Genomic DNA, 57,671 nt, shown 5'->3' with positions numbered 1-57,671 from the left:
CTGTACACCTCACGCATCAGCGGTCCGCACAGCACCAAATGCCGGGGCGCCGCCGCGCGCAGCGAGTCAGCCAGTTCCAGGTGGTAGCGCTGGGCGTCGGGGCCCAGCTCCAGCATGTCGCCCAACACTACTACCCGGTGCCGCGAGGCCACGGGCAGGTCGGCCATCGAGCGCAAGGCCGCAGCCATCGAGCCCGGGTTGGCGTTGTACGCATCGTTGATCAGCTGGAAATGCCCGTCGGTGCATTTGATCGAGCGGATATTGCCGCGACCTTCCACCGGTTGGAAGCCGGTCAGCACTTCCAGTGCCTGGTCGGCGTCAAGCCCGGCGGCGAACAGCGACGCCAGCACCCCCAGTGCGTTGAGCACCATGTGTCGGCCGCGAGCACTCAGGCTGAAATCCAGCCGTTGCGTGTCACGTTGCGCGGTGACGTAGACCCGGTCGGCCTCGCTGCACACGTCGAGCAGGCGCACATCGGCATCAGCGTGTTCGCCATAGCTGGTCACGTGCAAGCGCGCGACTTCGGCGGCCTGGGCGAACACCTCGTAGTGCGGCATATCGCGGCACAGCACCGCGTGCCCACCCGGTGCCATCGAGCGGAAGATCGCGCTTTTTTTACGCGCCAGGTTTTCCAGGGTGCCATGGTATTCCAGGTGCGCCGGAGCCAGCCCGGTCACGATAGCAATGTGTGGGCGCACCAGCTCCGAGTTAATCGGCATGCGGCCCACGGCCATTTCCAATACCCAGAATTTGGCCGGCCGGGGCATGCTCGCCAGGTTCCAGGCGATCCCATGGGGCAGGTTGGCGTTGGCCTCGGTGTGGCCCACTTCGCCCCAGTGTTTCAGGGCGTGGCCGAGCATGGCGACCACGGTGGTTTTACCGAAGCTGCCGGTGACGCCGAATACCTGGCCAGTGAATCGCTGCCTGGCGTATCGACCCATTTGCAGCATGGCCTCGCTGGTATCGGCGACCTGTAACACCGGCAGGCCGCTGTCCAGGTAGGGCGTCGGGTCTACACACAAGAACGCCGAGGGGCGCCGCTCAGGACTGGCCTGGGCCCAGCGCAGCGCTGACTGCACTTCGTTCGGTCCCACCTTGCTGGGGTGCCGATTGAGCATGCGCTGGGGTTTGAAAAACTGCATGGACGGCGTCAAACCCGACGTGTACCAACCGGGTGGTGGCTGTTTGGCCCAGGTGCCGTGTGTCACCCGAGCCAGGGTGTTGGCGTCCCAGACCCAGCCGAGGGGTGCTGCGTCCTGGGCCAGGCTCACTTGCGGCGCGCCGTCGAGCAGGTAGCGGTGGTAGGCAATCAGCCCCGAGAGGTAATGCTCCACGTCGTCGATGCGCACCCTGAACGCGTGGTGACGGATAAAAAACGAACCGGCAATGCGCGCAGGATTGGCGAAATACATCGCCGTTTCCGGCCAGAAATACCCGTTGAACAGATAGCGCGCACGATGATGCAGGGCGCGGTAAAACGCGTGCAGGTCGATCTCGGTGAGCAGGTGGCGCAATTGCGCTTGCTGGGCGATGCGTTCGAGCATCTGCTGCGCAGCCATCATCAATTCCAGTAGCGTCGGAAAGGTGGTGATGCGCTGTTGCACGAACCGCAGATAACCGGCGACGTTATTCAGGCCGAAGCGGAAATACTTTTCGTCAGGTCGGTAGCGGGTCAGTTCGTTCACGCAATAGCTGAGCCAGTGATCGTGCTCGCGCCAGTGCTGTTTTTCGATGAAGTAGTCGAAGGCTTTTTCCACCACGGTTAACCAGCGCTCATCGCCGGTGAGGCCGTAGAGGCGGATCAACCCGAACGCGGCCTCGCCGTCGTAGTAGATGATCCGGAACGCCTCTTTGACGGTAAGGTCACGGCCATGCAAGACGTGCACGAAGGCGCCGGTGGTCGCGTCCTGCATCCAGGCCATGCCATTGGCCAGGGCTTCCAGCACGGGTAGGTAGTGGCGGGTGCCGGTGACTTCGCTGTATTTGACCAGCGCCAACAAACACACGGCATTGCCGCCCAGTTTGATCTCGTCACCGGTGTCCAGCAGATACGCCGCCACACTGCCGTCGGGCAGCGCGTAGGACTTGATCAGTTCCTGGGTAAGGTAGGCCAGCGAGCGGTCGATGGCGGATTTAAGCGCCTCGTCGCCGGTCAGTGCCCAGGCCTCGATCATCGAATAGGTGGTACTGGCGTGGCGCAGGGTGTTGTAGTTTTTTATCGCCCGGTCAAAGCACGGGAAGTAGCCGTAGACGAACTGGCCGCTGTCCTGCACCTGAGCGCTCAGGTAGCTTGCGGCGCTGATGATGCTCGCCTTTACCATGCCGGGCTCCAGCGCTGCGAGGGTGCGCCAGCCGGTTTCTGTCGGGCCAGGGTTCAGCGGGTGGGGCACGCCGTCTTCGGCACAAAAAACGCCCTTGGTGTCGAACAGGAACACGGGGGTCTCGGGTTCAAGTGTGGCGATCAGGTCGGCTGTATTGAGCCCGGTAAAACGGCGCCTGGCGTACACCGAAAAATTGCCGGCATTGAAGCTCGCGTGATTGATAGCGTTGCCGCCATACAGGATCGCGTTGGCGTTCAGTTCCTGTTCGGTGATCGCGATGTGCAGCGCCGCATCGAAGGCGATGCCGCGCCGGAAGTAATTACGCTTGTGGCGCTTGAAGCGCGCATTGAGTTCGGCCCAGGTGATGGCGGTGACGTTGATCGCGCATTCGACGCGTATCCATGAACGTTCGACGATGTTGCCTGACTGCGCACGGTCTCGTTCGTAGGCTCCCTGCAAGTGCTGCACACCGGTTTGCCAGGCGGCTTCGAAGTTATCTGCCGTGATATGAAAAACATGCGCGCGCTGGGTGCCGTCGCTCATGGAGAAAAACAAGGTACAGGGCTGCGCGGTGTCTGATGATACAGCAGGCCCATTCATTTCTTTGCTTAGATGAGCATAACAAGCAAGCCATTGCTGTTTCACAGGCATAGTTCATCACCAGTCTTTAACTTGGAGAGGGGGGGCGCGCAGTGTTCATGATTAAACTGCGCGCCAGCTGATAAATAAGCAGAAAGTTATGCCGCACAGTTTTATAAAGGCAAATTAACCAGGCTGATATATCAAGAGCAGAGCGATGAATCCTCTTTCTCCGGCTCCAGCACGGAGGGCGGGACTTGGCTCTCGTATTGCTGGAGATGGTCACGAATCAGCTTGCGAATAACCTGAGAAATAGTAAGGTCAACTTCCTCGGACAGCGACTCCAGACGCTGCTTGGTCGGGAAGTCGATGAGAATGGTCAGACGTGTTGTTTTTTCAGGCATTTTCTTGATCCTTTTACAAAAGCGCGGTCTCGACTGCCGCGTGCAGTAAGTGCTGGAAGACGTGTGGAGTCCTTAGAACAAACCAATGGGGTAATCAACTGATTCATTGGAGTCTAATTCAAATCGCTGCGCGTTTTCCATCAATGTGCAGTGAAGGTTGCGATTATGTGAAGTTCTGCACCTTCTCCGTACCTCTTATTATCATCGGGTTATAATGCTATGAGATTCGAGTATAGACCGGTTGCAAGAAAGCTATCTCAAAGTGTAGGGGGTGTCAAAAGTCAATCTTATCTATAACTAAAGTAGTGGTTGTACTGTTTGGTGAGTTTGATTATGTATTTTGCGCATTACGTCATGAGATTTTTTCAAGAACTTGGCGCTCACAATATTCTGTCACAAAATACTAATTGATTGTTTTCGAATATCAAGGGTTGTTGTCACGAATAACAGCGATTGTTATTGGAAGAGGGGCAGGGAGGTGCTGCTTTTATCAGAAGGGCGCGACGGTCGTCGTTGAGGTAAAAGGGGCCAGGGCGACCCCTTTCCAGGAGGTGGGATCAGGCAAACACAAAATACTTACGCACCGTCTCGACCACTTCCCACGTCCCCTTCATCCCCGGCTCCACCACAAAGATATCCCCGGCCCGCAAATGGATCGGCTCCAGGCCGTCCGGGGTGATCACGCAGTAGCCTTCCTGGAAGTGACAGTATTCCCACTTCACATACTCCACCCGCCATTTGCCCGGGGTGCAGATCCAGGTGCCCATGATCTTGCTGCCGTCCTCGCTGGTGTAGGCGTTGAGGTTGACGGTGTGCGGGTCGCCTTCGAGTTTTTCCCATTTGCAGGCGTCCAGCACCGGCAGTGGATGGGTGTCGCGCAGTACGGTGATTGGCTTGGACATGATGATTCCGAGGCAGTGGAAGGGAAGTCCGAACCCTATCGCCTTGGGCGGCCCGCCAGTGGTCTGGACTCGACATCGGGATGCCCAGAAGCGCAGTCATTTGCACAGCCGTGAGTCACCGCCAACCCCTGTGGGAGCCGGGCTTGCCCGCGATGGCGGAGTGTCAGGCGATGGAAGGGCACGCTGTGCCGACCTCATCGCGGGCAAGCCCGGCTCCCACAGGGGATATTTGTTGTTTGAAGGATTGAGTCAGTACGAAATATCTGTGCGCCAATCAGCCATTTCCTCGCAGTAAGTGCGAAAGATTTCCCGCTTTGCGCTGGAATTCGCAAGAATATTTACAGCCGGCCCTCGTATCATTCACCCCAGTAACGACCGAGAGCCTTGAAATGAATCCAATAAAAACGTGGTGGGACATCAGCCCGCCCTTGAGCACCGCGACCCCGACCTGGCCGGGTGATACGCCGTTTCAGGAAGAGCGGGTCTGGCAGTTCGGCCCCGAGTGCCCGGTGAATGTCGGACGCATCACCCTGTCGCCCCACACCGGCGCCCATGTGGACGCGCCGTTGCACTACAGCGCGGACGGCGCGCCGATTGGCGAAGTGTCTCTGGATGTGTACATGGGCCCGTGCCGGGTGCTGCATTGCCTGGGCAGCGGCGCGCTGGTGCAGCCGCATCAGTTGGAAGGCCGCCTGGAAAACCTGCCGGAGCGTGTACTGTTGCGCACTTATCAACAGGCGCCGCTGGATGCCTGGGATTCGAATTTCACCGCCGTCGCCCCGCAAACGGTCGAGTTGCTGTTCAGCCTCGGCGTGCGCCTGATCGGCATCGACACGCCGTCCCTGGACCCGCAGCAGTCCAAGACCATGGATTCCCACAACGCCGTCGCCTCTCATGGCATGGCGATTCTCGAAGGCATCGTCCTCGACGACGTGCCGGAGGGCGATTACGAGTTGATCGCGCTGCCGCTGCGTTTTGCCAACCTCGATGCCAGCCCGGTACGAGCCATTCTCCGCCCGCTCAAGGAGCCCACGCGATGAGCCAGTGTCCTTTCTCCCCTGACTACCAGCCGCCGGAAGAATGGCATAACGCCGAGCTGAATTTTTCCGAGTCCATGAGCTACGGCGACTACCTGGACCTGGGCAAAGTGCTCAGCGCCCAGCACCCGCTGTCGCCGGACCACAACGAGATGCTGTTCATCATCCAGCACCAGACCTCGGAGCTGTGGATGAAGTTGATGCTCCACGAACTCAAGGCCGCCCGCGAACACGTGCGCCTGGGTGAGCTGCCGCCGGCGTTCAAGATGCTGGCGCGGGTGTCGCGGATCTTTGACCAGTTGGTGCACGCCTGGGCGGTACTGGCGACCATGACGCCGTCGGAGTACAAGTCGATCCGCCCGTACCTGGGGCAGTCGTCGGGTTTCCAGTCGTTCCAGTACCGGGAAATCGAATTCATCCTCGGCAACAAAAGCGCGGCGCTGTTGCGGCCTCACGCCCACCGGCCGGAGTTGTTGAAGGAGCTGCAGGTGGCGATTGCCACGCCGTCGCTGTATGACGAAGCGATCAACCTGATGACCAAGGCCGGGCTGGCGATCGACCCCAAGCGCGCCGAACGCGACCCGACGGCGCCAACGGTTCACGATGATTCCGTGGAGGCGGCGTGGCGCGAGGTTTATCGCGATCCGAGCCGGTATTGGGACCTGTACCAATTGGCCGAAAAGTTTATCGACCTGGAGGATTCGTTCCGCCAATGGCGCTTCCGCCATGTCACCACGGTGGAGCGGATCATTGGCTTCCAGCCTGGTACGGGCGGCACCGAAGGCGTGGGTTACCTGCGCAAGATGCTCGACACCGTATTGTTCCCCGAGCTGTGGCGAGTGCGTTCTACGCTGTAATCAAGGCCCAACAAAAAGCCCCGGTACTCATCAGTACCGGGGCTTTTCATTTGGAATACGATCAAAATGTGGGAGCGGGCTTGCTCGCGAAAGCGGTGGGTCAGTCAATACATCAGGTGACTGACACGACGCCTTCGCGAGCAAGCCCGCTCCCACACAAGCCCGCTCCCACATGGGTTATTGCGCTGTTACTGCCTTCGCGTTGTTCAACCGCAACCGGTACGCCACATAGATGATCCCGACCCAAACCGGGATCGCATACACCGACGCCCGCACACCCGGAATCGCCAGCATCACGCAGATGATCATCAGCATGAACGCCAGGCACAGGTAGTTGCTGAACGGGAACCAGAAGGTCTTGAACGACGGCACCACGCCTTGCTCGCCCATGGCCTTGCGGAACTTGATGTGGGTCAGGCTGATCAGCGCCCAGTTGATCATCAACGAGGCAACCACCAGCGCAAACAACAGCTCCAGTGCGTCATGCGGCGCGACGTAGTTGATCACCACACACAGCAGCGTCACCAGGGCGGAGATGCCCAGGGCACGCAGCGGCACGCCTTGCTTGTTCAACTTCATCAGCGCTTTCGGCGCGTCGCCTTGCTCGGCCAGGCCGAACAGCATGCGGCTGTTGCAGTACACGCCGCTGTTGTACACCGACAGTGCCGCGGTCAGGACCACGAAGTTGAGGATGTGGGCGGCGGTGTCGTTACCGATCAAGGAAAAGATCTGCACGAACGGACTGCCGCTGTAGGCATCGCCCGACGCGCCGAGGGTTTGCAGCAGTTGGTCCCATGGGTACAACGACAGCAGCACGGTAAGGGCGCCGACGTAGAAAATCAGGATCCGGTACACCACCTGGTTGATCGCCTTCGGGATCACCTTGCGGGGTTCGCTGGCTTCGGCGGCGGTAATACCCACCAGCTCAAGGCCGCCGAACGAGAACATGATGAACGCCATGGACATCAACAGCCCCATGCCGCCATTCGGGAAGAACCCGCCGTGGCTCCACAGGTTGCTCACCGAGGCCTGCGGGCCGCCGGTGCCGCTGAACAGCAGGTAGCAGCCGAGCACGATCATGCCGACAATCGCCACCACCTTGATGATCGCGAACCAGAACTCGGTCTCACCGAAGAACTTCACGTTGAGGGTGTTGATCAGGTTGACCAGCACAAAGAACACCACCGCACTGACCCAGGTCGGAATTTCCGGCCACCAGAACTGGATGTACTTGCCCACCGCTGTCAGCTCGGCCATGCCCACCAGCACGTAGAGTACCCAGTAGTTCCAGCCGGCGAGGAAGCCTGCGTAACCGCCCCAGTACTTGTGGGCGAAGTGGCTGAAGGAGCCGGCCACCGGTTCCTCGACGATCATTTCGCCCAGCTGGCGCATGATCAGGAACGCGATGAACCCGGCTACCGCATAGCCCAGGATCATCGACGGCCCCGCCGACTTGAGCACGCCCGCCGAGCCGAGGAACAGCCCGGTCCCGATCGCCCCTCCCAAGGCAATCAGCTGAATATGCCGGTTCTTCAGGCCACGCTTGAGGCCCACCGGGTTAACCATGTCATCCGCCATTAACATTCCCTTCTACTTGTTTTTTTCAGGGTTGATCGCACACCGAACCAGCCCCTCAAACCGCTGAGGGGTCAGATATTACTCTCGGTAAACTTTTCGTAATACAGCTGAACGCCATCAAGTGCCTGATCCAGCAGCCATTGTTTGATGGATTCGACCATCGGAGGGGGGCCGCAGACGTACATATCTGCCGATTGATCCCGCAATTCGGCCAGGTCGAAATGCTCGGTGAGGTAGCCGCGTTTGCCGGCCCAGTCCGAAGGTGGGTCGCTGAGTACCTCGGTGTAGCGAAACCCCGGGATCGTATCGGCGTAGGCTTTTATGCGTGTTGCCTCGCATAAATCGGCCGCACCCCGCACGCCGTAATACAGGTGCACCGGCTGTTGGCAGCCGCTGGCGGCCAGGTCATCGAGCATGCCCAGCAGCGCGGATAAGCCGGTGCCGCCGGCCACCAACACCAGCGGTCGGGTGACATGCCGAAGGTAGAAGGCACCCAATGGCGCTTCCAGCAGCAACTCATCACCGACCTGGCAGCGTTCGCGGATGTAGTTGCTCATCACGCCATCGGGCAGCAGGCGGATCAGGAACTGCAACTGATTGCCCGGGCGGTTGGCGAAAGAGTAGGAGCGCCAACTGTCGGTGCCGGGAATCGACAGGCGGGCATATTGGCCCGGCAAAAAGTCCAATGGTGCTTCAAGCTGCAGGTGCAGGATCGCCGTGCTGGGCGACACCTGCTGCACATTGCTCACCGTGCTGCGGATCTGGACCGGCCCCGGCGCGTTGCACAGGCTGGAATCAAAATCGAAGTAGAACGCCGCATCGGATTGGACCCGGGTCTGGCAGCTGAGCATTTTGCGTTGTTGCAGGTCAAGGCTGGAGAGGGCTTCCTCGTCCACGTAATCCTGGCTGTAGTCGCCGGACTCGCAGCGGCCCTGGCAAGTGCCGCAAACGCCTTCGCGGCAGTCGAGCGGGATCTTGATGCCGTTGCGCAACGCCGCATCCAACAGGATCTCATTGGCGCCCACCGGGAAAAACAGGGTCTTGCCGTCGGCAAAACTGAAGGCCACTTTGTGATTCATTCGCAGAACTCCGCGAGTTTGATTTTCTATGCCTGCGATTTACCTGTGGCGAGGGAGCATGCTCCCGCTGGGCTGCGCAGCGGCCCCAAAAAGCCGGGGGCGCTACGCACTGGAGCGCCAACCCGGTCCAGCGGGAGCAAGTTCCCTCGCCACAGGTGTAATGCATCAGGTCACAGGTGATAGAAATCCAGCACCGAGTTGATGGTGTCGTTGAGCAGCAGCGCGTGCTTGCGGGTGATCAACCAACTGTCGCCATCGGGCTTGAGGCTGTAAGTGGCGCTGCCGTAGAACTGCTCCGACGTCGCCAGTCGATAGAACAACGTATGCCAGTTCAACTTCACCTCCAGCAGGCCGTCCGGTTGCTCGGCAATCCGCACGTTATTGATCAAATGCAGCGTCCTCGGCATCGGCGTGGCCGACGCGGCCTTGCCCGTGCGCAGGCGAAACACCCGATCCTCCAGCCCCGAGCGGTTGGCGTAGTAGATCAACGACATTTCGCGCTTCGGGTCGCGGGTGTAGACATGTTCCGAATCCCACTGCGGCAGGTGGAATTCACTCTGCGGGTCGAACAACTGCACGTAGGCGTCCCAGTCCTGGGCATCGCACAGCTCGGATTTACGGTAAAAAAACTGCTCGATCCGGTACTGCAATTGCGCATTCATCATTCCACCTCCCGCAGTTTCAGGGCTTGCTGGTCGAGTCCGTCCAGCAGGAATTTCTGCCAGTTGCGGTGCTGGTTGACGTACAGCCCTTCGTGGGTGAATTCGGTGCCGGTCATCGCCGGCTGGATGCCGATGGATTCGCTGTTGGGCGTAGGCCCGGTTTCCCAGCGATGGCTGCCGCGGGAGATATCGCTCCAGCGTTCCAGACGGCCCTGGAAGCCGCGCTGGGCTTCGCGGAACTCCACCAGGTCATCCGGCGTACCCATGCCCGAGACGTTGAAGAAATCCTCGAACTGGCGAATACGGTTTTCACGGTCGGCGTCAGACTCGTTCTTCACCCCCAGGCACTGGCTGATGATTTCGGTCTTGTTCCATGCGATAGGGCGGATGATCCGCAGCTGCGAGCTGATCTGGTCGAGGAAGAACAGGCTTGGGTAGATGTTCAGGTTGCGCAGGCGGTGCATCATCCATTCGGCTTTTTGCTGGCCGTGTTCTTCGATCAGGCGCGGCATGATGGTGGCGTAGCCCGAACGCACGGTGGGGTTGGGCATGTCGCTGAACAACAGGCTGTGGCCATTGTTGAAGGCGAACCAGCCGTCATCGGTGTTCGCGTCGCCGGCGCCGAGTTTGCTGTAGTCCAGTGTCGTGCCCGAGCCGGTGCCGTTTTCCGTATTGACCTGCTGGCGATGCTGCACCGTGGCCACGTAGTTGTAGTGCACGGTGCTGACGTGATAACCGTCCAGGCCGTTCTCGTTTTGCAGTTTCCAGTTACCGTCGTAGGTGTAGGCGGACTTGCCCGGCAGCACTTCCAGCTCACCGGTGGCCGATTGGGCGACCATCATGTCGAAGAACACTTTGGCGTCGCCGAGGAAGTCTTCCAGGCTGTTGGTGCCGTTCACGTCGAGGCTGATGAAGACGAAGCCCTTGTAGCTCTCGATCCGTGCTTTTTTCAGGCCGCGAGTGGCCTTGTCGAAGCCTTCCGGGTATTCCCCCGGCGCCTTGACCTTCACCAGCCGGCCATCGCTCTTGTAGCACCAGGCATGGAACGGGCAGGTAAACGTGGACTGGTTGCCCTTGCCAACCCGGGTCAGGGTGGTGCCCCGGTGCTGGCAGGCGTTGATCAGCGCGTTGAGCTGGCCTTCGCCGTCGCGGGTGATGATCATCGGCTGGCGCCCGGCGCGCATCGTCACGAAGTCGTGCTTGTTGGTCAGTTCGCTCTCGTGACAGGCATAGATCCAGTTTTTTTCGAAGATCAGTTCCATCTCCAGCTCGAACAACTCCGGCTCGGTGAACATGTCCCGGGCGATGCGGAACACCTCATCCACCGGACGGAAGTCCAGGCAGCCTTCGATAAAGCTTTTCCACTGCTCGACGCTTCTTGCACCACTCATGGGAGGCACCTTTTTTGATAATGGCTAGACGGGTAAGCCATTAAGAGGCTGCGGCGGGGCACCGGGCTATCCGGTTAATGGGGGAAGGTGGGCCACTTAGTTGGGCACGAAATACCCACGGCGGTGCAGGGCGGTGGCGGAATGCGCTACTGTCTTGCAAGGCGATTGTCGGAAAAGTCTGCTTGTTATCCACTTAGTCGACGGTTGCTATCCACCCAGTGGCGATCCCGCTGGCGTGGCGCAAAACTTGCTGTCGATCTACCAGGACGCGCCGTCAGAGCGCGCCGGCCACAATTGCCGTGGGTGCCCCGTGATGAGTAGCAATACACGCGATATACGTATCGAGCGCTTCGACCTTGAAGGCGCCTGCAGCTGGATGTCCGGCATTTGCGGGCCGCACCGCCTGCAAACCGCGACGCCGGAGCGCATCCGCTTTCACCACAGCGCCAATGTGTTCAAGTCCCGCGCCACGACGCTGGGGATTATCGAATACGGCACCGACGTCACCATCGACATCGAAGACGCCGAGCACTTCAGCAGCTACAGCCTGACCCTGCCGCTGGTGGGCGAGCAGGAACTGAGCAAGAACGGCGTGCGGCTCAGCTCCAACCGTGACCAGGGCGTGATCATCTCGCCCAACGAACATCAGGTGCTGGAGATCTCCGGCGACTGCCGCAAGTTGCAGGTGGTGATCACCCGCGCGGCGATGAGCGAATCCCTGGAGGGCCTGCTGCAGCGGCCGATTGAAGCGCCGCTGCGCTTCGAGTCGGCGATGGACGCGGTGGACGGCGCTTCCGCGTCGTGGTGGCGCATGGCGCGGTATTTCATCGCCGAACTGGAGCGCAGCAGCGAGCTGTATGACCAGGTGGCGTTTACCCGGGACCTGGAAAGCTCGCTGATCAAGGGCCTGATCCTGGCCCAGCCGAACAACTATTCCGAAGAACTGCGGGACGTGCTGGGGGTGAAACTGCCGCACTATTTGATTCGTGCCCGACAGTACATCCACGACAACGCCCGGGAAGCGGTGCACCTGGACGATCTGGAGGCTGCGGCGGGCGTGTCGCGCTTCAAGCTGTTCGATGCCTTCCGCAAATACTTCGCCCTGTCGCCCATGGCCTATCTGAAGAAATACCGCCTGGGTGCCGTGCGCCAGCAAATCCTCGAACATGGCTCCACGCGCACCATCTCCGAAATCGCCCTGGGCTGGGGCTTTACTCATCTGGGGCGATTCTCGGCCGAGTACCGCAAGCTGTTCGACGAGTCTCCCAGCCAGACGCTGCAGCGCAACGACGCCCGGCGCATGCGTGGATGAACACCTTACGCAAAAACAACGGAGATCAACTGTGGGAGCGGGCTTGCTCGCGAATGCGGTGCATCAGCCAACTCATTCGGTGACTGACACTGCGCATTCGCGAGCAAGCCCGCTCCCACATTGGATGTGTGGTGTTCTTTTAAATCAACTCTTCCACCAGTTGCAGGCAATGACTGAGCCCCGGCGACTGGTCATTGATCCGCCGGCTGAGAATGATCGGCGACGTGGCGGTGGCCTCCACCACCGGCGTATAGCCAATGTCTGCGCGGTGCAGCACCTGCACCGAGGCGGGTACCAGGGTCACGCCCATGCCTGCGCCGACCAGACCAATGGCGGTCTGCAATTCGTTGGTCCACTGCGAAACCTTCAGGCTCAAGCCATGGGCATCGAACAGCGCGATCACATGGTCGGCGTAGCTCGGGCGCGGGTTGCCGGGATACAGCACGAAGGGTTCAGCGGCCAATTGCGCCAGGGTGGCCGGGGCGCCCAGCAGGGGATGTCCGGCGGGCAACACGGCCACCAGCCGATCTTCCACCAACACCCGCTGCACAATGGCCGGGTCGTCGATGCGAATCCGCCCGAAGCCTACGTCAATCCGCCCGGCCTTGAGGGCTTCGACCTGTTGCAGCGTGGTCATCTCCGACAGGCCCAACTCCAGCTCCAGGCCATCGTGGCTGCGCAGCCGGCGAATCAACTCCGGCAGCACGCCGTACAGCGTCGACGGCGCAAAACCGATGCCCAGCCAGGTTTTCTGCCCAAGGCCGATGCGCCGGGTGTTGTCACACACCTTGCCCAGTTGCTCCAGCAGCACATTGGCGTGCTCATAGAAAAACCGCCCGGCTTCGGTCAGGCGCAACGGGCGCCCACGCTCCAGCAGGACCACACCCAGTTCGTCCTCCAGTTGCTGGATCTGCCGGCTCAGCGGCGGCTGGGCAATGTGCAGGCGTTCGGCGGCGCGGGTGAAGTTGAGGGTTTCCCCCAGCACCTGGAAGTAACGCAGATGGCGCAGTTCCATAAGGACTCCATTCATACCTTAAGGGTATTGTTCGAGACTCATTCTATATTGGAAGCCAGCAGAGATCCGGAACAGAATCAGGCCAAATCTATAAAGAACCCAACGGGTATTGCCATGCCGATTTGCGCCATCGAGTCGATCGAGACCATCATCGTCGATCTCCCTACCATCCGCCCGCACAAACTGGCGATGCACACGATGCAGAACCAGACCCTGGTGATCATCCGCGTGCGCTGCGCCGACGGTATCGAAGGCATTGGTGAATCCACCACCATCGGCGGCCTGAGCTACGGCAATGAAAGCCCCGACAGCATCAAGATCAACATCGACCGGCACTTCGCGCCGCTGCTGCTCGGCCAGGACGCGAGCAACATCAATGCCGCCATGTTGCGCCTGGAGCGCAGCATCCGCGGCAACACCTTTGCCAAGTCGGGTATCGAAAGCGCCTTGCTCGACGCCCTCGGCAAACGCCTGAACCTGCCGGTCAGCGAATTGCTCGGCGGCCGCGTGCGGGACGCCTTGCCGGTGGCCTGGACCCTGGCCAGCGGCAACACCGAAAAAGACATCGCCGAGGCCGAGAAGATGCTCGACCTGCGCCGCCACCGCATTTTCAAATTGAAGATCGGCGCCGGTGAAGTCAGCCAGGACCTGGCCCACGTCATCGCGATCAAAAAAGCTCTGGGCGACCGCGCCAGTGTGCGGGTCGACGTCAACCAGGCCTGGGACGAAGCCGTGGCCCTGCGCGCCTGCAAGGTGCTGGGGGACAACGGTATCGACCTGATCGAACAACCGATCTCGCGCAACAACCGCGGCGGCATGGTGCGGCTCAACCTGTCGAGCCCGGCGCCGATCATGGCCGACGAGTCCATCGAATGCGTGGAAGATGCCTTCAACCTGGCCCGCGAAGGCGCGGCCTCGGTGTTCGCCCTGAAGATCGCCAAAAACGGCGGGCCGCGTGCGGTATTGCGCACCGCAGCGATTGCCGAAGCGGCGGGTATCGGCCTGTACGGCGGCACCATGCTTGAAGGCGGTATCGGCACCCTGGCCTCGGCCCATGCCTTTCTCACCTTGAACAAACTGGCGTGGGACACCGAGCTGTTCGGCCCGCTGCTGCTCACCGAAGACATCCTCGCCGAGCCGCTGGTGTACCGCGATTTCCACCTGCATGTCTCCACCGCTCCGGGCCTGGGCCTGGCCATCGATGAAGAGCGCCTGGCGTTCTTCCGTCGCGATAACTAACAAGAGGACACCTGCGATGTTGTTCCACGTAAAAATGACCGTGAACTTGCCCGTCGACATGAACCCCGAGCGCGCTGCCGGCCTCAAGGCTGAAGAAAAAGCCTTCTCCCAGCGGCTGCAGGAGCAAGGCAAATGGCGCCACCTGTGGCGCATCGCCGGGCTGTACGCCAACTACAGCGTGTTCGATGTCGACAGCGTGCAGGAACTGCATGACCTGTTGATGCAACTGCCGCTTTATCCTTACATGGCCATCGAAGTGAATGCCCTGTGCCGGCATCCATCGTCGATCCGTGAGGATGATCGCTGAGTCTGTTTTTTCACCTAATAATTACAAGATGAGGATTGCACCATGTCCATCCGACTTTCCCAGACTGCTCACGCCCAACAGTTTCTCGAAGAAGCCAGCGGCAACCTTAACGACGGCGGCAACCCACGGGCCAAGGCGCTGATCTACCGGATCCTGCGGGACACGGTGAACATCATCGAAGACCTGGAAGTGACCCCGGAAGAGTTCTGGAAGGCGGTCAACTACCTCAACGAACTGGGCAAGAACCAGGAAGCCGGCTTGCTCGCGGCAGGGTTGGGCCTGGAGCATTACCTGGACATGCTGATGGACGCGGCGGACGAGGAAGCCGGCAAATCCGGCGGTACCCCGCGCACCATCGAAGGCCCGCTGTATGTGGCCGGTGCGCCGCTGTCCAAGTTCGAGGCGCGGCTGGACGACGGGCAGGACCCGGGCGTGCCGCTGTTCATGCAGGGCCAGGTGCGCGACACCAATGGCAAGCCGTTGGCGGGGGCGATTGTCGATGTATGGCAGGCCAATACCGGTGGTACGTATTCGTGGTTTGACAGCACGCAGTCGGAGTTCAACCTGCGTCGGCGAATCGAGACCGATGCCCAGGGCAACTACCGTTTTCGCAGCATCGTGCCGTCGGGGTATGGCTGCCCGCCGACCGGCCCGACCCAGCAGTTGCTGGACCAGTTGGGGCGCCATGGCCAGCGGCCGGCGCATATCCACTTCTTCATCTCGGCGCCGGGCCATCGGCACCTGACCACGCAGATCAACCTGTCGGATGATCCGTACCTGCATGATGATTTTGCCTATGCGACGCGGGATGAGTTGATCGCCGAAATTCGCTTCAGCGAGGACGCAAACCTGGCAAAGGAATTTGGTGTGGAAGGGCAGTTTGCGCAGATTGATTTTGACTTTGAGTTGCAGCCTGCGGCGGCGCCTGTCGAACAGAAACGTATGCAACGAGTTCGCGCGCTCGAAGACTGAAAGCGGTAAAAAAATGTGGGAGCGGGCTTGCTCGCGAATGCGGTGGATCAGTCAATATTTCCGGTGACTGACACTCCGCCTTCGCGAGCAAGCCCGCTCCCACATTGGCTCTGTATCGTTTGGCCTACTTGCGAACAACCAGATCGAGCAGATCATCCCGATCCTTGATCTTCTGCAGCACGATCTCCGACCGAATATCCATCACCCCCGCCGTGCGGTTCAGGTGGTTCACAATGAAATCCGAAAAGTGCTTGAGGTTGCGCGCCTGCACCCGCAGCACATAATTGCTCGCCCCGGTAATCACGTAAGCACTGGCCACCTCCGGCCAGCCTTGCACCTTCTTGATAAACGTCTCGTGCCAATCCTCCACATCCTGGCGTAACGACAGGTGGACGATGGCCTCCAGCTCGATTCCCAGTTGCTCGGCGTTCAACACCGCCCGATAACCACTGATGATTCCCTCGCTTTCCAGCAGGCGCAAACGCCGCAGGCAGGCCGACGGCGACAGGGCGACTTTCTCCGCCAGTTCCTGGTTACTGATACGGCCATCCTGTTGCAGGAAATGCAGAAGGCGCAGGTCGGTGGCGTCGAGAATCATGGTTAGAATAAATCCGCGTGTTTGGGGGTTAAATTCGAATTTCCTACAGCTTAATTAGCCTGTTGCCCACCACTTTGCACGAAAATTCTCTAAAGCTTCGTTCATTATTTGGCTCATTGTTACTACAACAACAGGACTGACCATGACCACCCGCACCCATTGCCTGACCCTCGACGCCCAGGATCCGCTGGCGCCATTGCGCAACCAATTCGCCTTGCCGGCCGGGGTCATCTACCTCGACGGCAACTCCCTCGGTGCGCGCCCGGTAGCGGCACTGGAACGGGCGCAAGCGGTGATCGCCGAGGAGTGGGGCAATGGGCTGATTCGCAGTTGGAACAGTGCCGGCTGGGCCGACCTGTCCCAGCGCCTGGGCAATCGCCTGGCACCGCTGATCGGTGCCCGCGACGGTGAAGTGGTGATCACCGATACCACCTCCATCAACCTGTTCAAAGTGCTCAGCGCCGCGCTGACCGTGCAACGCGAACGCGCGCCAAGCCGCAAGGTGATCGTCAGCGAAGCGAGCAATTTCCCCACCGACCTGTACATCGCCGAAGGCCTCACCGAACTGCTGCAACAGGGCTACTCCCTGCGCCTGGTCAACAGCCCGGACGAACTGCCGAAAGCCATCGACCAGGACACGGCCGTGGTGATGCTCACCCACGTCAACTACAAGACCGGCTACATGTACGACATGCAGGCCCAGACTGCCTTGAGCCATGAATGTGGCGCGCTGGCGATCTGGGACCTGGCGCATTCGGCGGGCGCGGTGCCGATCGACCTGCATCAGGCCGGTGCCGATTATGCGATTGGTTGCACTTACAAATACCTCAACGGCGGGCCGGGTTCCCAGGCGTTTGTGTGGGTCAACCCGGCGCTGGTGGATGTGGTTACGCAGCCGCTGTCGGGCTGGTTCGGGCATACCCGACAGTTCGCCATGGAATCGCGTTATGCCCCGAGCCAGGGCATCGCCCGCTACCTGTGCGGCACCCAGCCGATTACCTCGCTGGCGATGGTGGAGTGTGGCCTGGATATTTTTGCCCAGACCGATATGGCCAGCTTGCGCTCTAAATCCCTGGCGTTGACCGACCTGTTCATCGAGTTGGTGGAAAGCCGTTGCGCCGCCCACGACCTGACCCTGATCACCCCGCGTGAGCATGCCCGACGGGGTAGCCACGTCAGCTTCGAACACCCGGAAGGCTACGCGGTTATCCAGGCCTTGATCGCTCGTGGCGTGATTGGTGATTATCGCGAGCCGCGCATCATGCGGTTCGGGTTTACCCCGCTGTACACCAGCTTTGCTGAAGTGTGGGATGCGGTGGAAATCCTGGGTGAGATTCTCGATCAAAAAACCTGGGACCAGCCGCAGTTCAAGGTTCGCCACAGCGTCACCTGAGTAAACGCAGAGCAAAAAATGTGGGAGCGGGCTTGCTCGCGAATGCGGTCTATCAGTCTCTGATGTATTGACTGGCACACCGCATTCTCGAGCAAGCCCGCTCCCACAGGGGACAGTGTTTCAACCAGAAAGCAGTGCAATCACAATAATAAAGGGGCACGCCACGTGACCACGCCAGACCAAGGCTTTGCCGAAATCACCAATCGCGAACTGGGCCTCAGGCGCCAGCTCACTTCCGGCCAGATGAGCATGATCGCCATCGGTGGCGCAATCGGCACCGGGCTGTTCATGGGCAGCGCCTACGCCATCGGCTATGCCGGGCCCAGCGTGCTGGTCAGCTATGCCATCGGTGCGCTGATCACTTTGCTGTTGATGGGCTGCCTGGCGGAGATGACCGTGGCGCATTCCACCTCGGGCTCCTTCGGCGCGTATGCCGAATTTTACGTCAGCCCGCTGGCCGGTTTCCTGGTGCGTTATGCGTACTGGGCGGCGATTGTGCTGGCGGTGGGCGCCGAGGTCACGGCGGTGGCGATGTACATGAAGTACTGGTTTGCCAACGTGCCTGAATGGGTGTGGATCGTCTCGTTTTCCAGCGTGCTGATCGTACTCAACGCCATCAGCGTCAAGACCTTCGGCAACTTCGAGTACTGGTTCTCCACGATCAAGATCAGCGCCATCGTTGGCTTCATCATCCTCGCGGTGTACGTGGTGTTCGGCTCCGGCAACCCGGATTACGGTGTGCAGAACTACACGGCCCACGGCGGCTTTTTCCCGAACGGGTTGAGCGGCATGTGGATCGCGGTGATCGTCTCGATCTTCAGTTACCTGAGTGTGGAAATGATCGCGGTGGCCGCCGGTGAAGCGGCCGACCCGGAGCAGGCGGTGAAAAAAGCCTTCCGCGCGACCATCGTGCGCCTGGTGGTGTTCTACCTGCTGACCCTGGCGCTGATGTTGGCCATCGTGCCGTGGAACCAGGCCGGCCACGCCCAGAGCCCGTTCGTCACGGTGATGCAGACCATCGGCATTCCCGGCGCCACCGGGGTGATGAACTTCGTGATCCTGATCGCTGCGCTGTCGGCGATGAACAGCCAGCTCTACATCACCACCCGCATGATGTTCAGCCTGTCCCGCGCCGGTTTTGCGCCCAAGTCCATGGGCGCCTTGAGCAAGAGCGGGATCCCGTTGAATGCCTTGTTGCTGTCCAGCTCGGGCATTGCCCTGGCGACCCTGCTGAACGTGGTGTACCCGGAAAGCTCGTTCACCCTGATGATGGCGATCTCGATGTTTGGCGCGATCTTCACCTGGTTCATGATCTTCCTCACGCACCTGTTTTTCCGCCGCTACCGCAAGCGTCACGGCGGGGCGAAGCTGTCGTTCCAGCTGGCGCTGTTTCCCTACAGCACGCTGCTGGGCCTGGTGCTGATGGGCGCGGTGATGATCACCACGTTTTTCACCGATGCGTTCAAGATGACGCTGGTGTTCGGGGTGCCGTTCCTGCTGATTCTGTCGGCGGTGTACTACGTATTTTTCCGCAAGGGCGCGGCCAAGGCATCGAACAAGGCTTTGGCATAACCCGGCAATTGCTCGAACTCGCGGGCGCATAACAGCAGTTTGCGACAGGCCCAATCCTCGCTCAGGGGTTGGGCCTTGAAGCGCCGCTCCAACGGCCAGCGTTCCAGCGCGGCCAGGGGCACGATCCCCAGCCCGGCGCCCCGGGCGACCATGCGAATCAGCCCGTCAAACCCATCAGCGCGGATGCGTGTCTGCAAGCGAAAGCCTGCGTGCAATGCCTGTTCCTCCAGGTACACCGCCAGCGCGCTGTCGGCGGCCAGGCCCACGTAGTCGTGCTGCAAGCTGTCGATAAAACTCACGGTGCGCCCGGTCAGCGGGTGATCCAGCGGCATGATCAGCACCAGCGGGTCGTCGCGAAAGGGCAGGGTTTGCAGGCCGTGGGTGTCTACTGCGTCGGAAATAATCCCCAGGTCTGCCGCGCCCTGGCGCAAGGCGTGGGTGATGCGCAGGCTTGGCAGTTCCTGCAGGTCGATGTCGAGGTTGGGGTGCTCGTGCAGAAAGTCCGCCAACAGTTCCGGCAGGTATTCGCTCAGGGCGGTGGTGTTGCACAGCAGGCGCACCTGGCCCTTGACGCCGTTGGCGTATTCCGCGAGGTCTTGCTGCAGGTGATCGGCTTGCTGCAACAGCAGGCGGGCGTGACGGGCGAGGGCTTTACCCGCAGCAGTCGGGGTGACGCCACGGCGGCCACGTTCAAGAAACTCGATGCCCAGGGAGGCTTCCATCGCCCGGATCCGTGCACTCGCCGCCGCCAGGGACAAATGGCTGCGGCTGGCGCCGGCGGTGATATTGCCGGTGTCGAGGATGTGCAGGTACAGGCGCAGGTCGATCAGGTCAAAGTGCATGTGCTGGGGATCTCAGTGTCTGTACGGGCCTCTTCGCGAGCAAGCCCGCTCCCACATTTAGATCTGTGAACCCTTTCAAAATGTGGGAGCGGGCTTGCTCGCGAAGAGGCCATCTGCCTCATGCAAAACAAGAGGCTGCCTCAGTATATGGCGAATTTTCAGATATCACCCAAACCTGCAAAATCGACCCATGAATACCTTACTCGCGTTCTACCAAAACCTCGGCCCGGCCCTGACATTGCTGGTGGTCGGCACCTTCCTGCTGGCAGGTACGGTCAAGGGCGTCATCGGCCTGGGCCTGCCCACCGTCGCCATGGGCATGCTCGGCCTGGCTATGTTGCCGGCGCAGGCTGCGGCGTTGCTGATCATCCCGTCCACCGTCACCAACCTCTGGCAACTGGCCTTCGGCGGTCACTTGAGCGCGTTGATCAAACGCCTGTGGCCGATGCTCCTGCTGATTTTCCTCGGCACCGGGCTGGGCTCGGTGTGGCTGGGCATGGATGGCGGGCATTGGGTGGTGCGGGCGTTGGGCGGCGCGCTGCTGGTGTATGCCTTGAGCGGGCTGTTGCTGCCGACGTTCAAGGTAAGCCCGGCCACCGAGCGCTGGCTGGGCCCGCTGTGCGGCGTGCTGACCGGGGTGATCACCTCGGCCACCGGGGTGTTTGTGATACCGGCGGTGCCGTATCTGCAAGCGTTGGGCTTGAACCGCGATCAGCTGGTGCAGGCGTTGGGGCTGTCGTTCACCGTGTCGACCCTGGCGCTGGCAGCCGGGCTGTTCTGGCGTGGCAGCCTGGGCGGCGGCGAATTGAACGCCTCGTTGCTGGCGCTGGTTCCCGCGCTGCTCGGGATGTGGCTGGGCCAGGCCCTGCGCCAGCGCATCAGTGCCGTGCTGTTCAAGCGGGTGTTCTTTATCGGCATGGCCGCGCTGGGAGGTCATCTGCTGATCAGTGGTTAACAATATGCCGTTGATTCGTGCGCCTTGGTCAAATGTATTTTGCCGCCGGGACGCTTATTCCAACGGACAGACCCCGTTACCCTGCCTTCAGACATTTTTAATCTTTAGGCACCCCCTATGAAAAAAGTACTCCTGCTCAACGGCGGTAAGAAATTCGCCCATTCCGACGGTCGCTACAACAGCACCCTGCATGAAGCCGCCCTGGCGGCACTGGACCGTGGCGGCATCGACGTCAAGGAAACCCACATCGACGCCGGCTACGACGTGGCCGAAGAAGTCGCCAAATTCCTCTGGGCCGACGTGATCATCTACCAGATGCCCGGCTGGTGGATGGGCGCTCCGTGGATCGTCAAGAAGTACATCGATGAAGTCTTCACCGAAGGCCATGGCAGCCTGTACGCCAGCGACGGCCGCACCCGCTCCGACTCGTCGCAGAAATACGGCAGCGGTGGCCTGATCCAGGGCAAGCAATACATGCTGTCCCTGACCTGGAACGCTCCTCAGCAAGCGTTCGACGACCCCACCGACTTCTTCGAAGCCAAGGGCGTGGACGCGGTGTATTTCCCGTTCCACAAGGCCAACGAGTTCCTCGGCATGACCGGCCTGCCGACCTTCCTCTGTGTGGACGTGATGAAACGCCCGGCCATCGAAGCCGATGTGGCGCGTTATGAACAGCATCTGGCACAGGTGTTTAACCTGAGTCTGTAATGCGGCTAGTATCCGTGCAGCCGCTATAAAGAGGATTCACGTTGAAAGCCCGATCCGATGAGCTACAGATCTTCGTCTGCGTGATTGAATGCGGGTCGATTTCCGCCGCAGCCGAGCAGGTCGGGCAGACGCCGTCGGCGGTCAGCCGCACCTTGTCGCGCCTGGAAGCCAAGCTCGACACCACCCTGATCAACCGCACCACCCGGCGCATGGACCTGACCGAAGAGGGCAAGTATTTCTTCGAGCGGGCCAAGGTGATCCTCGAGCAAATGGACGACCTGGAAGAGCGCCTGTCGTCGCGCCAGCAAACCCCCTCGGGGCGCCTGCGGATCAACGCGGCGTCGCCGTTCATGCTGCATGCGATTGTGCCGTACATCGCCGAGTTTCGTGGCCTGTACCCGGACATCCAGCTGGAGCTGAACAGCAACGACCTGATCATCGACCTGCTGGAGCAGAGCACCGACATCGCGATTCGTATCGGTGCCCTGGCCGACTCGACGTTGCACGCCCGCTCACTGGGTTGCAGCCCGCTGCATATCCTCGCCAGCCCGGCGTACCTGGAACAGCACGGCACGCCCACGACCGTTGCCGAACTGGCCGAACACACGTTGCTCGGCTTCACCCAGACCGAAACCCTCAACCACTGGCCGTTGCGCCACGTGCACGGCGATCGCTGGCAAATCCAGCCTGGCGTTGCCGCTTCCAGCGGTGAAACCTTGCGCCAGCTGGCGCTGGAAGGGCAGGGCATCACCTGTCTATCGGACTTCATGACCGCCCAGGACATCAAGACCGGGCGCCTGATACCGGTGCTGGCCGAGTTCAACAGCGGCTATCGTCAACCGATCAATGCGGTGTACTACCGCAACTCGCAATTGGCCTTGCGCATCCAGTGCTTCCTGGACTTTATCCAGGGCAAGTTGGCCAGCTACGCCAGCTGATTCGTGACCTCTGCGCAAGATTGAATTGGGCAATACGGACTTATTCGGAATGGATAGGTCCGCAATACTGAGTCCATCAATTACTCACGCAGGGAGACACCTCCATGAACGTATTCATCACCGGCGCTGCCGGTTTTATCGGCGGTTCCATCGCTACTGGCCTGGTCAAGGCCGGCCATAACGTCACCGGCCTGGTGCGCAGCACCGAACAGGCTGCGGAAATGACTGCACTGGGCATCATGCCGGTAATCGGTACGCTGGATGACAGCGCGCTGTTGACCGAGCAGGCGAAGAAAGCTGACGCGGTGATCAACGCCGCCAGCAGCGACCATCGCGGCGCCGTGGAAACCTTGTTGGCCGCGCTGCGCGGCTCCAACAAAACCTTCCTGCACACCAGCGGTTCGAGCATCGTCGGCGATGCGTCGGGCGGTAAGTCCAGCGATGTCATCTACTTTGAAGACAACCTGCCGGAGCCGACTGTCGACAAGGCTGCTCGCGTGGCCATCGACAACCTGATCCTGGCTGCCGCCAAAGATGGCGTGAACTCGGCAGTGATCTGCAACACCCTGATCTACGGTCACAGCCTGGGCGTCAAGCGCGACAGCGTGCAGTTGCCACGCTTGCTCAAGCAGGCACGCAAAAGCGGTGTAGTGCGGCATGTGGGCACCGGGCAGAACATCTGGTCCAACGTGCACATTGAAGACGTGGTTGCGTTGTACCTGCTGGCGCTGGAAAAGAATGTGCCGGGCACTTTCTACTTTGTGGAGAGTGGCGAAGCGGCGTTTGTCGACATGACCACCGCGATTGCCGAAGCGCTGAAGCTGGGTAAACCACAGGATTGGCCATTGGCGGATGCTGAGGCCGAGTGGGGTTATGAAATGGCCAACTATGGCCTGGGCTCCAACAGCCGGGTGCGCGGCAAGCATGCGCGGGAATTGCTGGGATGGGCGCCGAAGCGGACCTCCGTAGTTGAGTGGATTCGCAACGAGATGGTTTGATGTTCGCTTGAGACCGAGGCGAGCTCTTCGCGAGCAAGCCCGCTCCCACACTTAACCGAGTTCCAACTTTGGAATGCGGTCAAATGTGGGAGCGGGCTTGCTCGCGAAAGGGGCGACTCGGTCCAACGGTCTTACCCAACACTAGCCCCACCCCGCCCAATTCCGTACCATCCCCAGCCTTATCCCCCGCAACTCCCCGGTACTTCAATGAACCTCACCCGTCTGCGCGCCGACGCCCTGGCCGGACTCACCACGTCTTTTGCCTTGCTGCCCGAATGCATCGCCTTTGCCCTGGTGGCTCATCTCAACCCGCTGATGGGCCTCTACGGCGCATTCATCATCTGCACCCTCACCGCGCTGTTCGGCGGCCGGCCTGGCATGGTCTCCGGGGCCGCCGGCTCGATGGCGGTGGTGATCGTCGCGCTGGTGGTGCAGCACGGCGTGCAGTACCTGCTGGCCACGGTGTTGCTGGGCGGGTTGATCATGGTCGCCTTCGGCCTGTTGCGCCTGGGCAAGCTGGTGCGCATGGTGCCGCACCCGGTGATGCTCGGGTTCGTCAACGGCCTGGCGATCATCATTGCCCTGGCGCAGCTGGAGCATTTCAAGAGCGGTGACACCTGGCTCAGCGGCACGCCGCTGTACGTAATGACCGGGCTGGTCGCGGCAACCATGGCCACCGTCTACCTGCTGCCGCGCCTGACCCGCGCGGTACCGCCAGCCCTGGTGGCGATCCTCGGCGTGGGCCTGGCGGTATACCTGCTCGGCCTGCCGACCCGCACCCTGGGCGACATGGCCCACATCGCCGGCGGCCTGCCGACCTTCGCGCTGCCGCAGATCCCCTGGACCCTCGAAACCCTGCACATCATCGCGCCCTACGCGATCCTGATGGCCATGGTCGGCCTGCTGGAAACCCTGCTGACCCTCAACCTCACCGACGAAATCACCGAAACCCGCGGCTACCCGGACCGCGAAAGCGTGGCCTTGGGTGCCGCCAACATGGTCTCGGGCCTGTTCGGCGGCATGGGCGGCTGCGCGATGATCGGACAAACCGTGATCAACCTCAGCTCCGGCGGGCGCGGGCGCTTCTCCGGGGTATTTGCCGGGGTGATGATCCTGCTGTTCATTCTGTTTCTGTCACCGCTGATCGAGCGCATTCCGCTGGCGGCGCTGGTGGGGGTGATGTTTGTGGTGTCCCAGCAGACGTTTGCCTGGGCGTCCCTACGGGTGATCAACAAGGTGCCGCTCAACGACGTGCTGGTGATCATGGCGGTGACGGTGATTACCGTGTTCACCGACCTGGCGACGGCGGTGCTGTGCGGGATTGTGATTGCGGCGCTGAACTTCGCCTGGCAGCAGGCGCGCGAGTTGTACGCGGATGAACATATGGAAGCGGACGGCAGCAAACTCTATCGGGTGCACGGCACGCTGTTTTTTGCCTCGACCACGCCGTTTTTGAATCGCTTCGATCCGGCCAACGACCCGGCCCAGGTGACGCTGGATTGCCGTCACTTGAGCTTCGTCGACTATTCGGCGATTGCTGCGTTGATGACCTTGCGCGAGCGCTACACCAAGGCCGGCAAGCATTTGCGGGTACTGCACCTGTCCGAGCGCTGCCGCAAACTGCTCAAGCGCGCCCGGGTGCAGCACGACTGACCGTTGTTGAAGTGCGATGATCGTTCCCACGCTCTGCGTGGGAACGCCGCTTTGGACGCTCCGCGTCCGCTCTTAAAATCGTGACACGGAGCGTCACAGGATGCATTCCCACGCAGAGCGTGGGAACGATCATGGTCCGACCAGGTTTTCCAGTTCCTGGGCGCGGGTCTGGGTCATGTCCAGCACGCAGCCGGAGCCGTTGACCTGATCAATGGTGCCGCCGGTGGCCGAGCCGATGAAGCCGCAATTGGCATCGCGAAACTTGAGCCACTGGCGCTGGACGTCCTGCAACTGCTGCTTGCGGTTGCCTTCCATCGCCGTCATCGCGGTTTTGTAGGCGGTATTCAGGCGCGCGTCCTGCACCTTGGTTTCCTTGGCGTTGCAATCGACCATGTCGGCGGTGGTGTTGGCGCCGTCCATGCATTTTTTCAGTGCCGGGTTCTCATCGGCCGAGGCCGTGCCGCACAAGGCCAGCAACAGTGCGCCGGCGGCGAAAGGAACAAGCAGGGGGTTACGATTCATTCTGGGTTTTCCTGGTCATGAGTCGGTGTGCAGTCTAAGACTCGGCCTGCGCAGTTGAGTTTCCAGCCCCGGCGATCTTCATGTAAAAACGCCCCCCGAATTTTCATCCACTGACCCTGGGCATATCCCTGCGCGACAGGGCTTGTCTGTGGGCGAAAATTACTTTCATAAAAATTGAAAATACACCCCGGTAATGATTTATGACTTTCACAACCTATTCGACGTGACCCTTTCCGAGGAGTACCGCATGGCCGCATCACCGGGGTATTGGCTGTTGATCTACGCCGCCATCGCCATCATTGCATTGATCGTATTGATCGCGCGTTACCGGCTCAACCCGTTTATCGTCATCACCCTGGTGTCTATCGGCCTGGCGCTGTTGGCCGGGATGCCGGCGGATACGATCATGGGCTCCTACGAGGCCGGCGTCGGCAAGACGCTGGGGCATATTGCGCTGGTGGTCGCGCTGGGCACCATGCTCGGCAAGATGATGGCCGAGTCCGGTGGCGCCGAGCAGGTGGCGCGTACGCTGATCAACCGGTTCGGCGAGCGTAACGCGCACTGGGCAATGGTGTGTATCGCGTTCCTGGTGGGGCTGCCGCTGTTTTTCGAGGTCGGTTTTGTGTTGCTGGTGCCGATCGCGTTTACCGTGGCGCGGCGGGTGGGCGTGTCGATCCTGATGGTCGGCCTGCCGATGGTGGCGGGCTTGTCGGTGGTGCATGCGCTGGTGCCGCCGCATCCGGCGGCGATGATGGCGGTGCTGGCCTATAACGCCTCGGTCGGGCAGACGGTGCTGTATGCAATTTTGATCGGCATACCCACCGCGATCATTGCCGGCCCGCTGTACGCCAAATTTATCGTGCCGCACATTCACCTGCCCGCGGAAAACCCGCTGGAGCGCCAGTTCATCGACCGCGAGCCGCGCTCCCGCCTGCCGAGTTTCGCCCTGACCATGGGCACCATCCTGTTACCGGTGGTGCTGATGATGATCGGCGGCTGGGCCAACCTGATTTCCACACCGGGCACCGCCTTTAACCAGTTCCTGTTGTTTATCGGTAACTCGGTGATTGCGCTGCTGGTGGCGACCTTGGTGAGCTTCTGGACCCTCGGCCTGGCCCAGGGTTTCAACCGCGAATCGATCCTCAAGTTCACCAACGAGTGCCTGGCACCAACGGCCAGCATCACCTTGCTGGTGGGTGCGGGCGGTGGTTTGAACCGGATTCTGGTGGACGCCGGGGTCACCAATGAAATCCTCGGCCTGGCCCACGCCTTCAACCTGTCGCCTTTGGTGATGGGCTGGCTGTTCGCCGCGCTGATGCGCATCGCCACCGGCTCGGCCACCGTGGCCATGACCACGGCCTCAGGCGTGGTCGCACCGGTTGCGATGGGCCTGGGTTATCCACACCCGGAATTGCTGGTGCTGGCCACCGGCGCGGGTTCGGTAATCTTTTCCCACGTGAACGACGGCGGCTTCTGGCTGATCAAGGAATACTTCAATATGACGGTGATCCAGACCTTCAAGACCTGGACCGTGCTGGAGACCCTGATTTCGGTGGTCGCCTTCGGTCTGACTTATGGTTTGTCCTGCATCTTGTAACCCGGAGCCGAACCGATGGACATCCTCTACCAGATCCGCGCCCGCCAGGATTCCTTCAGCGCCGGCGAAGGGCGTATCGCCAAGCTGATGCTCGATGATGTCGGCTTTGCAGCGTCCGCTAGCCTGGAAGAATTGTCCCAACGGGCCGAGGTCAGCACCGCCACCTTGTCGCGTTTTGCCCGCAGCGTCGGCTGCCGCGACCTGCGTGACCTGCGCCTGCAACTGGCCCAGGCCAGCGGCGTTGGCAGCCGGTTCCTCGACCCGGCGGGCCTGCCGGAGCAGTCGGCGTTTCACCGGCAGATTCTCAGCGATATCGAGGCGACGTTGCGCCGGCACCTGTCCGGTTTCAACCAGCGCAGCTTTGTCGACGCCGTGAGCCTGCTGGGCAATGCGCGGATGATCCACGCGTTCGGCATGGGCGGGCCGTCGAGCCTGTGCAGCGACGAGTTGCAAGTGCGCCTGGTGCGCCTGGGCTACTCGATCAACGCCTGCCACGACCCGGTGATGATGCGCGTGACCGCCGCCACCCTGGGGCCGGAGCATGCGCTGATCGTCTGCTCGCTGACCGGCATCACCCCGGAGGTATTGGGCGTGGTGGCGCTGGCGCGCAACTACGGCGCAAAAATCATCGCCATCACCCTGCCGGACTCCCCGCTGGCGCAGTTGGCCGACGTGCTGCTGCCGCTGCAACCGGCCGAAACCAGTTTTATCTACAAGCCAACGGCGGCGCGCTACGGAATGCTGTTGGCCATCGATGTGCTCGCTACCGAGCTGGCCTTGGCCATGCCGGACGACAACCAGGAACGCCTGCGACGGATCAAGCTGGCCCTGGACGATTATCGCGGCGGCCCTGACAGCCTGCCGCTTGGAGATTGAAATGAAGTACCACACGCTGATCCGCCAGGCGCTGATCATTGATGGCAGCAACACCCCCGGCTATGTCGCCGATGTGGCGGTGCACGAGGGGCGTATCGAGAAGATCGGCGACCTGTCCCGAGACAGCGCCGAGCATGAAATCGACGCCACCGGGCGCGTATTGGCGCCTGGGTTTATCGACGTGCACACCCACGACGACACGGTGGTGATCCGTCACCCGCAGATGCTGCCCAAGCTGAGCCAGGGCGTGACCACGGTGATTGTCGGCAACTGCGGCATCAGCGCCTCGCCCGTGAGCTTGCAGGCTGATCCGCCGGACCCGATGAACCTGCTGGGCACCGCCGAGGCCTTTGCCTACCCACGGTTCAGCGATTACCGCGCGGCGGTGGAAAACGCCCACCCGGCCGTCAATGTGGCGGCGCTGATCGGCCACACCGCGCTGCGCAGCAACCATATGGACGACCTGCACCGTACCGCCACGCCGGGTGAAATCACCGCGATGCGCGCGCAGTTGCAGGAGAGTCTAGCGGACGGTGCCCTGGGTTTATCCACCGGGCTTGCATACGCCAGCGCCTTCAACGCCGAGACCGATGAAGTGCTGCAGTTGAGTGAAGAACTGACGGCGTATGGCGCGGTGTACACCACCCATTTGCGCAGCGAATTCGAACCGGTGCTGGAGGCGATGGACGAGGCTTTTCTGATCGGCCGGCATGCCAAGGCGCCGGTGATCATTTCCCACCTCAAGTGCGCGGGCGCCGGTAACTGGGGGCGCAGTCCGCAGTTGTTGGCCTCGCTGGAACACGCGGCGAAGACCCATCCGGTGGGCTGCGATTGCTACCCGTATGCGGCCAGCTCTTCGACCCTGGACCTCAAGCAAGTCACCGATGCCTTTCGCATCACCATCACCTGGTCTACGCCGCATCCGGAAATGGGCGGGCGGGATCTGCAGGATATCGCCGCCGAGTGGGCGGTGCCGCTGATGGACGCCGCCCGCCGCCTGCAACCCGCCGGGGCGGTGTATTACGGGATGGACGAGACCGACGTGCAGCGCATCCTGGCACATCCGCTGTCGATGATTGGCTCGGATGGTTTGCCGGAAGATCCGTTTCCTCATCCACGTCTGTGGGGCGCGTTTCCCCGGGTACTGGGGCATTTCAGCCGGGACCTTGGCTTGTTCCCGCTGCACACCGCCGTGCACAAGATGACTGGCTTGTCGGCAGCGCGCTTTGGCTTGGCCGAGCGCGGTGAAATCCGTGAAGGGCATTGGGCCGACCTGGTGCTGTTTGACCCGTTGCGGGTGCGGGATGTGGCGGACTTCAAAGAGCCGCAGCGCGCGGCGGAAGGGATTGACGGTGTGTGGGTCAACGGCGTGCTCAGCTACAGAGACGGGCAGGCCAATGGGCAGCGGTCCGGACGATTCCTGGCGCGCAGTGGGGATTTGCGAAAGGGATTTGCGGCCGTATAGTGGCCGCTCTCAAATACGGAGCAATCGCCATGCACTTAGGAAAAGTCACCCCCATCTTGCGCAGTTTCGACGAGGCCAAAACGTTGGAGTTCTACGTCGACTTCCTGGGGTTCAAGGTCGATTGGCAGCACCGGTTTGAAGACAACTTTCCGCTGTACCTGCAGGTGTCGCTGGGGGACTGCGTGCTGCACTTGTCCGAGCACCATGGCGATTGCACGCCAGGTGCGGCGGTGCGGATTCAGGCTCAAGGGTTGGAAGCGTACCAGCAACAATTGCTGGCCAGGAATTACCGCAACGCCAAGCCCGGTATTGAAGACACGCCGTGGGGCAGCCGCGAGATGAGCATCAGCGACCCGTCTGGGAACCGGTTGGTGTTTGTTGAAGAAGTCAGCAGCTGAGGCTGCGCGCATAAATCGCAGGCAATAAAAAACCGCCTTAGTAGGGCGGTTTTTTATTGCAATCCCAGTTCGCGGCTGGGGTTGCGCCTCACCGGAAGCATTGACCTGCTGACCGGATACTACTGTCGGTTCAGGCATCACGCAAGGCCTGGTGACACTCGGTGTTTTCAGTTCTTTGAGATCTACGCTATTTAAGGACGACTGCAAAAACTGGCAATAAATTCTTGGAGCGTTACCGGTGGATTAGTTCTCCCAGGTCACACCTTTGAGCGGGATGTTGGTTAGTATCGCCCCCGTTCTGTGTATGTCGTTTGTAGGTGGGCTGGGTACGCGCGCGAATTTATGGACCGAACGCCACGGGCTAGTAATCCGTGCCGGATTCATGCGGGAGGACCCAAAGCCCGGCCGCCTCACTGGAAGCATTGACCTGCGTCCGAAGGCTCACGTGTTCCGGTAAGTGCGCTGGAGGTAGGCCCAACTGATGGAGGGCCGAGTATGTCCAAGTTTGCACGACGTACGTGGGACCTCGTAGTGAACTCCCTGCGTGTTTATCACGTGTGGAAATTCCTGCGGGACAGCTTTGATGACCGTTAAGGTCTGAGAAGTGGGCCGCCCCGGTTTCGACCGGGGCGGCTTTTTTGTACCTGGGATTTACACCCGGAAATGGCTGACCATCTGCTGCAACTGCCCGCCCAAACGCGCCAGTTCCACACTCGACTTGGCCGTCTCGTCACTGGCCGCTGCAGTCTGCTCCGACACGTCCCGCACATTCACGATGCTGCGGCTGATCTCTTCCGCCACGGCACTCTGCTGCTCGGCGGCTGCGGCGATCTGCTGGTTCATCGACTGGATATTCGACACCGTACGGGTGATGTTTTCCAGTGACACACCGGCCTTGCGCGTCAGTTCGACGCTGCTGTCGGTGAGGCTGCGGCTGTTGTTCATCACGGCGGCCACTTGCTGGGTGCCGTTCTGCAAACCGGCCACCAGGCCTTCGATTTCTTCGGTGGATTTCTGGGTGCGCTGGGCCAGGCCGCGCACCTCATCGGCGACCACCGCAAAACCGCGACCGGCTTCACCGGCACGGGCGGCTTCGATGGCGGCGTTGAGCGCCAGCAGGTTGGTCTGCTCGGCCACGGCCTTGATCACGTCCATCACGCTGCCGATCTTGTTGCTCTCTTGTTGCAGGTGCGTCATGGCGTCGGTGGAGCGTGCCACTTCAGCTGCCAGGCGTTCGATCTGGGCGATGGCTTCGGCCACCACCTTGTCACCGGCACGGGCTTCACCGTCGGCGGCCGAGGCAGCCTGGGACGCTTGTTCGGCGTTGCGTGCGACTTCCTGCACGGTGGCAGTCATTTCGTGCATGGCGGTGGCCACTTGATCGGTCTCGATCTTCTGGCTGTTGACCCCGGCACTGGTCTGTTCGGTCACGGCCGACAGCTCTTCGGCGGCGCTGGCGATCTGGGTCACGCCGTCGCGGATGCCGCTGATCAGTTCACGCAGGGTGGTGCCCATGCGCTGGATGCCTTGCTGCAACACGCCGAGTTCGTCGCGGCGGGTCACCTGGATGTTGTGGCTCAGGTCGCCGGAAGCGATGCGCTCCACCACGGCGAGGGTCTCGCGCAGTGGGCGGGTGATCTGGCGGGTGATGATCACCGCAGCCACGATGCCCACCAGCAAGGCCAGCAATGTGCTGATCAGTTGCAGGCTGCGGGCCTGGGCGCTTTCGGCGTCGCGGCGTTGCAGCTGGATGTCGTACAGCTTGTCGCTGATGGTGACAATGTCGGTGCCCTGGGTGGTCATTTCTGCCCGGGCCGAGACGATGTTGGCGTTGGCCGCCTTGTAGTTCTGCACCGCGCTGCGATAGGCGCCGAGGGCGGTTTCCAGGGCGGTCAGTGCAGGCTGTTGGCTGGCGCCAAACGCTGCGTGCAGGCCTTTCAGACCGTCGATGGCTTTCTCGATCTGCGCGGCGGCGCGGGCTTCAGTCTCGGCGTTGACGTTACCGGTGTAGCCGCGCACTTCGTAGCGGGCCAACTGGAACTGTTCCTTGGCGCTGGTCACGGCCTCGAACTGGGCAAAGCGCTCGGTGCTCTCGGGCATCTGCCGCACGCTGGCGTCCAAGGCACTGATCTGCGCATTGGCGATGTCAGCCTTGTCGCCCATGACCTGGCGCGCGGCGTTACCGTTGCGGTAGGCCTCGCGCATTTTGTTCAAGGACTGCTGGTAAGCGGTGATGATCGCTTTTTGCTCATTGAGCAGCTTGAGGTTGTCCGGGCTCTTGAAGCTGTCCAGCAGCTTCTGTTGCTGGGCCACAAAACTGTCGAGGTTGGTCTGCACGTTTTGCGCCACGGCTTCGTCACCGTTGGCCAACATGTATTGCAGGCGCACGATCCGCAACTTGGTCAGCGAAGCGTTGAGCTGGGTGATGTCGCTCATCCAGTTGCTGCGGTCGATCAGGCCGCCCAGGCTGGTCCAGCCGGTGAGCGCGAGGATCGAGGTGAGGACCAGTACCAGGCCGAAGCCCAGGCCCAGTTTCATGTTGACGCTGATGTTGCCGAACCAACTATTCATCGCATTCCTCCAGGAACAGATTTGCGGGTACATCCGGTTGCTGGAAGTAGCGACCAGCCGATGGGTAGTCAGGAGGTATCGGCAGCCCTGGTGAGAGCTGAAACGGTTTTTTCGTGAGGGCAGGATTTATGGAACGTGAGCGACGAGCGGTCGCACCGCCCTCATGCAGAGGGCGGTGCGAGGGTCAGTGGACTTGGCGCATTCTTTTGCTGGTGGTGATGATGTCGATCAACGCTTCCCTGCTGCTGAAACGGCGGTCATCCAGGTTCCAGCGATTGACGAAGTGCCCCCTGGCATCCTGCTGCAACGAGGTATGGACCAGTACACCGTCGCGGTTTTTATGGACCATCTCCAACCCGTCGTCCAAGGTGCGCTGAAGCAGGTAATCGCCTTTGCGCCGCAGGCGTTGTTCGAGGCTGAGGGATGGCGCGGGCACGACAGGTGGCGGCAATGGCGCACCGGCGACTTCGACGTTTTTCTTGAAGTCGTAGCGCACCAATGGCCATTGCTGCTCGCGCGGCAGCGCCTGGACGCTGGCGGGCTCACGCACAAAGCCGGTGGCCGAGCAGGGAGGCACATCGTCCAACAGCAAACTGATGCCGTTGTTGAGCTCGGCAATGCCCGGCACGCCGCGATGGGTATTGGCGTGCGTTTCGCCCACCAGTGCGACCCACTTGTGCGGCCCCTGTTGAAGCTGATCGGCGCGGATCACCTGGGTCGCAAAGTAGTTGAACATTGATGTCCTGGAGGCGGGCATGCCGTCCACCCGCAGGCTGGCGACACAGTCGAGCGCGCGGATCCGCACGTTATGCTTCATCGCCACCTGCACCAGGCTGACAAAACTGTAGGGGCTGTCGGCCGGTACGCCGTGGCCTTTGTCCAATGCGTTGAGGTAGCTCCACAGCTCATCTGGCATAAAGCCCAGGCTGTGGACGATATCCAGGTCGGCTTGATGCAGCTCGGTGGTGAGTTGCTCCATGTACAGGGTTTTTACTTCTCGCGGGCCCTTCAGGTATTCCATGTGCCGGCTGAGGAAGCCTTTGCTCGACGTACCGGCGTGGGCTTCGCCGACTACCAGGCCATCGGCGGTGTCCAGCAGTTGATCGATAAATTTCGCCTCATCCAGGGCCGGGTCGACCGCAGGCAGTGCTCCTCGAGCAGGCGGTGTGTGTTCGGTAAAAAACGCCTGGGCCTGATCCTGAAGTTTTTTGCGGGTCTGGTCGAACGTGGTTTGCGCCGCGCGACGGCTGCTGGCGGTCTCCCTGTAGGCGGTGGCGAAGAGCGCTTCACGCGTGCCTATCGGCAAGGTGATTTCCTCGCTGATCAGGCCCAGGTGTTCATGGGGCAGGTCAAAGGTGCTGAAGTGGCGCGGCGCCTCAACAGGCAGAGGGCGCGTTGGCCGTAGCGCGTGTGAGCGCTCCACCGAGGGCCCCGGGTGCGGCGCCGGTTGGCGTGCCGTGTGCAGCGACAGCTTCAGGTCGCCCTTGGCCAGGGCATCGCCGGGAATGCCGCCGGCCACATCCGCGATGACTCGGGTGGGTTGGTCGAAGGCGTCGTCGACCCGCAGGGCAATGCTCTTTTGCAGGTCGGCCAGGCCCGGCGTGCCGCGATAGGTACTCATGCGTTTTTGATCAACCAACGCTATCCAGCGCTCGCCCGGTTTTTTCGCCTGGTCATCGTTGATGAGGGTGTGGGAGTAAAAGTTGGTCAGCCGGTTGGAGCGAATCGGGGCCGGGCGTGAATCAAGCAGGCACAGGGTGTTTTCCAGGTCGTAGGAGCTTGAGGCGTTCAACGGCCGAACCTCAATTCCGTGCTGTTGCGCGGTGTTTACCAGCATCCAGTGGCCGTACAACCCTTCGGGGTCGCGGTAATGTTCCTTGTCGATGGATTTGAGCTGGCCCTCGGCCCGTTTGGAGAAACCACTGGAAAACCGTGAGTGGGTTTTCAGGTGATGAATGTCGCGCCACAGCGGCTCGATATAGAGAACCGTCACGTTCAGTTCGCGTAGGTATTGCATGTTTTCGATCAGCACCTGTTTAGCTGCGGTGGAAAACGGTGCCTCGCCTACCACCAGGTGGTGCGCGTCATCGATCAGCAGCTTGAGCAAATCACGCAGGGCGATGTCTGGCGCCGGGTTCAGGGTTTCGGCCCGGGGAACCACGGCGGGCAACCGTGCAAAAAACGCGTCGGCGTCATCCGTCAGGGCCCTGACATTGTCCAGGTGCTGTTTGAGTGCCGGGGCGAGTTGCCGACGCGAGATCCAGATGCTGTGGGTATTGAGGTCTCGATCCAGGTAGGCGATTTGCAGGAACAGCGCCGACCGGTCCTCGGGTGCGATGACAGCCGATACGTCCCGGCGAAACTTTTCCGACAACTCATAGGGCTGGCCGAGCCTTTCAGGGCCAGGCATGCCACCGATGACACCGGAGCGCTGCCACTGGCCGTCCACCGTCTGGTTCACCAGCTTGCCGGTGGAGCGCAATTGCCCGCTGGTGTTGTCGTAGCGAAACAACAGGAATCGCCCCAGGCTGTCCGGGGTGTGCGAGGCCCACAGGCTGTCGCCGGCAAACAGCACAGGCTGCATGCCCTGGGGCAATGGGGGCTGCGGTTGCAGTTGCTTGATCAAGCTCATGGCCTGTTGGTCCTTGGTCACCCGGGCAATATGGCGCAACGGCGGACGGGCGAGCTTGACGGGGGCGAACAGCAGGGGCCGCAGGTCGGTCAACAACGTCCCGCCGGCATTGAGCAGCGCGCCCAGATAGTGTCCCAGCGCGGCGGCGGTGTCGTTGCGGCTGTAGGCATGCAGGGCGAGCATCGAATCCTTGAACACCAGCAAGCCGCCCAAGGCCAGGCTCAGTGCCGGGAAGGGCGCGGTCAGCACGGCAATGGTGATTTCGCCGATCACGCTGACCAGCTCCATGATCATCTGCAAGCGCCCGGTGGTGGTGCTTTTGACTTCGTCGATACGGTGACGCAGCTTTTTGTCGTAGGTGTGGTAATGCAGGTTCTTCAGCGGCAGTGCGGTGCGAGGCACTTCGTCGAACACCGGCTTGGAATACACCCCCTTGAGCTGTGCCGGCAGGCCGGCCACCAACGCATGCAACCTCGGCTCGAACGCCGCGCGCTCAACGCTGGCGACCCGGCTGATGTAGTAGGTGTCCATGCCTTCAAGGTTTTTCAGGCGTTCGTTGAATTCCCGTTGCGGCCTGAAGGCGATGCCATCCGGTGCGTGCGGGGTGTAGAGCAGGGGCAGGTCGTTGGCGTGGTGGAACAGGTAGCAGCCATCGATCACTTGCCCGCAGATGTGCAGGGGATAGAGCCGATACCGATTGCGCACGGCATCGCTGTTATCGGCCAGGCTGTCGATGCTTTTTTCCAGCCAGGCCAGGTCGCTTGTTGCCAGGCAGCCTTGCAGGCAGCACTCAAGCGCAGCGACGTGCATGTGCAGTTGGGCAACCTCCAGGGCCATATTGCGGCGCCATGCATAGTGGGGGCCTTGCGGGTCCAACAGGGTTTTCTCGACCTCGGCGACATAGCGGTCACCGATCCAGGTACCTCTGACCGAGTTGCTCACCGTTTGCGCGGTGAGTCGACTCAGGTCGACGCCGGGCGGTCCCTTGAACTGCGCGGTGGTGCTGGCGTCGGGGTTGATAAAGCCCAGGCTGGCGTCGTAGCCGTTGCGGTACAGCGTGGTGTAGCTGACGCGTTCGCGAGGGGTGATCACGCCTACGAGGTTTGGGTCTACCGCCGGGATCGGGTTGCCGAGCAGTTGGTTGAGGGCGGCTTTTGCCGCCTTGTGCAAGTAACTGTCGAAGTCGGGAAACTGTTGCGGGCTACCCGGGCTTGCGGCGTAGGCCTGTGCCGCGCCCAGTGCCTGTTCCTTGAGGTCGGCGAGTTTCTGTCGGTCGGCTGCCGATGCCTGGCTCAGCCACTTGGGCATCTGATGCAGGTATTCATCGGCCTGCATGGCCAGCGTCGTGGTGCTCATTTCCACCAGGCAGGCCTCATAGGTGGAGGGCGCGCCGAAACTGATCATCAAATACTCAAGGCTGGCCGGGGTAAAACCCAGGGCGGAAAGCATCGCGCTGTATTTGGGCCGGATCCGGCTGACCAACTGTTCAAGCAGGTAGTCTTTCATGCTGCGCGAACCTGGAGCGGACGCTATCTCCTGGCTCCAGCCGAGGATATGCGCCTGCAATTCCCGCTCGCTGCCAAAGGCCTGGAACTGTTCGGCGCGTGGCGCGTGAGGCGTGCACAGCAGCAAGCGTTTGACCGCGCCCGTTGCATCGGTCTGGCGCAGCACCCACAGGTCCTTGAGCGGAGCCTTGTGCAGGAACAGGCAGCAGGCAGTGAGTGTGGGCGAGGGGCCTTCACTCAGGGTTTGCAGCAGTGCGTAGTCGTCCGCGCTGATATGGTTTTGCAACGATGCACTGTAGGCCAGCGCGTGCAGGCGGCTGTCGAGCATCTGCTGCATGGCTTCCTGTACGGCGGGCAAACTGTGGGCGCGCTTTTGTTCTTCGGCGAAGGTCAGGCTTGGTTGAACCTTGGCCAGCAGCTCGGCGAGGTAAGCCGGGGTGACGTCCTGGAACTCGGGCGGCAATGGCTGCTGGGCGTAGGTCAGTTGGGTGTGCTCGAGAAACTCGGAACCGGCGTGTTCATCGCCACGGTGCAAGCCACGTACCGCCAGTTGCACCAGGTTGTTGTGCTGGTTGTACGAGTTGCCCGACTTAAGGGTGCGCTCGGTGCTGATCTGCAGTTGCTCGGGGATCAGACCCTGGATATCCAGGTCGCCGTCCAGGTGCTCAAGCAATTGCAGGCGCGCCATGGCCTCGGGCGAGGCCGCCGGGCCGAGCAGCGCCAGCACTTGCAGGCTGAGGTGTTCGTAAGTGCGCAGGTGCTCGGCGAGGGTTTTGCGCTGGGCCTCATTGGCGCTGCGGTACCAGTCGGGAGCGGATTCGTGCAGCAGTTTTTCCAGTAACTGTTGCGCGCGCAGTTCCAGGCGCGAGGACAGGTCCCAAGGCGAGCAGCGCAGCGCCTGGTCCAGTTCGAGGGTCATTCTGGCGACGTCTGTCGGCGCGGGGTGGCCTTCCAGGCCAAGGGCAAACGCGATGTCCTGATGTTGTTTGTCCTGCAGGGCGTTGTAGGTGTGTTCGTTCAGCGGGAGGCTGTCGATAGGGCCTGGCACCAGCGGCCAGATACTCGCCGCGCGCAAGTGCTGGTAACAGCGCGGCAAGTGTTGCAGCAGTTCCTGACGCCAGGCCGACTGCTTCATGCGCTCCTGCAGCGTGCGGTCCAGGTGTTTGAGCGAGGTGAAAGCCTCCAGGCCTCGGGAAGGGGTGAACAGCAACACATCACCGTCCTCGATCTCCAGGTGGGTGACTGGTGTCTGGCTGCGCGTGAGGACGAACGCCCCGGCGAACTCGATGGCCTGCTGGCGGTAGCGAAACGTCAGGCGATGGATACCCGGGCGCAGCTCGGGACCGCTGACGATATTCGTCACCAGCAGCTGGTCGGCAGGGCTGAGCAGGCGATCCTTGACCTTCAGCCTGGCCTCGGCCTCCAGCATCGGCTGGTGGCTGTCGAGTATCCAGTTCTTGCGTAGATGGCCGTTGGGCCGCCGTTCGATTTCCAGGGCGGCCAGCTTCTTGTGCAATGCCTGGCTGATGCGCGTGCGGTTCAACCGGCCGGGCTCGCCCTGGATCACCCAGTCGCCGGGGACGGTGTAATGCACTTGTGCGTTCTGCAGGCACCAGCGGCTTTCTTCTGCCAGGGCGGTGTGCAATGCCTGCACCTCCAGCAACTCGGTAGAAGACTGCGCTGCCGGTGCGTGGCCGTTGGGGAAAATCTGTAGACGATGACCGATTTGCAGCAGGTAGCCGTTCAGTTGTTCCGTGGTAAGTGGTGATGTGTTCGGGGGCTGGGCGGGCATGGCCGGTCCTCAGGGAGTCAATGGTCCCTGAGGGTGCGCAGTCTCGGCGTGTGGATGGCGGTAGTTAGTTACTCAAGGCCTCGACCACGGTCAGTATCAGGCGTGACGGGCAATCGGTACTCAGGTGTAGCGTGTTGCGCGCCACCCTGGGATGTTCTGCCTGGCCGGGTGCTTCGCCGCTGTTGGGGTTGACGTCAAAGCGCGGGAAGTTGCTGCTGGCGATGTCCAGACGCAACCGGTGGCCGCGCTGGAACAGATTGCAGGTGGCGAAGGGTTCGATCACCACCTTGACCCGCTCACCCGGGGTCAGCAGGGTGGGGTGCTCCCAGGTGTTTCGGTAGCGGGCCCGCAGGATGCCGTCGGTGATGTTCATGGCGTAGCCGTCCGGGTAGACGTCGACCAGTTTGGCGGTGAAGTCGGTGTCGGGCGCATCGCTGTCGATCCACAGTTCCACGCGCAGCGGGCCTGCGACGATCAGGTCGTGGCTGAGTGGCTCGGTCTGGAAGCTTAAGACATCACTGCGCTCGGCCAGGGGGCGCTGGTCGCCACGGGTACCGAAGAAGTCCGCCCGCTCGCGTTGGTCGAAAGCGCCGCCGACAAAAATCGGCGCGCCGGAGGTCAGGGCGCCACCGATGGTCGGCACCGGATCGGCCGGGTCGGCGCAGTAGCTGAGCTGGCCCTCGGTGGTCGGTGGTTCAGGTTGCAGGTGGCGTTGTGCGGTGAGGTGCAGGGTGAGTTGCCGGCTATCCGGTAGCGGCCATTGATGACTGTCGATCCAGTGCCCGCCATGTTGCAAGCGCCCCTGTTGATCGCGCTCACCGGTGCCACCGCCCATCAAGAACACCTTCACCGCCGCGGGTGCAGGCAGCGGCGAACCCTTGAGGGTGCGTTCAAACCAGTCCAGGCGGCAGCTCAACCAGTCTTTCGCCACCTGCCCGTCGAAAGCCGCTGGTGCACCAAATTGCGCATCGCCACTGTGAGTGATATTGCGATCACCATGCAGCCAGGGGCCCATGATCAACTGATGCTGCGCCGTACTGCCGGCGCAAAACGCCGCGTAGTTGGCGAGTGTCGAACTGACATAGGCGTCGTACCAACTGGACATGAACAGCACCGGGATATCCGGCAGATCGTGGTAATGCCCCTCGGCGTAGATGCCCGGCGCTTGCCAGTACGGGCCGAAGTCGCCCTGGGCCCACTGCTCCAGCAGATAGGCTTCGTACTCCGGCACATGCCGCAGGGGCGATTGCCCGGCGTGCCACGGCATGCGCTTGAACCACTGGTGGATGTCTTCCTGTTCGAGGGCTTCGAGGATCTTCGGATCCGCCAGTGCCGCCGGGCTTTCCTTGGCCTGGCGAAACGCCCAGGTGGCCTGCTTGAGCTCCAGCGCGCCGCCCTGGCGAATCCCGCATTGGTAGGCGTTGGCGAAGCCGCCGCTGTCCAGCACCATGCTGGCGAGGCCCGGCGGATGCAGGCAGGCCATCGCCAGTTGCGTGTGGGCGGCGTAGGACAGGCCCATGCTGCCAATCTTGCCGTTGCACCACGGCTGCTCGACGATCCATGCCAGGGTGTCGCAACCGTCTTCGCCCTCGGCGGTGTATTTGGTGAACACGCCTTCGGAGGCATAGCGCCCGCGGCAATCCTGGAAGATCGCGACAAAGCCCTGGGCCGTGAACCGCGCGGCCATTTGCTCGCGGGAAATATGCTGGCCGTCGAGCTGGATTTCCGAGCGCGATGGTTTGCTCTTGTCGTACGGGGTGCGTTCGATCACCACCGGAAACGGGCCTGGACCGTGGGGCAAGTAGATATCGGTGGCCAGGTGGATGCCGTCGCGCATGGCGATCATCTGGTTGTGCAACGTTTGCATGGGAAAAACACTCATGGGGTCAGTACCCGGTGCCTACGGCAATGGCCAACAACACCATCGCCAGCACCGCATAGATCAGAAACAGCGGCAGGATGTAGCGTGCCCATTGGCCCCAGCCGACGTTGGCGGTGGCCAGCAATACCAACAGGCCGCTGGAGGTCGGGGTGATCATGTTGGTCAGGCCGTTGCCCATCAAAAACGCGAACACCGTGGTTTGCGGGCTGACGCCGGAGAGCTGTCCCAGCGGCCCGAAGATCGGCATGGTCACCGCCGCCTGCCCCGAGGTGGACGGGATCAGTACATCCAGCCCCAGTTGTGCGAAGAACATGCCGTAGGCCGAGACCACCGGGCCATGATCACCCACCAGATTGGCGAGGCTGTTGACGATGGTGTCGAGCACCTGGCCGGTGCTGAGGATGATTTCCACGGCGGTCGCCAGGCCGATCAACACACCGGCGATCAGCACCTTTTTCATGCCGTCGACAAAGGCGCTGGCGGCGGTGCTGGCACCCAGGCCGGCGATTACGCTGAACGCCACGGTCAGCAGCAGGTAGAACGCCGACAGCTCGTGGTATTTCCACTCCCAGCGGTTCGAGGCGTACACCAGGAAACCAATGCCGGCCCCCAGCACGATCAGGTTCAGCAGGTGGCGCAGGGGCAGCGGTTTGCGTTCGAAGGTGATCTGCGCGCTGGCATCAAACCCGTGCTTGCGGATACTCCACAGTACGAACGCGATGCCCACCAGCAGGAACGTGCAGTAGGCCAGGACGCGCATGCTCAGGCCGCTGAAAATCGGCAGCCCCACCATCGGCTGCGCCACGGACAGCGCCACCGGGTTGGAGATGGAGGCCAGGTAGCCGATCTTCACCGAGATGGCCACGATGGCCAGGCCGATCAGGTTCGACAGCCCCAAGCGGTTGGCCATGGCCACCATCAACGGCACGATCAGGATGAATTCCTTGGCCAGGCCCATGAAGGTGCTGCCGGCGGAAAACACCAGCATCAGGCTGGGCACCAGCACGTAGATATTGCCCCGGGTCAGCCCCAGCAGGCGTTCAAGACCGGCATCAATCACACCGGCCTTGTTCAACACGCCGAACATCCCACCGATGAACAGCACCATGAAAATCAGCGCGGCGCGTTTTTCGATGCCTTGGGGAATGGCCATGAAGCCCTCGACCAACGATACCGGCCGAGCGACCGTATCGCTGGCCTTGCGCGGTTCGAGGGAGAACAGTTGGCCCAGGGAGTCGTGCTTTTCCAGCACCTGATAGGAGCCCGGAACCACCAGGCCGTTCTGGCGCTGGAACTTGCCCGAGTTCACCGCGTAGGTGAAGGCGACAGCCAGCAGCACGATGCTCAACAGAATGATGGCCGGGTTGATCTGCTTGCGCTGCGCGGGTTTTTCCACCGGCGTTTCAGTGGGCGAGTGGGTACGGACGATCTGCGGTTCGGTCATGCTGGTTGCCCCGGTGTGCGCTGTTATTGTTGTGTCGGGTGACACTTGTGGAGCGGACACTAGGGCAAAGTTTTAGCGGCGACAACGTTATGCGCGGGCTGGGTTGGGCTATGCGTTTTGTGCGGCCAGGCGGTGCTTGAGGTGCTCGGCAAACGCCGTCACCACCTTGGACCTGGGTTCATCCGCGCGAAACGCCAGGCCGAATGCATAGGGCAACGCGGGTCGAAACGGGCGGACCACAATCGGCAAATGCATGAAGTGGCTGGCCAGCAAACCATTGACGATCGACACCCCCAACCCCTCGGCGACAAAACTGCATGCGGCGCCCACCGAGTGCACTTCCACCCGCACCTGGGGCGTCAGGTTGGCTGCGCGAAACACCTGGTTCAACTCCGCCCGCAGGGCCCGTTGCCGGCCCAGCATTACCAGCGGCACGTCCCGCAAGTGTTGCACTTCGATGCAGGCGTGGCGGGTCAGCGGATGGTCAGCGGGCATCACGCACACGCCTTCGGTCTCCAGCACCGGTTCAATCTCAAAGTCGGGAATCTCGGTAGGCAAGCGCACAAAACCGAGGTCGGCGGAGCGGTCGAGCACGGCCCGTTCGATCATGTCGTAGGAACCGGTCAGCAGCTCGACGACGATGTCTTCCCGGCCCTTGAGAAACTCGGCGACGATCCGCGGCAGCAGCTCCTGGGTCATGCTGGTGGGCACCCCGACCTTGATCAGGCTCTTGCGCGAACGGCCCACGCGCATCTCATCTGCCAGGCGCTGGATACGCTGCATGCCGTCGACCAGGCCGGCCACTTCGGCGAGCAGTTCTTCAGCCTCCGGGGTCGCCATCAAGCGGCCCTTTTTGCGCAGGAACAACGCGAAACCCAATGCCTCTTCCAGCTGGCTCAACAACCGGCTGACCGCGGATTGCGACAGGCCCATGCGGGTCGCCGCACCGATGGTCGAACCGGTGGACATGATCGCCTTGAAGGCTTCGAGCTGCTTGAGATTCACCGTGATTTTCCTGTGGTTTGAGGGCTTTGCGCATAGCCTGATGCGCTTCTCGCATAACGTTGCCGGGCGTTCGAGGAGCCGTTAGTGTCCGCCGCAATGCGACGCGCCGTCCAGCGTGTCGCAGGCAGCAACTGCCCATAAAAAACCACAATACGGCATTCGGGAGACGGTTATGCGTGAGCTTTTCACGAGGGGAGCAGTGGTGTGCACGGGCTTGCTGGCGAGCCTGTCACCGGCATTGATGGCCCAGGGTTTCTGGGAGGATTCCCACGGCAAATTGACCTTGCGCAATTACTATTTCAACGACGGTTACCGCGACGGCGGCGAGGACCGCAAGGAGTGGGCCCAGGGCTTTTTGCTCAACCTGCAATCGGGTTATACCGAAGGCACGGTGGGTTTTGGCCTGGATGCGTTGGGGCTGTCGGGGATCAGGCTCGACTCCAGCCGCGCCCATGCCGGCACCGGGCTGTTGCCGGTGCACGACGATGGCCGCGCGGCCAGCGAATTCTCAAGCCTGGGCGTGACCGCCAAGATGCGCATCGGTGAAGCCGTGGTGAAAACCGGCACGCTGCTGCCGAAGATTCCAGTGCTGGTGTACAACGATGGCCGGCTGTTGCCACAAACATTCCAGGGCACTCAAGTCGAGTACAGCGGCGTCCGTAACCTGTACGTGCACGCCGGGCATCTGGACAAGTTCAAGCTGCGAAACTCTACCGACAGCGTGGATATATATCCCCAGGGCTACAGCGGCAAAAAGGGCAGCGACTTTGATTTTGCCGGCGCTACCTATGCCTTCACGCCCAAGCTAAGTGGTACCTGGTACTACGGCGAAATGCGTGAATTCTATCGCCAGCAGTTCTTTGGCCTGGTGCATAAACAGCCAGTGGGTGCCGGCAGCCTGACCAGCGACTTGCGTTACTTCATCAGCAACGAAGCGGGCGAGGCACGCAACGGCAAGGTCGACAGCGACATGTTCAGCGGGTTGTTCACCTACCGGCTAGGGCCGCAGGCGCTGGGCGTGGGTTATCAGAAAGTCACCGGCAATACCGCGTTGCCCTACGCCAGCGTGTCGACGGTGTATTCCTTCAGCAACGCCGGCGTCGGCAAATTCATCCAGGCCGGTGAGCAAACCTGGATGCTGCGTTATGACTACGACTTTGCCGCCGTGCTGCCGGGCCTGACCTTCATGACCCGTTACTACAAGGGCCAGAACGGAGACTACAAGGGCCGCGAAGCCCGTGAGTGGGAGTCGGACACCAACCTGCGCTACGTGATCCAGGACAGCACCTTCAAAGGCGTAGGCATCGAGTTGCGCAAGGCCACGTATCGCTCGACCTATGCGAGCGATCGTGACAACTACCGGGTCTACCTCACGTACGACCTGGCGCTGTGGTGACAGGCCCTACTGCTCGACGAAATAGTACGGCTGACGGTTGATCGCCATCTCCTTGACCACCGTCACCGGGACGTTCAGCCGGTCAGTATTGTCCACCAGGGCCACGTTGCCGGGTTTGGCCGCGAGGTAACTCTTGAGTTCCTCCGGCGTCTGCAGAATCGTCAAATAGCCCTGCATGTAGAACACCCCGGCCCCGGCGATCCGCTCGTTGGCCTGATACAACACCACCTCTTTGCCCTGCGCCTGCATCGCCTGGATCTGGCTGATTACCGGCACAAACGACTGGCGCACATCGGCCTTGGGCGCGAACCAGAAAGCCGCAATCAGGTAGCAGGCCACCACCACGGTGAAGAAGCCACCTACCAGACCCCGTCGGTTTTCATAAACGTGATCGGCAACGTGTGAAACCTGCCCACGACTTTTCAGCCAGCCCAGCAGCACGCCGCCATACTCGGCGGCCAGCACTGCTGCGGCGGGCGTCAAGGCCATCAGATAAACCGTGCGCTTGCTGGAGGCGAACGTCAGCAGGGTGAACTGCGCTACTAGCCATACGCTGAAAAACAGCCGGTAGCGGTTGCGCACCAGGCTTTTGCGGAAGTGCCACAGCCCCAGGTACACCAGGATATTCCAGGGCAAAAAGGCTTCGGGCAGTTTGACGATGTAGTAATAGAACGGCTCGTAGTGGCCGGCTTCAACAAACGAACCGCTGAAGCGTCCGACGCTATTGGTCAGCAGCACTTCACGTACCCCCTGCAACCCGTCGCGCTGGTACAGGAAACCCAGCCAGATCATCAGCGGCACCAGCGCCAGCAGCGTGAACAGCCCGGGCTTGACCCAATCGCCGAGCTTGAAGCGTTTATCCATCAGGCTGGTACTGGCCAGATAGACGAAGATCACCACGCCAGGCATGGCCAGGCCCAGAACCCCTTTGCTCAAGGTGGCGATCACCATCCCGAGGGTGAACAGTAACCAGGTGCCCAGGTTGGAACTGTCACGCTCCGACGCGGGCCGAGCGGCCTGATAGAACGCCAGCAGCGCCATGGTAACCCCGAGGGTGAGCAGCGAATCCTCACCGACGCCGCGCACATTGCTCCAGTAACTGGCCATGGTCGCCAGCATCAGGCCCGCGACAAACGCCAGCGTCTTGGGCCGGCCAAACTTGCGCAGCATTCCGTACAGCAGCATCACGCTGAACAGCCCGGCAAACGCCGACGCCAGGCGCACTGCCCAAGTGGTACCGCCAAACAGGCGAATCGCACCGGCGTCGAGCCACAGGCTCAGCGGCGGTTTCTCCAGGAACGGTTCACGAAACAGTCGCGGCACCACCCAATCGTTATCCAGGTGCATGGCCATGGCGATCCCGGCCACACGGGCCTCGGTCGAGCCTTGCAACTCGTGATTGCCAAGGGCAAAGAAAAACAACAGCGCAGCGAGCAGGAGCAGCAGAGGAGCGGAACGCGTCATGGATTCTGGCTACCGGGGCAGGGGGCCGTTCGGGGGAACGGCCCGGGCGATCGGCGAGTATACGAGGGCGATTCTTAATAATTCGTGAATGAATGTGAGGTTTTTGTAGGGTCAGGATTGTTTCAGCAATGGCCAGTGGGTTAGCCAGCGTTTGGAGGTGATGCGTTGTTGGTAGATGGCGTGTTTTTCCTGGGTGAAGCGGGGCGTGGGTTTGAGTTGGAGATTGAACAGGTCTTCCAGGCCGAGAGGGGCTGAAACTTCGCATACGTCCACTGCGGTTCTTCTGACGGCTACTGCGGTGGCGGTCTCGGGCCAGAAGCGCATGGCGTCGCTGGCGTTGCGGTAAGGCGCGTCGCCGTTTCGCAGGTGCATGCGGGCCTGGTTTTTGACGGACCAGTCGATGGAGGGTTCGGCTGCGTGTAAGAGGGCTTCGAGGCGGCGGTCTTCGTCGGGGCGGGTGCAGGTGGCGTCGAACCACAGTACGTCGACGTCACCGGTCAGTGGTGATAGGGGGCGACCGTGGAGGTGATCCCATACCGCGTTGCGTACGAAGCCGGCTCCGATCCAGCAGTCGGGGAGGGCGAGGGAGCGGACGATGTCCAGTAGGTGCCAGCGTTGGGCATCGCTGCTGATCAGTGTCTGGAGGGCTTTCTCGCTCAAAGGATTACGGCCTCTTTTACAACAATCCCCAGGTCATTGCTGACTTTCACCACCCTCACCTCATCGCGATAACCGATCCACGTGGGGCGGCAGATTTTAATCGTATTATTCAGCTCAGCATCGAAGACCGTGATTCCGCTGCAGCTTTTACTGCCGCCTGACGAATATTCGTAGTGAGCCGTATAGCTGCTGCGGGTGCCGCCCGAACATACAATGGCCAATGAAAACAGCGTCACCGAGAACAGCGTGCATAGGATGAACATCCCGGCAAACGCCTTAAGCAGGGTCCATTTTTTTTCGAGCCGCAGCTGAGGTTTTCTTACCCGCCAGACAATCACGGACGCAGCCAGGGTCAGGACGAGAGATACGGATAAACAGGCTTTCTCCGCGACCGGTTTGAAGTGGATGGCCGGTGAGATGCTGAACTGCCATATAAACAGCACGGCCAACAGAAGCTGTACGCCCAGCACGACAGGTATCAGGTAGGCGTAGGAATTCTTGTTCACTGCGGCACACATCCTTATGTTTCAACAAAGGTGGGGTTTATCTTAAAAGAAAATAGACCCTCACCTTTTTCTTACTTTTGGGGCGCTCAAACGGATCGTCATGTTTCCTGTCAGGAAACGGACCTTCCCGTAGCTTCTGAATCTGCCGTTGGCACAAGAATGTCCAGTGCGCGCTTCACCAGCAACTCACCGAGGACGCTCAATTGCTGGGTGGCCAGGAGTTTATGGCGAAAGGCGCCATCGAACTCGAAAGCCAGGTCGGTAGTGAGCGCGTTCAGTGAGGCGAGGGTTTCGCAGGCCTGTACGAGCAGGGTTTCGGGGTCGATGTTTTGGGCGATACAGAAGATATCCGTGCCGGATTGGCTCGGGCTTGGAGGGTTGGGGCTGTGCTTTTTCATGACTGCAACTCCTTGATTGGTGGAGTCGCCAGACATCGCTGCTAAACGAAAAGGGTGGCGACTGTACGCGGGTTAGCAGACCAGGAATCAAGGAGCCCAGCGCACTCGAAAGTGCCCCACGCACAGCCGCCATAACGCGGACTAGCGAACGCGGATGCTCGCTTGAACGGATGGTGGCATTGCATGCCTTGATATTAACCGAGCTGCTAAACCCGGTCGCTGATTTTGCAGCGACGTTTCAAGGCTAGTCGTGTCGATTGATGAGCACCAGTTCACCATGGGCGCGATGTCTTGCGGGAAAAATCCGAAGGTTCAATCGGCGGTGTGTTTTCAGGAGCCCAGAACAGCAAAACCCGCACGAGGCGGGTTTTGGTGGTGCTTCGTATTTGGGCCGGGGTAATCTGAATTGATTCTATAACGTGTTGATTATTATAGATTATTTTCGGTTAAATTTTTTATTGGAATACCTTTTGGAATACCATTCGCGAACCTTCTTAAATTCCTACCTTTACGTCGATCAATGCTCAATTCCACAGCTGTTCGTCGGATCTCACTTTTGAGCGGAGTCAACGGCTTCTGATAGCCATTGCTGGCGATTGCGCATTCCTTCAATCACTCGCTCTGGCGAGTCAGCACATGCCATATTGCCTTCGAGTACAGCAAATGGGCGGTCTCTATCACTTCCTGCTCCAACGCCCGGCGAATACGGCGTCGGCGGCTACTACAGTACCACCAAGGCTGATGATGCCTATCTTGCTGCGGACGTGGCACAGGAGCCGCTGAGCGATACAGGCTTTAAATCCCACAACAACAAACACGGCGCCTAGTGGGTGGTGCAGCATCAGGTCTACAAGGAAGCGACCAACCCGGCCCGGGCGCTGCCTTGTTCAGCGACGCCACTGTGCATGACAAGGCCACCAACAAGATCGATCGCTACATCCAGTCCGGGATGTTCTACATCCAAAGTGGAGCTTTACTACGGCTTCTTGGTCAGCAAGTGGCTGACTGCGCGGCCAAACATTCAATACGTGGTGAGTCCTGGCGGCGTCAACGATGTCGACAATGCCTGGATTGCCAGTTAGAAGTTTGAAACCACGTTGTAGTGCAAGATGTGCCAGGTTTGGCGCTGGGCCCAGTTTCTTTGCCTGCGTGAGTTATGAGAGCCCATAGTAGTTCAGCCGGGGAGGACGGACCCAGGACGTGCAATATGCTCTGCATAACAGCTGCGTCACAGCGTGGCTTGGCACGACGTAGAGCAGGTAAATAGAGAGCAGCCATTGTATCGCTCTCTTGATCTAGCTCCTGCCGGGGCGGAAAATAATCCGAGAGTGAGGTCGGTTCTTGACCGGAGATCTATCAGGTATCTATTTCTGCAAAGTCCACTAATCTTGATTGAGCAGCTTGGAGTTTTTCAGTTTTTCAGCAATGTACGTAGCGTTTATCTCTTCTTGCACTATGAGGATTTCTATTGCTCGTGCACGACTGATTTCATGTTGTTCGCATATTTTGTCTAAACTGCGTATAGCCTTGTCGGAAAGTATAAAGTTGTACTGAGACTTTCCTGATAGATTGCTTCTGTATTTTTGCTGGCTCCATCGTGCTTTAATTTTAGTGAGGTAGAGCTCTCTTTGTTCGTTGATGATAAAGCTTTCGTCAAAATATATTAAAAGGTCTTCATAGTCTTCAAATGGGGGGCATGAAAGAGTAAGTTGAGTGTTCTTTGTAAGCCATTCCCACGCGAGTAAGATTTTTTGGTTGTCGTCTTTAAACCATCTGAAAGGTTTGTCAGCGTTTTTTTGTGATCTCCACAGTTCCTCTATGTTCTTCAGTTCAATACGCTTGTAGGTGATGTCGGCTTCCCAGCAGTCTGCAATGTAATACAGTCTGTCCATTCCATGTAGGTTTGTTGGGATCATGAATGGAATAAGTCCTGAAGCGGTAAGTAGTCGATTACTCACCCATGAGATTTGGCGTTTGCCCTCATGTATCCACTTGAAGTGATCCTGATGAAGTAATTTCGCCGCTTCCTGTTGTTTCAATGTCTCAGCGATGTGTGGGTTTAAACTCAAGCACTCTGCGATGATGTTGCGCATCTCTCGCGGCGCTCTGTCGAGGGGGCCAATATTGAGCCCGTATTCTTGGAGGCGTTTCCATAGCCAAATATCCCTGCGGTCATTGACTAAATTGTCTCCCCAGAGCTGAGAAAGATTATCATTGATTCTGATGGCCATTTTATAAGTCTTCTAGAAAAAATTCAGTAGCGTTATAGCACAAACATAGAGATTTTGCATGAGTTTTATAGTGTTTAGATAGAATATTTATAGTAGATATTTTTTGATGATGTGGCCGAAATTATGCGGTGTTTAAGACATCAGCACCATGGAGTTGCCCAGCTGAGCACCCGTGAACAAGCCGCTGAAGTGCTGCTGGGCCTGAACCGCCTTGAGGTCAACAAGGGGCGGCTGCCGAAAGGTCTTCAAAATCCGTCAACGCCGCCGCCCATGGCAAGGAAGGGTGGCTTCTTACCATGCACGCTCTCTAGCCTCTGAGTGGTTCATTGACTCGTCGCTAGTCAGGAGTTTCGTGGCCTTCAGTAAAGTTTTACTGACCTTGCCAATCCTCTGGACGAATACAGGAGATGCGTTCATGAGGATAATTCGATTGAAAGAGGTCGTGGATCTCACTGGTCTTGCTAGATCCACTATCTACAAGTTTATTTCGGGAGACTCATTTCCTAAGCCTATTTCATTGGGTGACCGTTGCGTAGGTTGGCTGGAAAGTGAAGTACACGAATGGATACTGGATAAAGTTAAAGAACGGGATAAAGTTGTGAGCAAGAGTACCTGAGATTTTGCTGTGGCTGGCTTTGGAAGTTTGATTGGGTGGGTTCAATTAACACCACTAGGGATATGTTCCTTGGTGGTGATTTTCCGGAGCGGCTTTAACCTGTATGAAGTTGTATTTTAGCAAGGTTTGTGGGCGGTTTGTTTAGCGTGCTGCCGCCTGATTGCTTCGGTATTGGTACTATGCTTATACAGTATCTCTATTGCGAGTTTGGTCTGTCTTTGCTGGTTAGGTATAGGGGAGTATCGGAGAAGCGGTAGGCCATTTAAGCAGAGTGGTATTATGCTCTGCATTCCTGGTTGTAAGGTAAAAATGTACTAGGGAGTCTGACTATATGAAACTCAATACTCGGAGCTCCATCATGGCTAGACACTCAGGCAATACGAATTTAACCCTTCATTACGAAGGCTCCTATCAAGGCTTGACCGTACAAGTGGATAAGGGGCCTTTCATTCAAGAGTACCTAAGTCGTCTTCATCAGACAGTGTCTCGAGCGCTTAATCAATACCCTCGTGTATTTGCACTCAGGTTTGATCTGCGGCTGCCAGCTAACATTCAACTACCCAATTACGCTTTCACGAACGAAGTTGTTGACCGCTTCATCGAATCCTTTAAAGCTAAGATCAAACACAATCGCCAAATGGCGAAACTTGTGAATAAGTACGCACACGACACCAGGGTTCGTTACGTCTGGGCCAGGGAGCAAGGGCAGCACGGGCGGCCACATCATCACTTTGCGATCTTGCTGAACTACGATGCCTTCAATGCGCTGGGTAAGCTCCAATCAGGCAGAGACAACATGTTTAATCGCTTGGAAGCAGCGTGGGCAAGCGCTTTAGGGTTATCAGTAGAGGCTGTCAGGGGATTGGTCGAGATTCCACAAAATCCTTACTATCACTTGTATCGCGACGAGATAGCCGGACAGGCAGCCTTCTTCCATCGTGCGAGCTACCTGTGTAAGTCGAGCACGAAGGTTTTTGGGGATGGTTCCCATGGTTTCGGGTGCAGCAGAACCTGAGCACAACGCTGAATCACGACAAAAAAATAGAAGGACACCGTGCCGACGACCACCCTGGCAATGCCAAAGGCGGTCCATCGGACGGTGTGTACATTGGAGTTAAAGGTACCCTCGTTCAGCCAGCGATACGCAGCCTTCATGACCTACAACAATGTGATCCAACGTCTGGGTGCCAATCATGCTTAGGGCGTTCTTGAGCGCCTGGGTTAGCGTGCGATCAGCTTGGCTGGGTTCAGGGTCGCCGGATGGATGGTTATGTACCAAAATCACCGCTGCCGCATTGTGCTCCAACGCAATCTTGACCACTTCTCGCGGGTAGACGCTGGCGCCATCCAGCGTGCCTCTGAATAGCTCCTTGAAGGCAATCACTCGGTGTTTGTTGTCGAGTAGTAGTAGTGCAAAGACTTCATGCTCGTGGTACTGCAGCAGTGTTTGTAGGTGGCTAAAAACCAGCTTTGGTTCAGTCAATGCTCGGCCTTTAGACAGACGACTCATGGCCAGTTGTCGCGCCATTTGCAGGATGTCAGCCTCGGTAACTGGGGATTCCATGATATAGGTACCGGTTGTTTCACCGGCTATCAGCTTGTGATATTTCATACAGGTATTCCTGAGCGAATAGGGGCGAGCGCAGAAGAGTTGGTAGCTACTGAGCCGAAGGCCTGCCTTTGTGCTGCGAGGCTCGCGACTCCAGCTTTTGGGCGAGTGATGGTTTGTCAGGCGCTGCCGGTTGGGTTTTGATCTCTATACGCCTGGGCTGATCTTCAATGACAGGGAAGAGCTCCTCGACGATGGCACCGGAGTCCTCCACGGTGTCCTCAAAGGCCCCATTGTTAAAACCCTGCCGAGCCGCTTGATCCAAGGCGCTCTGGTCAAAGCCTGCGGCTTGACGTGTCTCCTCCAATTGCTTGGCTGCAAGTAAGGCATCGTCCATGCCCAGGCCACTGCGTACCGTGATGTCTACGTAGAAAATCGCTGCGCCGTGGCTTTGGCGGGTGGACTTACCGCGAAGACGCAACTCCAGCGGCAGACAGGCCAGTCGATCACCGGAGATGGCTTGCAGATAATGCAGTCGCGCTGCCAGGGTGCGGATGCTGTTGTAGCCTGTGGTGCGAAAGACAAAACTGCCCAGTGGATCGTCATCGCCAATCACCACGTTGAGCCGGCCGAAGGGTTTGCAGGCATTGCCTTGAGCCAGTGAACAGCCATCCGGTGAAGGGCAGGGCATTGACTGGATGCCATCCTTGGTCCGGCGCTTGCAGGTCTCACCATTGCCGACGCACAGCGGCCGGCCGGTGTTACGGTCGAACAGGCTGTAGTCAGCCCGAAAGTTGAGGTCCGGCTCGTTGAACAGCAGCCGGATCGGAATGCTGCGCAGTTTGCCGTCCTGGCCATTGCGCAGTTCTTCGTTAAGGGGGTGCAGCACCCAGCCGTCACGGCTCTGCACTTGGGAGGTGAGAGTGAATTGATCGTCCTTTTCCGGCAGACGCTTGCCGTTCTTTTCGACGACCTTGCCGATGGATATTCGGCCCAAAATAGGTGGAGTGATGGCTAAACCTTTGAGCATGGGAGTTCTCCTGTAACTGAAATAAAAAAGCCACCGAGACCGCAAGAGCGACCAGGGTGGCGTTGGAGAGAAAAGGCAGGGAAATAGGTGAGGAGCGAACGAACGTTCACGCCAGCAGAAAACGTCGACTGCCGGCTTTGGTGGTCGAGTAGCGAACTTGCAGATGAGGCTTTTCTTTTAGCAGGCGGGGGATGTCCAGGGCCGCGCTGTCTTTGGCTTTCTTCCACGTGATGCTGCCGGTTGCGAAGGTCGCCCGACTGGCATCGCCTATGGCCTGTTGCAGCGTTTGCTTAAGTTGAGCTTCCAGCGCCTCCTGTAGAGCAATCGACTTGCGCACGTTCTGCAGCTCGGTAAAGGCCGTGCAGAGCAGTGTGTCCTGGCTAAAGTCTAGGGTTTGTCCATTGTCTTGCGGATACAGACAGCGCAAAGCTTGCTCCGCTGAGGCCGAACCGTCTGCCGGCGGTGGGGTGTCACTGACGACGTAATCCCAGAAGAGCCGTTCCAGGTCAATCAACCGAGCTATCAGTGACTCATCGCGTTCAATGCGATGAATTTCCAGGTGCTGACCTCCGAGCAGTACCGCCACATCCGCAGCCTGCTTGCCAGTCACGGCCAACTGGTGAATGACCTGCAACTGCACATACTCGGGCACGCCTTCTTTCCAGAGACGTGCGCCGTTTATGCCGGCGGTTTTGCATTCGAGAATCTGCACTTCTGACGCACCGATAACCTCACGGTCGATATTGGCCAGCATCCAGGCCAGTTTGGGATCAGGATGCTGCAGAACCGCATTGACCCGGCGGACCCGATGACCGCTGCGCCGGGTGTAATGGGATGCGACAATCGGCTCCAGGATGTTGCCCCAGTACGCGGGGGTTTCCTCATCCTGCGGATCGAGCATGGGCAGTAAGGTGTCACGTCCGGTTTTTTCCATCCACAGTTCCAGCTGTGATTTATAAGGGTTCAGGCCCACAGCGGCGGCGGCATCCGAACTGCCGATGCCTTGCTTGCGCACAGTCAACCAGTCCTCACGCGGCAGTTGTTTGGTGCCGACCAAGCGTAAGGCAGGACGGGGTTTAGTTCTGAGATGTTGTAGGGATTGAGTGCTCATAATCATTTCCTTGAGGCATAAAAAACGCCCAACCAGCACGAGGCTGATCAGGCGTTTAGGGAGTGGAAGAACGATGATTGGGGTGATGTTGATGAAGACAGCGAAAACCAAGCCTAAGCCGTAAGTTGTAGCGCCGCCTCCAGCGCCCGTTGCTTGAGCTGTGCTCCTTGCCCGAACCAGGCAGAATCCATGCGGTACTCGATGCTTCTCGCACGGCGTTCGTGGTCGACGTACTCCGTCACGGCGTTGAGCAGGCCCCAGGCAGTTCCTTGAGCTGACTCCAGGGTTGACCCGCGGCCCTGACCTTCATACAGGCATTGCACCTTGCGTAGCGCCCGCTCGTTGGGAAGTACTGCCGGTAGTGGCATGTTCGGATTGGTATCACACAGCACGTTCATGAAGAATCCCATGGCTTCATGCCACTGAACTTTGCGTTCAGACAGCATTCGCATCCGGTGCATGAAGTTGTCCCATTGCGAGACAGCGATACCGAGTTGCTTTTTAACCGCCTGTGGATCGAAGCGCGTGCTGTGCGGCACCTTGATCGCTTTGGCCGAACCGTCCAGCGCAATAGTCAACGTGTTATTGCAAACTACCCGCACAGTTGTAGGTGTGGCCGTGGTAGCCAAGGTGCCGTCACAGGAGGTGGCCAGCAGGAGATAACCATTGACCTGATCGTTGCCTTTCAAGGTCGTACCTTGGCCAGTGCGGGCCAGCGCCCAAAACTTGCGACCGCCTTTGAGTACGCCGGCCGTTTCCAGTTCGTAGCCCGATACTTCAGTGAGGTCCCGATAGAACTCCAAGACCTCGCGCGGCTGCACGACCTGGTAGCGCTGAGAAACCACGGACAACGGGGCCTTAGTATCGGAGCGGTACAGAACCTTCTGGTCAGGGAAGGTGTGAATTGAGCCAAGTGCACCGATGCTCTCGGATTTGAAATGCACCGGGCTGTCCTGGATCTTCCAGTCCATACCCGCTTCGCGCTGCCAGATTTCGATGGGTTGTTTTGGAGAAAGGCGACTACCCAGACCGTGCCAGGGAGTTGCGCCAACATAAGCCATTTGTTCAATGAGATTAGCCATGGGAATAGGTCCTTTGACAAAAGGGGAGCCCCTGTTTGCATGAGAAACAGGGGCTGACTCGATGAGTTAGCGATTAGCGCTGAAGCTGTAACCGCACTCTAGGCATTGATAGTTATTCAGTACCTTGTCATCGATCTGTTCACCGAGCGTGGCCCCGGCGATACCGCCAGCGACCCCTCCAAACAACCCCCCTAAAATCGCCCCAGCGACGCTCCCGATTGCGATGCCTATTGGGCCTCCGGCGACACCTAAAACAGCTCCAGCTTCGGCACCGGACAGAGCGCCAGCTGTACCACTGGCGGCGCCGCCTGCGGCACCGATCAAACCGCCTGCTTGTTTCCCAATATTTTTCGTGACGATGCGTCCAGAGTTACAACATGGGCAAGGGCTATACATACGCAGATCCTCTCAAATGATGAGCGTGCTAAGCGAAGTGCAGGCACGCCAAAATCCCAACTGCAGTCGATACAGGTGGGCGTTCATAGAGGTGATATAGGTCTGAAATATTTTTGATTATCCACGGGCGCACAGCCAATGGTCATACAGAATGGACGGTGGAAAGGCACTGGGCTGACCTGCGCGGCCTGGCAAGATCAGCAGTTGAACAGTGCGACACTCGAGCCGGAGGGAGTATGAGGCAAACCCGCCCTACAACTGACCGACTATCGGGTCTCTCGGACCAGAAATCCATTGATAGCGCCCACCGTTACGACAGTAAAGACTCAGGCTAAGGTGCTGGCATAAGGGAATGATTTTCTAGCATTTGTCCATGGGAAGTTCTTGATTCGCCGTAGTGAAACTACAGCGCTCCCATCCCGAATTTGTTGTGCCCCGAAAAATGCGCCGAGCGAGGTACTATCATTGATCGCCAGCGGGATTGGCGATTGACGCATCAATGTGAGCGTGTCGGTCGTCCTGAAAATCCAAACCCATGGTCTGCGGGTATTTGGATATTAGTTTACTGAGCTGAAACGTCGACGGTACTCCGTCGGTGTCAGGCCAACGACCCTTCGGAACCGCGACCGGAAGGTCACCGCAGACCCGAATCCGGAAAGAAGTGCCGTTTGATCAATCGATGTATCGCTCTCCTCAAGCAATGCACGCGCTCGATCAATACGAGCGGTGAGAAGCCACTGTAAAGCTGTAGTACCGGTCTGTTCTTGAAATCGCCGAGCAAAGGTGCGAGAGCTCATGTTGGCACGAGCCGCAAGACTATCGACCGTATGCGAACTGTTCAAATTGTCTCGCATCCATTCGATCAAGGGCATTAGGCTCGTTGGAGAGCCTGGAAGCTCCTGACGAATAAACTGGGCCTGACCACCATCACGGTACAGTGGCGCGACCGCCAGACGGGCAGTGTTTGCCGCAACAGACTGGCCGTAATCACGTCGCACGAGATGCAAACACATATCTAATCCTGCTGACGCGCCGGCCGAAGTCACGATGCTTCCTTCATCGACGAACAGAACATTAGGTTCTACTTGTATCTCTGGGTGAAGCCTGGCCAAGTCCTCGGCGAAACGCCAATGCGTAGTCGCGCGTTTGCCGTCAAGAAGACCGCTCGCGGCAAGGATAAAAGCCCCAGTGCAGATTGAAGCCAATCGTGCACCACGAGCATATGCCTCGCGAAGAGCGATTCTTACCGTCTCTGGAACCTCTCCAAACGGGTCTTCGCACCCTGGAATGACAATAGTGTGGGCCAGCTCAAGACGGTCGAGGCCGTACCGCACCTGCATATCAAAGCTAGCGGTCCGAATTGTCCGCTCGGGTGCGCACACCTCCACCTCGTATGCGTTCTTGTCATCGACCTGAGAAGCCAAGGCGAAAACCTGATAGGCGATACCAAAGTCCAACGGCACCACGTCATTCAATACCAAAACCGCAATCTTATGCACGGCGTTGACCCCCGCTCTCAAAATCAAATAACTGGCAGAAAACGATCGCTTGATGTCATTTAAGCCACTCACGTGTAGCGTCTAGCAGGAATACTCTTTAGTCAACTACGACGAGAGGAGACGGCAATGTCTGATGAGCTGAGCAATAAGATTCAAGACCGACAACTGCAGATTGGCATGGTAATTTTTCCTGGTTTCACTCTGCAGGACTTGGCTGGCCCACAGACGGCGTTCGGCCTTCATGCCAAAACTCACATAATCTGGAAGACCATGGATCCCGTTCCCACGGACATGGGCGTCACCATGAACCCTACGATCACGATTGATGACGTTCCAGATAACCTAGACGTGCTGTTTGTCGCAGGTGGCGGAGGAACCCCTGAAATCATGAAGGACCGGGAGTTGCTCGATTTTATTGCTCGCGCAGGACAGACTGCCACCTATGTAACCGCCGTATGCACAGGCTCTGTACTTCTTGCTATGGCGGGACTATTGGAGGGCTACCGTGCAGCAACCTACTGGCCTTTCTACGAACCCCTCATAGCACTGGGTATCGAACCGAGCTACGAACGGGTATGCGTCGACAGGAACCGAATCACAGGTGGCGGTGTAACGGCAGGTATCGACTTTGCGCTGAAGGTCATCGCCGAGCTTAAAGGCCAGGATGCGGCAGAGTTTACGCAGCTCGTGCTCGAGTACGACCCGCAGCCGACAATGAACTCGGGGAATCCA

The 57,671-nt window shown here is 59.7% G+C and carries 48 protein-coding genes and 2 pseudogenes (2 of these 50 only partly in view); 22 read left to right on the top strand and 28 right to left on the bottom strand.

What is annotated here, in order from left to right; genetic code table 11:
* The 3 genes from HX801_RS03780 to HX801_RS03770 form a co-directional block, all read right to left on the bottom strand.
* Positions 1 to 2,864, bottom strand: partial view of a UDP-N-acetylmuramoyl-tripeptide--D-alanyl-D-alanine ligase gene (locus HX801_RS03780; protein WP_177021612.1) — the 5' portion only. Its footprint begins 190 nt before the window's first position; only the first 2,864 of its 3,054 coding nucleotides appear in the window; the start codon lies at positions 2,862 to 2,864; its stop codon lies beyond the left edge, outside the window.
* A 239-nt stretch (positions 2,865 to 3,103) separates the two neighbouring features.
* Positions 3,104 to 3,304, bottom strand: a complete 201-nt coding sequence (locus HX801_RS03775; protein WP_003212332.1) for a hypothetical protein — start codon at positions 3,302 to 3,304, stop codon at positions 3,104 to 3,106.
* Positions 3,305 to 3,861: 557 nt separating this feature from the next.
* The gene (locus HX801_RS03770; protein ID WP_003212331.1) at positions 3,862 to 4,206 is read right to left on the bottom strand and encodes a cupin domain-containing protein; all 345 of its coding nucleotides are present in this window, start codon (positions 4,204 to 4,206) and stop codon (positions 3,862 to 3,864) included.
* Between the two features lie 389 nt (positions 4,207 to 4,595).
* On the opposite strand from HX801_RS03770, the gene kynB reads away from it, so the two are divergent.
* Positions 4,596 to 5,246 carry an arylformamidase gene (gene kynB, locus HX801_RS03765; RefSeq protein WP_177021611.1) on the top strand — a complete coding sequence of 217 codons (651 nt, stop codon included), beginning with the start codon at positions 4,596 to 4,598 and terminating at the stop codon, positions 5,244 to 5,246.
* The gene (gene kynA, locus HX801_RS03760; RefSeq protein ID WP_008436669.1) at positions 5,243 to 6,100 is read left to right on the top strand and encodes a tryptophan 2,3-dioxygenase; all 858 of its coding nucleotides are present in this window, start codon (positions 5,243 to 5,245) and stop codon (positions 6,098 to 6,100) included. Before kynB ends, kynA begins: the two co-directional genes overlap by 4 nt.
* 177 nt (positions 6,101 to 6,277) lie before the next feature.
* Here kynA and HX801_RS03755 read toward each other — a convergent pair whose 3' ends face one another.
* The 4 genes from HX801_RS03755 to antA all read right to left on the bottom strand — a co-directional run bounded on the left by HX801_RS03755 (position 6,278) and on the right by antA (position 10,810).
* Positions 6,278 to 7,678: an amino acid permease gene (locus HX801_RS03755; protein WP_003212324.1), complete on the bottom strand. Its 1,401-nt coding sequence runs from the start codon at positions 7,676 to 7,678 to the stop codon at positions 6,278 to 6,280.
* Between the two features lie 71 nt (positions 7,679 to 7,749).
* Positions 7,750 to 8,757, bottom strand: coding sequence for an anthranilate 1,2-dioxygenase electron transfer component AntC (gene antC / locus HX801_RS03750; protein WP_177021610.1), 1,008 nt, complete (start codon positions 8,755 to 8,757; stop codon positions 7,750 to 7,752).
* Positions 8,758 to 8,927: 170 nt separating this feature from the next.
* Positions 8,928 to 9,419, bottom strand: coding sequence for an anthranilate 1,2-dioxygenase small subunit (gene antB, locus HX801_RS03745; protein ID WP_003212320.1), 492 nt, complete (start codon positions 9,417 to 9,419; stop codon positions 8,928 to 8,930).
* A complete protein-coding gene (gene antA, locus HX801_RS03740; RefSeq protein ID WP_177021609.1) occupies positions 9,419 to 10,810 on the bottom strand; it encodes an anthranilate 1,2-dioxygenase large subunit in 1,392 nt (463 codons plus the stop codon). Before antA ends, antB begins: the two co-directional genes overlap by 1 nt.
* Before the next feature lie 313 nt (positions 10,811 to 11,123).
* Between antA and HX801_RS03735 the strand changes: the two genes are divergently transcribed.
* On the top strand, positions 11,124 to 12,122 hold the full coding sequence (locus HX801_RS03735) for a helix-turn-helix domain-containing protein (RefSeq protein WP_003212316.1): 999 nt from the start codon (positions 11,124 to 11,126) through the stop codon (positions 12,120 to 12,122).
* Between the two features lie 139 nt (positions 12,123 to 12,261).
* Here the strand turns inward: HX801_RS03735 and HX801_RS03730 are convergent, their stop codons facing one another.
* The gene (locus tag HX801_RS03730) at positions 12,262 to 13,137 is read right to left on the bottom strand and encodes a LysR family transcriptional regulator (RefSeq protein ID WP_003212314.1); all 876 of its coding nucleotides are present in this window, start codon (positions 13,135 to 13,137) and stop codon (positions 12,262 to 12,264) included.
* Between the two features lie 114 nt (positions 13,138 to 13,251).
* Here HX801_RS03730 and HX801_RS03725 point away from each other — a divergent pair, with 114 nt between their 5' ends.
* The 3 genes from HX801_RS03725 to catA are packed head-to-tail and all read left to right on the top strand — an operon-like array spanning position 13,252 to position 15,655.
* The gene (locus HX801_RS03725; RefSeq protein WP_003212312.1) at positions 13,252 to 14,376 is read left to right on the top strand and encodes a muconate cycloisomerase family protein; all 1,125 of its coding nucleotides are present in this window, start codon (positions 13,252 to 13,254) and stop codon (positions 14,374 to 14,376) included.
* Positions 14,377 to 14,392: 16 nt separating this feature from the next.
* Positions 14,393 to 14,683 carry a muconolactone Delta-isomerase gene (catC, locus tag HX801_RS03720; protein WP_003212310.1) on the top strand — a complete coding sequence of 97 codons (291 nt, stop codon included), beginning with the start codon at positions 14,393 to 14,395 and terminating at the stop codon, positions 14,681 to 14,683.
* 42 nt (positions 14,684 to 14,725) lie between these two features.
* Positions 14,726 to 15,655, top strand: a complete 930-nt coding sequence (catA, locus tag HX801_RS03715) for a catechol 1,2-dioxygenase (RefSeq protein ID WP_003212307.1) — start codon at positions 14,726 to 14,728, stop codon at positions 15,653 to 15,655.
* Positions 15,656 to 15,779: 124 nt separating this feature from the next.
* Here the strand turns inward: catA and HX801_RS03710 are convergent, their stop codons facing one another.
* Entirely contained in the window at positions 15,780 to 16,253 is a 474-nt protein-coding gene (locus HX801_RS03710) for an Lrp/AsnC family transcriptional regulator (RefSeq protein ID WP_003212305.1), read from the bottom strand.
* A gap of 142 nt (positions 16,254 to 16,395) precedes the next feature.
* Here HX801_RS03710 and kynU point away from each other — a divergent pair, with 142 nt between their 5' ends.
* The gene (gene kynU, locus HX801_RS03705) at positions 16,396 to 17,646 is read left to right on the top strand and encodes a kynureninase (RefSeq protein WP_134325689.1); all 1,251 of its coding nucleotides are present in this window, start codon (positions 16,396 to 16,398) and stop codon (positions 17,644 to 17,646) included.
* A 165-nt stretch (positions 17,647 to 17,811) separates the two neighbouring features.
* Positions 17,812 to 19,218, top strand: coding sequence for an amino acid permease (locus tag HX801_RS03700; RefSeq protein WP_177009241.1), 1,407 nt, complete (start codon positions 17,812 to 17,814; stop codon positions 19,216 to 19,218).
* Here HX801_RS03700 and HX801_RS03695 read toward each other — a convergent pair.
* Positions 19,164 to 20,060 carry a LysR substrate-binding domain-containing protein gene (locus HX801_RS03695; protein WP_177021608.1) on the bottom strand — a complete coding sequence of 299 codons (897 nt, stop codon included), beginning with the start codon at positions 20,058 to 20,060 and terminating at the stop codon, positions 19,164 to 19,166. The genes HX801_RS03700 and HX801_RS03695 overlap by 55 nt on opposite strands.
* 190 nt (positions 20,061 to 20,250) lie before the next feature.
* Here HX801_RS03695 and HX801_RS03690 point away from each other — a divergent pair, with 190 nt between their 5' ends.
* The 5 genes from HX801_RS03690 (at position 20,251) to HX801_RS03670 (ending at position 25,312) form a co-directional block, all read left to right on the top strand.
* Positions 20,251 to 21,015: a sulfite exporter TauE/SafE family protein gene (locus tag HX801_RS03690; RefSeq protein WP_177009239.1), complete on the top strand. Its 765-nt coding sequence runs from the start codon at positions 20,251 to 20,253 to the stop codon at positions 21,013 to 21,015.
* A 117-nt stretch (positions 21,016 to 21,132) separates the two neighbouring features.
* Positions 21,133 to 21,723, top strand: coding sequence for an NAD(P)H-dependent oxidoreductase (locus tag HX801_RS03685; RefSeq protein WP_177021607.1), 591 nt, complete (start codon positions 21,133 to 21,135; stop codon positions 21,721 to 21,723).
* Between the two features lie 41 nt (positions 21,724 to 21,764).
* Complete coding sequence (locus HX801_RS03680) at positions 21,765 to 22,661, top strand: LysR family transcriptional regulator (RefSeq protein WP_003212293.1); 897 nt, start codon at positions 21,765 to 21,767, stop codon at positions 22,659 to 22,661.
* A 104-nt stretch (positions 22,662 to 22,765) separates the two neighbouring features.
* On the top strand, positions 22,766 to 23,659 hold the full coding sequence (locus tag HX801_RS03675) for an NAD-dependent epimerase/dehydratase family protein (protein ID WP_003212290.1): 894 nt from the start codon (positions 22,766 to 22,768) through the stop codon (positions 23,657 to 23,659).
* Between the two features lie 207 nt (positions 23,660 to 23,866).
* Complete coding sequence (locus HX801_RS03670; RefSeq protein ID WP_177021606.1) at positions 23,867 to 25,312, top strand: SulP family inorganic anion transporter; 1,446 nt, start codon at positions 23,867 to 23,869, stop codon at positions 25,310 to 25,312.
* Positions 25,313 to 25,441: 129 nt separating this feature from the next.
* Here HX801_RS03670 and HX801_RS03665 read toward each other — a convergent pair whose 3' ends face one another.
* Positions 25,442 to 25,834 (bottom strand): lysozyme inhibitor LprI family protein, encoded by a 393-nt coding sequence (locus HX801_RS03665; RefSeq protein WP_003212286.1) that lies wholly within the window; start codon positions 25,832 to 25,834, stop codon positions 25,442 to 25,444.
* 193 nt (positions 25,835 to 26,027) lie between these two features.
* On the opposite strand from HX801_RS03665, the gene HX801_RS03660 reads away from it, so the two are divergent.
* Genes HX801_RS03660 through HX801_RS03645 form a run of 4 tightly spaced genes read left to right on the top strand, consistent with a single transcriptional unit; the run spans position 26,028 to position 30,170 of the window.
* Positions 26,028 to 27,431 (top strand): gluconate:H+ symporter, encoded by a 1,404-nt coding sequence (locus HX801_RS03660; protein ID WP_177021605.1) that lies wholly within the window; start codon positions 26,028 to 26,030, stop codon positions 27,429 to 27,431.
* Between the two features lie 15 nt (positions 27,432 to 27,446).
* Positions 27,447 to 28,307: a MurR/RpiR family transcriptional regulator gene (locus tag HX801_RS03655; RefSeq protein ID WP_102368042.1), complete on the top strand. Its 861-nt coding sequence runs from the start codon at positions 27,447 to 27,449 to the stop codon at positions 28,305 to 28,307.
* 1 nt (position 28,308) lies between these two features.
* On the top strand, positions 28,309 to 29,772 hold the full coding sequence (locus tag HX801_RS03650) for an amidohydrolase family protein (protein WP_177021604.1): 1,464 nt from the start codon (positions 28,309 to 28,311) through the stop codon (positions 29,770 to 29,772).
* 29 nt (positions 29,773 to 29,801) lie between these two features.
* Positions 29,802 to 30,170, top strand: a complete 369-nt coding sequence (locus HX801_RS03645; protein ID WP_177021603.1) for a glyoxalase superfamily protein — start codon at positions 29,802 to 29,804, stop codon at positions 30,168 to 30,170.
* A gap of 651 nt (positions 30,171 to 30,821) precedes the next feature.
* On the opposite strand, the pseudogene HX801_RS32190 reads toward HX801_RS03645, so the two are convergent.
* From HX801_RS32190 to HX801_RS03620, 6 genes and pseudogenes are all read right to left on the bottom strand, one after another.
* Positions 30,822 to 31,418: pseudogene (locus tag HX801_RS32190) on the bottom strand (methyl-accepting chemotaxis protein); the annotation flags it as partial.
* A 258-nt stretch (positions 31,419 to 31,676) separates the two neighbouring features.
* Positions 31,677 to 32,708: pseudogene (locus tag HX801_RS32185) on the bottom strand (methyl-accepting chemotaxis protein); the annotation flags it as partial.
* 217 nt (positions 32,709 to 32,925) lie between these two features.
* The gene (locus HX801_RS03635; RefSeq protein ID WP_177021601.1) at positions 32,926 to 38,670 is read right to left on the bottom strand and encodes a membrane-targeted effector domain-containing toxin; all 5,745 of its coding nucleotides are present in this window, start codon (positions 38,668 to 38,670) and stop codon (positions 32,926 to 32,928) included.
* A gap of 64 nt (positions 38,671 to 38,734) precedes the next feature.
* Positions 38,735 to 40,537, bottom strand: a complete 1,803-nt coding sequence (locus HX801_RS03630; RefSeq protein WP_003212273.1) for a CocE/NonD family hydrolase — start codon at positions 40,535 to 40,537, stop codon at positions 38,735 to 38,737.
* Between the two features lie 19 nt (positions 40,538 to 40,556).
* The gene (locus HX801_RS03625; RefSeq protein ID WP_087693429.1) at positions 40,557 to 41,996 is read right to left on the bottom strand and encodes a YfcC family protein; all 1,440 of its coding nucleotides are present in this window, start codon (positions 41,994 to 41,996) and stop codon (positions 40,557 to 40,559) included.
* Positions 41,997 to 42,104: 108 nt separating this feature from the next.
* The gene (locus HX801_RS03620) at positions 42,105 to 43,001 is read right to left on the bottom strand and encodes a LysR family transcriptional regulator (RefSeq protein WP_003212270.1); all 897 of its coding nucleotides are present in this window, start codon (positions 42,999 to 43,001) and stop codon (positions 42,105 to 42,107) included.
* A gap of 172 nt (positions 43,002 to 43,173) precedes the next feature.
* Here HX801_RS03620 and HX801_RS03615 point away from each other — a divergent pair, with 172 nt between their 5' ends.
* Complete coding sequence (locus HX801_RS03615; RefSeq protein ID WP_177021600.1) at positions 43,174 to 44,397, top strand: OprD family porin; 1,224 nt, start codon at positions 43,174 to 43,176, stop codon at positions 44,395 to 44,397.
* Between the two features lie 6 nt (positions 44,398 to 44,403).
* Here HX801_RS03615 and HX801_RS03610 read toward each other — a convergent pair whose 3' ends face one another.
* The 4 genes from HX801_RS03610 to HX801_RS03595 form a co-directional block, all read right to left on the bottom strand.
* Positions 44,404 to 45,861 (bottom strand): glycosyltransferase family 39 protein, encoded by a 1,458-nt coding sequence (locus HX801_RS03610; protein WP_177021599.1) that lies wholly within the window; start codon positions 45,859 to 45,861, stop codon positions 44,404 to 44,406.
* Between the two features lie 111 nt (positions 45,862 to 45,972).
* Positions 45,973 to 46,521, bottom strand: a complete 549-nt coding sequence (locus HX801_RS03605) for a nucleotidyltransferase family protein (RefSeq protein ID WP_177021598.1) — start codon at positions 46,519 to 46,521, stop codon at positions 45,973 to 45,975.
* Positions 46,518 to 47,027: a hypothetical protein gene (locus HX801_RS03600; protein ID WP_177021597.1), complete on the bottom strand. Its 510-nt coding sequence runs from the start codon at positions 47,025 to 47,027 to the stop codon at positions 46,518 to 46,520. Before HX801_RS03600 ends, HX801_RS03605 begins: the two co-directional genes overlap by 4 nt.
* A 110-nt stretch (positions 47,028 to 47,137) precedes the next feature.
* The gene (locus HX801_RS03595) at positions 47,138 to 47,425 is read right to left on the bottom strand and encodes a DUF6124 family protein (protein WP_177021596.1); all 288 of its coding nucleotides are present in this window, start codon (positions 47,423 to 47,425) and stop codon (positions 47,138 to 47,140) included.
* A 905-nt stretch (positions 47,426 to 48,330) separates the two neighbouring features.
* Here HX801_RS03595 and HX801_RS32180 point away from each other — a divergent pair.
* Positions 48,331 to 48,507 carry a carbohydrate porin gene (locus HX801_RS32180; RefSeq protein WP_371316555.1) on the top strand — a complete coding sequence of 59 codons (177 nt, stop codon included), beginning with the start codon at positions 48,331 to 48,333 and terminating at the stop codon, positions 48,505 to 48,507.
* Between the two features lie 300 nt (positions 48,508 to 48,807).
* Here the strand turns inward: HX801_RS32180 and HX801_RS03585 are convergent, their stop codons facing one another.
* Positions 48,808 to 49,656 (bottom strand): hypothetical protein, encoded by an 849-nt coding sequence (locus HX801_RS03585; RefSeq protein ID WP_177021595.1) that lies wholly within the window; start codon positions 49,654 to 49,656, stop codon positions 48,808 to 48,810.
* A gap of 415 nt (positions 49,657 to 50,071) precedes the next feature.
* On the opposite strand from HX801_RS03585, the gene HX801_RS03580 reads away from it, so the two are divergent.
* Positions 50,072 to 50,272: an AlpA family transcriptional regulator gene (locus tag HX801_RS03580; protein WP_017277926.1), complete on the top strand. Its 201-nt coding sequence runs from the start codon at positions 50,072 to 50,074 to the stop codon at positions 50,270 to 50,272.
* Positions 50,273 to 50,630: 358 nt separating this feature from the next.
* Positions 50,631 to 51,287, top strand: coding sequence for an inovirus Gp2 family protein (locus HX801_RS03575; protein WP_026174925.1), 657 nt, complete (start codon positions 50,631 to 50,633; stop codon positions 51,285 to 51,287).
* 99 nt (positions 51,288 to 51,386) lie between these two features.
* Here HX801_RS03575 and radC read toward each other — a convergent pair whose 3' ends face one another.
* The 6 genes from radC to HX801_RS03550 all read right to left on the bottom strand — a co-directional run bounded on the left by radC (position 51,387) and on the right by HX801_RS03550 (position 57,011).
* Positions 51,387 to 51,884, bottom strand: a complete 498-nt coding sequence (radC, locus tag HX801_RS03570; RefSeq protein WP_177021594.1) for a DNA repair protein RadC — start codon at positions 51,882 to 51,884, stop codon at positions 51,387 to 51,389.
* Positions 51,885 to 51,930: 46 nt separating this feature from the next.
* Positions 51,931 to 52,851: a hydrolase or metal-binding protein gene (locus tag HX801_RS03565; RefSeq protein ID WP_177021593.1), complete on the bottom strand. Its 921-nt coding sequence runs from the start codon at positions 52,849 to 52,851 to the stop codon at positions 51,931 to 51,933.
* 106 nt (positions 52,852 to 52,957) lie between these two features.
* Positions 52,958 to 53,962, bottom strand: coding sequence for a YqaJ viral recombinase family protein (locus tag HX801_RS03560; RefSeq protein WP_177021620.1), 1,005 nt, complete (start codon positions 53,960 to 53,962; stop codon positions 52,958 to 52,960).
* Between the two features lie 113 nt (positions 53,963 to 54,075).
* Positions 54,076 to 55,044: a DUF932 domain-containing protein gene (locus tag HX801_RS03555; protein WP_177021592.1), complete on the bottom strand. Its 969-nt coding sequence runs from the start codon at positions 55,042 to 55,044 to the stop codon at positions 54,076 to 54,078.
* A 66-nt stretch (positions 55,045 to 55,110) separates the two neighbouring features.
* Positions 55,111 to 55,440, bottom strand: coding sequence for a hypothetical protein (locus tag HX801_RS31930; protein ID WP_026174920.1), 330 nt, complete (start codon positions 55,438 to 55,440; stop codon positions 55,111 to 55,113).
* A 557-nt stretch (positions 55,441 to 55,997) separates the two neighbouring features.
* Positions 55,998 to 57,011: a GlxA family transcriptional regulator gene (locus tag HX801_RS03550; RefSeq protein WP_371316553.1), complete on the bottom strand. Its 1,014-nt coding sequence runs from the start codon at positions 57,009 to 57,011 to the stop codon at positions 55,998 to 56,000.
* A gap of 54 nt (positions 57,012 to 57,065) precedes the next feature.
* On the opposite strand from HX801_RS03550, the gene HX801_RS03545 reads away from it, so the two are divergent.
* Positions 57,066 to 57,671, top strand: the 5' portion of a protein-coding gene (locus HX801_RS03545; protein ID WP_177021591.1) for a DJ-1/PfpI family protein. Its footprint extends 126 nt past the window's final position; only the first 606 of its 732 coding nucleotides appear in the window; it begins with the start codon at positions 57,066 to 57,068; its stop codon lies off the right edge, out of view.

Source organism: Pseudomonas sp. G1002 (genome assembly GCF_013385455.1).
Taxonomy (GTDB): domain Bacteria; phylum Pseudomonadota; class Gammaproteobacteria; order Pseudomonadales; family Pseudomonadaceae; genus Aquipseudomonas.
This window is presented reverse-complemented; position numbering and strand designations above follow the sequence as displayed.

Bases quoted from the DNA above. Each gene is read 5' to 3' on its own strand.
- HX801_RS03775 (WP_003212332.1), bottom strand. From the start codon at position 3,304: ATGCCTGAAAAAACAACACGTCTGACCATTCTCATCGACTTCCCGACC.
- HX801_RS03770 (WP_003212331.1), bottom strand. From the start codon at position 4,206: ATGTCCAAGCCAATCACCGTACTGCGCGACACCCATCCACTGCCGGTG.
- kynB (WP_177021611.1), top strand. From the start codon at position 4,596: ATGAATCCAATAAAAACGTGGTGGGACATCAGCCCGCCCTTGAGCACC.
- kynA (WP_008436669.1), top strand. From the start codon at position 5,243: ATGAGCCAGTGTCCTTTCTCCCCTGACTACCAGCCGCCGGAAGAATGG.
- HX801_RS03755 (WP_003212324.1), bottom strand. From the start codon at position 7,678: ATGGCGGATGACATGGTTAACCCGGTGGGCCTCAAGCGTGGCCTGAAG.
- antC (WP_177021610.1), bottom strand. From the start codon at position 8,757: ATGAATCACAAAGTGGCCTTCAGTTTTGCCGACGGCAAGACCCTGTTT.
- antB (WP_003212320.1), bottom strand. From the start codon at position 9,419: ATGAATGCGCAATTGCAGTACCGGATCGAGCAGTTTTTTTACCGTAAA.
- antA (WP_177021609.1), bottom strand. From the start codon at position 10,810: ATGAGTGGTGCAAGAAGCGTCGAGCAGTGGAAAAGCTTTATCGAAGGC.
- HX801_RS03735 (WP_003212316.1), top strand. From the start codon at position 11,124: ATGAGTAGCAATACACGCGATATACGTATCGAGCGCTTCGACCTTGAA.
- HX801_RS03730 (WP_003212314.1), bottom strand. From the start codon at position 13,137: ATGGAACTGCGCCATCTGCGTTACTTCCAGGTGCTGGGGGAAACCCTC.
- HX801_RS03725 (WP_003212312.1), top strand. From the start codon at position 13,252: ATGCCGATTTGCGCCATCGAGTCGATCGAGACCATCATCGTCGATCTC.
- catC (WP_003212310.1), top strand. From the start codon at position 14,393: ATGTTGTTCCACGTAAAAATGACCGTGAACTTGCCCGTCGACATGAAC.
- catA (WP_003212307.1), top strand. From the start codon at position 14,726: ATGTCCATCCGACTTTCCCAGACTGCTCACGCCCAACAGTTTCTCGAA.
- HX801_RS03710 (WP_003212305.1), bottom strand. From the start codon at position 16,253: ATGATTCTCGACGCCACCGACCTGCGCCTTCTGCATTTCCTGCAACAG.
- kynU (WP_134325689.1), top strand. From the start codon at position 16,396: ATGACCACCCGCACCCATTGCCTGACCCTCGACGCCCAGGATCCGCTG.
- HX801_RS03695 (WP_177021608.1), bottom strand. From the start codon at position 20,060: ATGCACTTTGACCTGATCGACCTGCGCCTGTACCTGCACATCCTCGAC.
- HX801_RS03690 (WP_177009239.1), top strand. From the start codon at position 20,251: ATGAATACCTTACTCGCGTTCTACCAAAACCTCGGCCCGGCCCTGACA.
- HX801_RS03685 (WP_177021607.1), top strand. From the start codon at position 21,133: ATGAAAAAAGTACTCCTGCTCAACGGCGGTAAGAAATTCGCCCATTCC.
- HX801_RS03675 (WP_003212290.1), top strand. From the start codon at position 22,766: ATGAACGTATTCATCACCGGCGCTGCCGGTTTTATCGGCGGTTCCATC.
- HX801_RS03670 (WP_177021606.1), top strand. From the start codon at position 23,867: ATGAACCTCACCCGTCTGCGCGCCGACGCCCTGGCCGGACTCACCACG.
- HX801_RS03665 (WP_003212286.1), bottom strand. From the start codon at position 25,834: ATGAATCGTAACCCCCTGCTTGTTCCTTTCGCCGCCGGCGCACTGTTG.
- HX801_RS03660 (WP_177021605.1), top strand. From the start codon at position 26,028: ATGATTTATGACTTTCACAACCTATTCGACGTGACCCTTTCCGAGGAG.
- HX801_RS03655 (WP_102368042.1), top strand. From the start codon at position 27,447: ATGGACATCCTCTACCAGATCCGCGCCCGCCAGGATTCCTTCAGCGCC.
- HX801_RS03650 (WP_177021604.1), top strand. From the start codon at position 28,309: ATGAAGTACCACACGCTGATCCGCCAGGCGCTGATCATTGATGGCAGC.
- HX801_RS03645 (WP_177021603.1), top strand. From the start codon at position 29,802: ATGCACTTAGGAAAAGTCACCCCCATCTTGCGCAGTTTCGACGAGGCC.
- HX801_RS03635 (WP_177021601.1), bottom strand. From the start codon at position 38,670: ATGCCCGCCCAGCCCCCGAACACATCACCACTTACCACGGAACAACTG.
- HX801_RS03630 (WP_003212273.1), bottom strand. From the start codon at position 40,537: ATGCAAACGTTGCACAACCAGATGATCGCCATGCGCGACGGCATCCAC.
- HX801_RS03625 (WP_087693429.1), bottom strand. From the start codon at position 41,996: ATGACCGAACCGCAGATCGTCCGTACCCACTCGCCCACTGAAACGCCG.
- HX801_RS03615 (WP_177021600.1), top strand. From the start codon at position 43,174: ATGCGTGAGCTTTTCACGAGGGGAGCAGTGGTGTGCACGGGCTTGCTG.
- HX801_RS03610 (WP_177021599.1), bottom strand. From the start codon at position 45,861: ATGACGCGTTCCGCTCCTCTGCTGCTCCTGCTCGCTGCGCTGTTGTTT.
- HX801_RS03595 (WP_177021596.1), bottom strand. From the start codon at position 47,425: ATGAAAAAGCACAGCCCCAACCCTCCAAGCCCGAGCCAATCCGGCACG.
- HX801_RS32180 (WP_371316555.1), top strand. From the start codon at position 48,331: ATGACAAGGCCACCAACAAGATCGATCGCTACATCCAGTCCGGGATGT.
- HX801_RS03585 (WP_177021595.1), bottom strand. From the start codon at position 49,656: ATGGCCATCAGAATCAATGATAATCTTTCTCAGCTCTGGGGAGACAAT.
- HX801_RS03580 (WP_017277926.1), top strand. From the start codon at position 50,072: ATGAGGATAATTCGATTGAAAGAGGTCGTGGATCTCACTGGTCTTGCT.
- HX801_RS03575 (WP_026174925.1), top strand. From the start codon at position 50,631: ATGGCTAGACACTCAGGCAATACGAATTTAACCCTTCATTACGAAGGC.
- radC (WP_177021594.1), bottom strand. From the start codon at position 51,884: ATGAAATATCACAAGCTGATAGCCGGTGAAACAACCGGTACCTATATC.
- HX801_RS03565 (WP_177021593.1), bottom strand. From the start codon at position 52,851: ATGCTCAAAGGTTTAGCCATCACTCCACCTATTTTGGGCCGAATATCC.
- HX801_RS03560 (WP_177021620.1), bottom strand. From the start codon at position 53,962: ATGAGCACTCAATCCCTACAACATCTCAGAACTAAACCCCGTCCTGCC.
- HX801_RS03555 (WP_177021592.1), bottom strand. From the start codon at position 55,044: ATGGCTAATCTCATTGAACAAATGGCTTATGTTGGCGCAACTCCCTGG.
- HX801_RS31930 (WP_026174920.1), bottom strand. From the start codon at position 55,440: ATGTATAGCCCTTGCCCATGTTGTAACTCTGGACGCATCGTCACGAAA.